The organism is Plantactinospora soyae (assembly GCF_014874095.1).
In the GTDB taxonomy this organism is placed as follows: domain Bacteria; phylum Actinomycetota; class Actinomycetes; order Mycobacteriales; family Micromonosporaceae; genus Plantactinospora; species Plantactinospora soyae.
Map to the genome: position 1 here is coordinate 8,320,289 of NZ_JADBEB010000001.1, position 57,671 is coordinate 8,377,959.

Sequence of the window (57,671 nt, forward strand, 5' to 3'; positions counted from 1 at the left end):
CGACCTCATGGTCACCGAACTCGACCCGGTCGCCGTGCCGGACGCGTTACGGGACCGGCGGCTGGACGTCGCACTGCTGCACGACTACGACATCGTGCCGATCGCGCCCGACCCGGCCCTGGACTCGACCCCGCTGCTCGACGAGACGGTCTTCCTCGCCGTACCCGACGACGGTGTGCACCTCGACCCGGCCGGTGATCCGATTTCGGCCGCCCGGAACGCCGCCTGGATCGTCGGCACCCCCGGCACGCTGTGCCACACCGTCGCCGAGCGGGTCTGTCACACCGCCGGCTTCCTTCCCAGGGTGCGCCACCACGCCGACGACTTCACCGCCGTACTCGCCCTGGTCGCCGCCGGTCAGGGCGTCGCACTGGTACCGCAGCTCGGCGCGATCCAACCGCCTCCGGGCGTACGGCTCCGGCCGCTGGCCGCCCACCGACGCACCCGGATCGCCTACCGGCGCGGCGCCGCCGACCACCCCGCGATCGCCGCGTGCGTCTCGGCGCTGCGCGCGTCGACCAGCGCCTTCCTACCCTCCTGAACCGGCGACCCGACGCTGCTGGACGTAGCCACCACATGCCTTCGGTATTGCCACCGACCGGAGGTCACCGGTACGCCCGTTCCTGGAGCCGGTACAGCTCGGCGTAGCCGCGCCCCGCCGCCATCAGCTCGGCATGGCTGCCGAACTCGGCTACCCGGCCGTCCTCCAGCACCACGATCAGGTCGGCCATCCGTACGGTCGTGAAGCGGTGCGAGACCAGGACGGTGACGGCGCCCTGCCGGGTCGCCGCGCGTACCTGCTGCACGAAGTGCTGGAACAGGTCGTGCTCGGCGAGCGGGTCGAGCGCCGCGGTGGGCTCGTCGAGCACCACGCAGAGCGGCGGGCGGTCGCCGGCCACCTCACGCATCAGGGACCGGGCCAGTGCCAGCCGCTGCCACTGGCCGAGCGACGGCTCGACCCCGCCGAAGGCGGCACCGAGCTGGGTGTCCAGACGCTGCGGCAGCCGGGCGAGGACGTCAGCGGCGCCGGCCCGATCCACCGCGGCCTCGACCGTCGGCCGGTCGCGGATGTGCCGGACGTCGCCGACGCCGACCGTCTCCCGGGCCAGCAGCCGGATCCGGGCGAAGTCCTGGAAGACACCGGAGAGGCTGGCCTGCCACCGGTCGCGGGCGATGTCGGCGAGCGGCTCGTCGTCCACGGTGATGTACCCGGCCGTCGGCTCGTAGACGCCGGTGAGGAGCTTGATCAGCGTGGACTTGCCGGCACCGTTGACGCCGACGACCGCGACGGTGCTGCCGGCGGGCAGGTGCAGGTTGACGCCGTGCAACACGTCATGCTCGGCCGTCGGGTAGCGGAACCGGACGTCGTGCAGCGTGATGCCCCGGGTCAGGACCGCCGGTGCCGGGGTACCCGGACGGGCCGCCTCGGCCGCGTAGCGCCGCAGCCACGAGTAGTGCTCCACCGCCTGACCCGCCTCGGCCACGGTGTTGAGGCTGGTCAGCACCGTACGCAGTTGACTCTGTAGCTGGGTCGCCAGCGACACGACCATGACGGCGGCGCCCACGGTCGTCCGGCCGGAGCGGATCAGGTCCGCGACGACGACCAGGGCGGCCGCCACCCCGGCCGCGTAGAGGAGCCAGGCGCCGCTGGAGTAGGCGGCGGCCCGGAGCCGGGCACCCGTCTCCAGCGCCACGGCCTCGTCCCACAGCCCGGACGCGTGCCGGCTCAGCGTCGCCCCACTGCCGGCCAGCATCACCTCCTTTGCCGGCTCCGGCTCGACGCAGAGCTCGTGCAGCCGCCGCTCCCGCCGGAGGATCTCCATGCCCGCGTCGCGCGCGTCGCGCAACAGCCGGTCGGCACGCCGGCTGGCCAGGAAGACCGGCACCGCCAGCAGGGCCAGCAGGCACAGCGCCGGACTGACCCAGCCGAGCAGGCCGATGGTGACCGCCAGGCTTCCCACGGCGGCCGTCGCGTCAAGGGTGGACCAGGGCATCCCGGCGATCGACTGCGAGTTCTTGAAGATCCGGTCCCACCGGTTGATGTACGGCCCGTACTCGACGTGGGTGATCGTCGGAATCGACGAGACGGCCTGCTGGATCTCCTCGTTGAACGCCATCCGCACCCGGCCGACCAGATAGATGATCAGATTCGACTGGACCCGGCCGGCCCCGCTGGAGAGCCCGTACGCGGCGGCGCCCAGCGCGATCGCTCCGACCACGGCGGCGACCTGGTGGGCCGCGCTGCTGTCGACGAGCCACCGCTGGCTCAGCCCCACCGCCGCGATGACCCCGGCCTGCCCGATCATCAGAGTGCACAGCACCGTCGCGGCGCGCCGGTCGGCCCGGACGGTCAGCCGGGTGACGTGCCGCAGCAGTCGCAGCCAGTCGATCATCGGGCCTCCACGGTGAACGCCTCGGCCTGCACCGTGAAGAACCGCGCGTAGTCGCCACCGAGCGCCATCAGCTCGTCGTGCGAACCGTCCTCGGCGACCCGCCCGGCGCGGAGCAGGATGATCCGGTCGGCGGGCCGTACGGTCGACAGCCGGTGCGAGATGAGCACTGTCGTCGTGTTGTGGACCCGGGACACCACCCGCTGGTGGAACTCGGCCTCGGCCCGGACGTCGAGGTGGGCCGTCGGCTCGTCGAGGACGAGGACCCGCCCGCCGGCCGCGACGGCGAACAGCACCCGGGCCAGGGCGACCCGCTGCCACTGGCCGCCGGACAGGCCCGTACCGTCCGTTCCCTCGCTCCACAGCGACGTGTCGAGCCCGTCGGCAAGTTCGGCCAGCAACCGCGTACCGCCGGCCCGGTCGAGGGCGTCCCGTACCGCGTCGTCGCCGGCCAGGTGGGGTGCCGCGAAGGTGACGTTCTCCCGCAGGCTGGCCGGGTACCGCACGAAGTCGCCGAAGAGCACCGCCAGGCGCCGCCGCCAGGCCGGCAGGTCGAGGGCCGCGAGGTCGACACCGTCCACGGTGATCCGGCCCGAGTCCGGACGGTAGAGACCGCCGAGCAGCTTGACGAAGGTGGTCTTGCCGACGCCGTTCTCGCCGACGACGGCGACGGTCTCGCCGGGCCGCAGGGTCACCGTCAGGCCGTCGAGGACGGGAGCGGAGGTACCTGGGTAGGTGAAGACGACATCCTCGAACCGGACCGTCGGCGGTGTCGGTGTCGGGGACGGGGCCTCCCGGCCCGCTGCGCCGGCTGCCCCGGTTCCGTACTCGGCCGTGAGTTCGTCGGCGGCCTCGACGCCGCGCAGGCCGTACTCGATGTCGTACGCCTCCATGCCCACGCTGCTGATCGACATGACGCCCCAGGCCGCGAGGACGAAGGTGATCAGCTGGGCCGGATCGAGCGAGCCGGACAGCACGGCCACGGCCGGTACGGTCAGCGCCGCCGTGGCCGAGCCGACCGCGAGCAGCGCCGTCCACCACTGTCGACGCAGCACCGCCAGCATCTCCCGGTAGACCGGTGCGTAGGTCCGGGTGGCCGTGGCCCGGACCCGCCCACCGAACCAGCCGCTGAGCCCGAACAGCCGTACGTCCTTCGCGGCCCCGATGACGGCCTGCTCGGACAGGTAGTACTCCTTGCGCTGGCCGGCGGTGTCGGCGTCCAGCAGGTCGATGATGCGCATCCACTGCCGGCGCAGCATCGCCCGGATCAGCAGTGACACCAGGAGCAGCCCGAAGGCCAGCGTCGGGAGGAACGTCGCCAGCAACGCCGCTGCCGCGAACGCGCTCAGCATCCGGAACACGAGTTCGAGCTGGCCCGCGGCGGCGCTGCCGGCCGAACGGTCCCGACCGAGGCCCATTCCGCCGTCCACCACCCGGGACGCGCGATCCTGGAAGCTCCGGCCCTCCAGATGGTCGAGGCCCGGCAGGTTGACCGCGATGGCGCGCACCTCGGCCCGTAGGCGGCCGTCGACGCGCTTGACCACCAGCGTCCGCACGGCGGTCAGGACCAGCCAGACGGCGTGGTCGATCAGGAACAGCCCGGCGACCAGGGCCGCGGCCACGAGCACCCGCCGATCGGAGTGTCCGGCCCCGAACACGGCGACCAGATGGCCCACCGACAGCGCCTGTGCCGTCGGGACCACCGCACGGACGAGTTGCAGGGTCACCAGCGTCCCGGTCGCCGCGAGGCCGGCCCGGGACAGCAGACGCAGCAGCCGGATCCGTGCCGCCGTCGTCCGCCCGGCATCCGTCAGACGTCGTCGCATCAACCGCGCCCCCCGTCGATCGACCGTTGTTGATGGTCGCGACGTCGGCGCCGGACGGCAACCGAATTACCGACAGGACGGCGGCGGTTCCGGATCCGCGATGCGGGCCCCGGATCACCTCACCCTGCGGCTGTCAGGCCTCGATCCAGCCGTGCGACCGCGCGAGATCGACGATCCGCTGGCGTACCTGCACGATCTGGGCACCGGTCAGCGACGGCACGTACTGGAGAAGGGTCTCCGTCACCTCGGCGGTGAACTCCCGGGGCGCGAGCACGTCGCACATCCCGTCGTCGTCACCCGTGGCCGCCGTCCTGAGCCGCTCCTGCGCAGCGGGGACCGAGGTCTCCGGCCCTGCCGCCGCCGCGTCCTCCACGATCCGGACCGTGGACACCTTCAGGCCGCGGTCGCCCGCCTCCACCTCGTACTCGACGCGCATTCCGGGATGCACCAGGTGCCGCTTCTCACCGAAGTCGTTCGCGTGTACGAAGACGTCCTCCCCGCCACCGAACGGCGCGATGAAGCCGTACCCCCGGACCTCGTCGAACCGCAGAACCTTACCGTCCGCCACCACAACCACCACCTACCACCAGACGCGCCGACTACGACACGCCGGGACCGCCACCGGTCCGGACACCGTCCCCAGACGGCGACCAGCGGCCCGGTCCCAGCGTGGTCACGATACCGCCACCCGGACCCGTGGGCGGCCCCACCGGCACCTCCACCGACCGCACCGATGGGCCACCCGGGCGGCCCGAGCCCGGGTCGGTGCAGGGTGAGCTGGGGCAGGGACGTTTCGGCTGGTTACCCGGGGGGCAACAACGATGCCGTCACACCCCCTCAAGGCTTGGAGGCATCAGATGGCCGTCGCTGGCATTATCTCCGCGATCGTCGTGGGTCTGATCATCGGCGCGCTCGGGCGTCTGGTCGTACCCGGCAAGCAGAACATTCCGATCTGGCTGACACTGGTCATCGGCATCGTGGCCGCCCTGGTGGGCACCGCCATCGCCCGCGGCGCGAACCTGGCCGAGACCGACGGCATCGACTGGGTGGAGATCCTCATCCAGGTCGTGCTCGCCGCGCTCGCCGTGGCCGCGGTCGCCGGCTTCTACGGGCGGCGGCATATCAACCGCTGACCGGGTCATCTCCCACGACGGCGGCGCGCTCCGGCCCGGAGCGCGCCGCCGTCGTGGTCGGAGCGCCCGCGCCCGACGAGCGGCACTCCCGGGGCAACCTCGAAGCGGCCGCCCGGCGCCACGGGGTGGGCGTACCGTCGAGGGGTCGGCCTGCGGCGGGGTTGACCGGGCAGACTCAGCTGCGGGGGCGGCAGCCGCGAGTCCGACCGGATCGCTCACCGACCGGAGCCGCTGGCGTACCCGGTGACAGGGAGCAGGGACGAGAGAGCGGTCATGACAGGCAGGCGGATCGGCTTGGTGGTGCACGAGGGACGGGCGGCGGCGGTCGAGGCCGCCGGCGCCGTCCGTCGGTGGGGGGCAGCCAACTCCGTCGACGTCAGCGACATCGACGTGTGGGGCCAGGACCTGGAGCGGTGCCACCGCCGCAACGCGGGCGACGAGGCCGAGGCGGCCGGCCATCCGGCGCTGGTGGTGACCGTCGGCGGGGACGGGACGTTCCTGCGGGGCGCCCGGATCGCGGCCACGGACGGCGTACCCGTGCTCGGCATCAACGTCGGCCGGGTGGGGTTCCTGACCGAGGTCGAGCCCGCCGACATCGACACCGCGCTGGCGGCGTTTTTCTCCGGCCGCGTCCAGCTCGACGAGCGGATGATGCTCACGCTCTGTGCCTCCCGGCCGCTGGAGATCCCCGACGAGATGCAGGCGCTGCTGCGCTACGGGCGCGGCCCGCTGCTACCGCCGCCAACGCCGCTGCCCCGGACCCCCGCCCCCGACCACCAGCCGGGCGTCGCCCTGGACGTCACCGCCCTGAACGACATCGTCTTCGAGAAGCTCGCCCGCGACCGGCAGGCCAGCCTCGGCGTGTACCTGGACCAGACGCTCTTCGCGTCCTACTCCGCGGACGCTCTCGTGGTCGCCACCCCGACCGGCTCCACCGCCTACAACTTCGCCGCCGGCGGGCCCATCCTCTCCCCCCGGCTGAGCGCGCTCGTGTTCACCCCGGTCGCCGCGCACATGGTCTTCAACCGCAGCCTCGTGCTGGCCGCCGACGAGGCGGTCACGGTACGGGTACTCGACCAGTCGGGCCAGGTCGCGGTCAGCGTGGACGGCCAACTGCGCGGCGTACTCGATCCCGGAGACTGGGTGACGGTCCAGCCGGCGTCCCAGCCGGCCCACCTGGTACGCCTCCGCACCTCGCAGTTCTACTCGCGGTTGCGCGAGAGGTTCTCGCTCGCGGACGCCCCGGCGGCGGTGGCCGACAGCCGGATGCCCGACGCGGCGGACGGCTGAGCGGTCCGGCGCCCGCGCCGACGCCCGGTGCCGAGCCCGGCGGAGGGCCGACGGCCCGTTACGGCTTCCGTCCGACAGCGCCCAGCGCGTCGACCTCGGCGGGCGGGCCGTCCGGACCGGGGGCCGGTCGCCACCGGGTCACGGAGACGATGCCAGGTTCCAGGAGGTGTAGCCCCTCGAAGAACCGGGCGGCCTCCTCCGGGCTGCGCAGCCGGTACGGGTCACCGGCCTCGGCCCGCAGTCGGGCAGCCCTGTCGGCGGCCTCGGGATGCACCATCCGGGTGCCGTCCTCGAATACCAGATAGCTGCCGGAGGGTACGGCGGCCAGCAGCAGGCGCACGATCGCGTCCGCCTCGGTGTCGTCGAGGACCTGACCCAGGATGCCGAGCATCATGATCGCCACGGGCTGGTCGAAGTCCAGCGTCTCGGCGGCGATGGCGAGGATCTTGTCCGGGTTCCGCACGTCGGCGTCGATGTACGCGGTGGCCCCCTCCGCTGCGCCGACGAGCAACGCCCGGGCGTGCACCAGGACGAGCGGATCGTTGTCGACGTACACGATGCGGCAGCTCGGGTCGAGACGCTGGGCGACCTCGTGGGTGTTGTCCGCCGTCGGCAGCCCCGTGCCGATGTCGAGGAACTGCCGTACGCCCGCCTCCCCGACGAGATGACGGACGGCGCGACCGAGGAAGGCCCGCGAGTTCCGGGCGATGTCGACGATGTCCGGGTAGATCTCCCGGATCTGGTCACCGACCTGCCGGTCGATGGCGAAGTTGTCCTTGCCGCCGAGCCAGTAGTTCCAGGTCCGGGCCGAGTGTGGGATGGTCGTGTCGATCCTGGACGCCTGACCCGGTGCCGGCACGCTGCCCTCCATGTGGATCCCGTCTCTCCCGCCGTTGTCGGTGTCGCTCCTGGTGTCTCCGCCCAAAATAGAGCACCGGAGGCGCCCGGGCCACTGCCGGACCCACCGTCGCCGGACGGCTCCGGAGAGCCCTTTCCACCAGCTGAACGCGGCGCACCGGAACGCCCCCGGTGGCCGGCACGCGGACGGTCGCGCGCCGGCCCGGCCGGTCAGCAGCCGATCAGCAACCGATCACCCAGTGTCCGGGGCCGGTCTGCCGCAACGACGTGCTGGCAAAGACGTTGTACAGGCCCATCCGCGCTCCGGAGCCGACCGCGTAGGCGTAGCCGCCGGACTGGTAGGCCCGACCCGCCTGGACGTGCGCGTAGTTGTTCGCCGTGACGCAGACCGGGTCCTCGCCCGGGTCGCCCGGCTCCTCCCCCGGATCACCCGGGTCACCCGGGTTACCCGGATCGCCGCCGGTGCCGAGGCCGAAGTAGACCGCGTCCCGGTACGCCGAGCAGATGGTGTCCAGGAAGTACGCCGCCGCGGTCCCGCACTGCTCCGCCCCGGAGCCCGGGTCGACCGGCGTACCGTGCCCCATCCCGGCGACCCGGTACAGGCGTACCTGGTCGGCGCCGTACGTTTCCAGGGTGGTACCGCCCGGCAGCGTCGAGGTGCCGGACGGGGTCTGGGACACGCCGAGCACATTGGTCCACTGGTCGCGGGACTCCGTCGCGTTCGTCACCCCGACGGTGTAGTCGCCGGTGCCGTGCCAGATCGCGACCCTGGGCCGCTGGCCGGTGTAGCCGGGGTACGCGTTGCGGACCAGGTCGCCCCACTGGGCCGGGCTCCGGTCGACGCCCGGGTTCATGCAACTGAACGCGTTGACCATGCTGGTGGCACACCGGTACGGGATACCGGCGACGATCGACCCGGCCGCGAAGGTGTCCGGATAGCTGGCCAGCATCGCCGACGCCATGGCGCCACCAGCGGAGAGGCCGCTGACGTACACCCGGTTGGCGGCGGTGCCGAAGGTGGTCCGGGCGTGGTCGACCATCTGCCGGATCGACAGTGCCTCGCCCTGGCCGCGTGCGGTGTCCCCCGGTTCGAACCAGTTGAAGCAGGAGGTGGAGTTGTTCGCCGACTTCTGCTCCGGCACGATCAGCGCGAATCCCCACTGGTCGGCGTACTTGCGCCAGCCGGAGTTGCCGAAGTAGCCGTTGGCGTTCTGGGCACAGCCGTGCAGCAGCACCACGGCGGGGGCTCCGCTGGGCAGGTTGTCCGGCCGGTAGGCGTACATGGTGAGGTTGCCGGGGTTGGAACCGAAGCCGGTCACCTGGGTGAGGGTGGCGGCCTGGGCGGGGGCGGCGACGGCCAGTACGGCCACAGTGGCCAGTACGGGCACGAGGGCGGCCCGCACGAGGCGGGCCAGGACGGGTCTGGGGCGCATGGTTGGCCTCCGGCGACGGTGTGGGATGGGCCACTCTCAGGTTGCCGCGACGTTACGGCCGGAAGACGAACCGACGACATGGGGCGCAGTCACACATTCCCCCGTATCGAAGTGATGGCCTCCCCCATGGGCACGCCGCCGGATCGGCACCCGCCGGACCGGGCCCGGCGGCGCTGCTGGCCGGGCCGGGATCTCCACCGGCCAGGGAATGGCTGACCAGGGAAGACCTTCGCCCGCACGTCGCTTTCTACTGATTCATGCGAATGTGTTGACGCCTTCGTAGCACGTCGGTAATACTTGCCCCCAACGCGTTGCAAGATTGCGACAAAGTCATGCTCGTTTTGCTACTTGCTCGTGCAACTTCCGGGAGATCCCGTTCCGGGGCGTCCGCGCCGACCCCGCGGGCCCCGCGTACCGCCCGTCGCCACCGCGCCTGCCCCGACCCCCGACGACCGGATCCGCTCGCCGCCCGCAGCGCAACCGGCGCCGTACCGACGTACGCCCCGCCACGGTGGACCAGACCACCCGCGGATACCCCCGCACAGGAAGGACAGTGATGAGACGAACGAACCTGATCAGGGTGGCGGCGACGACAGTCGCGGCCACCCTGATCGCCGCCGTGGGGTGGCCAACCGTCGCGAACGCGGCCGCCGGACCGGACCTCCCGGTCGGAAAGGCGGCCTCGGCGAGGCCGGACGGCGCCCAGATCGCGGCCACCAACCTCGCCCTGGGCCGTCCCACCCAGGAAAGCGGCCACGCCGAGGTCTACGACTCCGCCCGGGTCGTCGACGGCAACCAGGGCACCTACTGGGAGAGCGTCAACAACGCCTTCCCCGAGTGGGTACAGGTCGACCTCGGCTCGTCGATGACCGTCAACAGCGTCGTACTGAAGCTGCCGACCTCCGGCTGGGCCACCCGCACCCAGACTCTGAGCGTGCAGGGCAGCACCAACGGATCGTCCTTCGCCGACCTGGCTCCGGCCCAGACCCACACCTTCAACCCGGCGACCAACGGCAACTCGGTCACGGTCAACTTCGGCCAGGCCGCCGCCCGCTACGTCCGGATCAACATCACCGCGAACAGCGGATGGCCGGCGGGGCAACTGTCGGAACTCGAGGTCTACGGAGCGGGAACCCCGACCGACACCACCGCGCCGAGCACCCCGGGTGCGCTGTCGCACAGCACCTCGGGCAACACCATCACGTTGAACTGGGGCGCCGCCACCGACTCCGGCGGCAGCGGCCTGGCCGGATACAACGTCTACCGCGCCGGCAACCTGGTCGCGACCCTGGGCACCGTGCTCACGTACCAGGACAGCCAGCCGCCGACGGCGACCGTGTCGTACCACGTCCGGGCCCGGGACGGTGCCGGCAACCTCTCCGGCAACAGCAACACCACCACCCGGACCGGCACACAGCAGCCGGGCTGCACGAACGTGGCACAGGGCAAGACCATGACGGCGAGCGGCTCCACCTTCACCTTCACCCCGGAGAAGGCGAACGACGGGCAGCTCGGCACCTACTGGGAGGGCGCAGCGGGCTACCCGCAGACCCTGACCGTCGCGCTGGGGGCGAACCACGCCATCACCGCGGTGAACGTCAAGCTGAACCCGGACCCCGCCTGGGGCACCCGTACCCAGAACTTCCAGGTGCTCGGCCGCGACCAGGCTTCGACCAGCTACACCAACCTGGTGTCGGCGGCGAGCTACCAGTTCGTCCAGGGCAACAACGTGGTGACCGTCCCGGTCGGCGCGTCCACGGCGGACGTGCAGCTCCGGTTCAACTCCAACACCGGTGCCCCGTCCGGCCAGGTCGCCGAGCTGGAGGTCTGCGGCACCCCGGCACCCAACCCCGACCTGGTCGTCAACGCGACGAGTTGGACGCCGGCATCGCCGAACGAGGCCACCCCGGTGACCCTCTCGGCCACGGTGCAGAACGTCGGATCGGCTGCGGCCGGCGCTACCACGGTCAACTTCAGCCTGGCCGGCACGGTCGTCGGCAGCGCCGCGGTCGGCGCGCTGGCCGCCGGCGGCTCGACCACGGTCTCGTTCAATGCCGGACCACGGCCGATGGGCAGCTACAGCGTCTCGTCGGTGGTCGACCCGACCAACACGATCGTCGAGCAGAACAACGCCAACAACAGCTTCACCGCCGCCGCGCCCCTGGTGGTCACCCAGGCGCCCGGGCCTGATTTGCAGGTCCTGAGCATCAGCTCCAACCCGCCGAACCCGGCCGTCGGGTCGGCGGTCACCTTCACCGTGGCGGTGAACAACCGTGGGACCGCCGCGACCGGCGCCACCACGGTCACCCGGCTGGTCGCGGGCAGCACCACGCTGAACACCAACACCCCGTCCATCGCCGCGGGCGCGACGGCCAACGTGGCGATCAGCGGCAGCTGGACCGCCACCAGCGGCGGTGCCACCATCACCGCGACCGCCGACGCGACCGGAGTCGTCGCCGAGACCAACGAGACCAACAACGTACGCTCGCAGTCGATCGTGGTCGGGCGCGGCGCGGCCGTGCCGTACACCGAGTACGAGGCCGAGGCCGCCAGCTACCAGGGCACCCTGCTGGAGGCCGATCCGAAGCGCACCTTCGGGCACACCAACTTCGCCTCCGAGTCCTCGGGTCGCAGGTCGGTACGCCTGAACAGCCAGGGCCAGTACGTCGAGTTCACCTCGACCAACCAGGCCAACTCGATCGTGGTCCGCAACTCCATCCCCGACTCGGCGGGCGGCGGCGGCACCGAGGCCACGATCAGCCTGTACGTCAACGGCAGCTTCAACCGAAAGCTGACCCTCTCCTCGCGCAACAGCTGGCTCTACGGGCTGACCGACGACACCGAGAGCCTGTCGAACACCCCGCAGGCGAACGCGCGCCGGCTCTTCGACGAGTCGCACGCGCTGCTGTCGCAGTCGTACCCGCCCGGCACCAGGTTCCGGTTGCAACGCGACACCGGTGACAACGCGTCGTTCTACGTCATCGACCTCGTCGACCTAGAGCAGGTCGCGGCGCCGCTGAGCCAACCCGCCGGGTGCACCTCGATCACGACGTACGGGGCCGTCCCGAACGACGGGCTCGACGACACGGCCGCCATCCAGCGTGCGGTTACCGACGACGAGAACGGCGTGATCAGCTGCGTCTGGATCCCGGCCGGCCAGTGGCGGCAGGAGCAGAAGATCCTCTCACCGGACCCCACCCGGGGCCAGTACAACCAGAAGGGCATCCGCAACGTGGTGGTGCGCGGTGCCGGGATGTGGCACTCGCAGCTCTACACGAACACCGAGCCGCAGAACGTGGTCGGCAACATCAACCACCCGCACGAGGGCAACGTCGGCTTCGACATCGACGACAACACCCAGATCTCCGACATCGCGATCTTCGGGATGACGACGAACCGGGCCAACCGGGGCCACGGCATCAACGGCCGGCTCGGCAAGAACACGAAGATCAGCAACGTCTGGATCGAGCACGTCAACGTCGGTGCCTGGGTCGGCCGCGACTACAGCGACACGCCGGCGTACTGGAACCCGGGTGACGGGATCGAGTTCACCGGGATGCGGATCCGGGACACGTACGCCGACGGCATCAACTTCGCCAACAGCACCCGCAACTCCCGGGTGTTCAACTCGTCGTTCCGGACCAACGGCGACGACGCCCTGGCGGTCTGGTCCAGCCGGTACGTCCGGGACACCTCGGTGGACATCGGACACGACAACCACTTCGTCAACAACACGATCCAGCTGCCCTGGCGGGCCAACGGCATCGCGATCTACGGCGGCTACGGCAACACGATCGAGAACAACCTGATCTACGACACCGCGAACTACCCGGGCATCATGCTGGCGACCGACCACGACCCGCTGCCCTTCTCGGGGCAGACGCTGATCGCCAACAACGGGCTCTACCGTACCGGTGGTGCCTTCTGGAACGAGGCACAGGAGTTCGGTGCCATCACGCTCTTCGCCGCCAGTCGGGACATCCCCGGTGTCACCATCCGGGACACCGAGATCCACGACTCGACGTACGACGGCATCCAGTTCAAGACCGGCGGCGGCAGTATCCCTGGCGTCGTGATCAGCAATGTCCGGATCGACAAGTCCAACAACGGAGCCGGCATCCTGGCCATGAGCGGTGCCCGGGGCAGCGCGACGCTGACCAACGTCACCATCACCAACTCGGCCACCGGCAACATCGTGGTCCAACCGGGATCGAGCTTCGTGATCAACGGAGGTTGACGGGGATCCGCCGGCCCGAGCCCCGACCGGGCCGGGCCGGTGGACTACCCCGGACCCTCGTGGCCCGGGCCGGTCTCGGGGGTCGACGCCAGCTCGGTGGCCGGGATCCAGGTGCTGTGTGCGCCGACCGGAACCCGGACCGGCAGCCGTACGGTGGCGAGCGGAGGGCTGGTGAAGTCCTGCGCGTCGAACACCACGAGCTCGCTGACGTCCCGGTCGCCGTCGTAGCGGAAGTGGAGGATCCAGCCGGCGTCCTCGCCGGCCGAGTCTGGCCGGGGCACGAACACGGCCTCGGTGGTGGCGTCGCCCGGTCGCAGCCGCCGGACCTCGCCCGAGCGCCGTCGCAGGTCGTACTTGACCAGGCCGTCCGGCGCGTGGGTCCGTACCGCCCGGCTCGTCGTCGCCGTCACCGCGTAGTAGAACCGATGTGCCCGACCCTGCCGGCGCGGATCGATCCGGGGCATCTCGCTGGGCCGCTCGTCGAGCTGTCGGGCCGGCGCGGAGTCGGCCGCGAGGTCGAGATCCCACTCCCACAAAGTTCCCGGCCGGCCGAAGGGATCCTCGGTACGCCCGTCGAAGAGCCGCGCGTACCGGATCGCGCGAACGACGATCCGATCCGACGAGACCTCCTCGGCACCGACGACGTGGTACACGAAACACGGCGGGATGGCGATCCAGCGCAGTGCACCGCCGCCACGGGGCAGCACGCCGACCCGGGACTGGTGCTCGTCGCGCCACCGGTACGGAAACCCGCCGCGTAACCCCTTCACCGCGTCGAATCGGACCGGCAGGTCGAAGAAGAGCACGTAGTTCGGGGTCAGCGCGATGTCGTGCAGCATCGGGCGGCCGTGCAGCGGGATCCGGCGTACCGTTCGCACCCGTCCGGACGGGGCGAGCACGAGATACTCGGCCCAGGTGCGCAGCGGCGAGTACGCCAGCACGTGCAGGTCACCGGTCGCCGGATCGACCTTCGGATGCGCCGAGAAGCCCCGCGGCAACTGCCCGCCGAGATCCGTGTAGCCGACGCTGTCCAGGGTGCTGCTGAGCTGCACCGGCAGGCAGCCCGACTCCACCAGGGCCAGGACCAGGCCGCCGTGGGAGACGATGTTGGTGTTGACGGTGTCCACGGGGAAGTGCCGGGGTCCCGGGGCGGGCCGCGTACCCAGTGCGCGGGCGACCCGTCGGGATCGGATCCACCGGTTCCGGAACCACAGTGCCCGGCCACCCCGCACCCGTACGCCACAGACGAGTCCGTCCGCCAGGAGCCACGGGTACCGCTCCGCCGAGCGGTGCTGCGGCGGCCGTACCGGCGAGGGGCCTATCTGGGTGAAGAGACCGTCCAACTCCTCCGGCACCCGCCCGGTCACCGCGAGCCGGTGGTGGGTCGCCTCCTCCCGCAGCGGCGCGAAGGCGCCCAGCAGGTAGGGGCTGGTACCGGGCGCGGAACTCATCCCCGGGCACCGATCGGGGTCACGGGGCGACCGCCACGTCGTGTCCGGTCCTGCGCCGCAGCAGCACCGGCAGGCCGTCCCGTGGATGCAGCGTGAGCGACGCCTCCGGGCGGATCGGCGTACGGCCCAGCAGCACCGACTGGTACTCCTGGGCCAGGGTGGCAACGGCCAGACACGCCTCCGCCGTCGCGAAGTCCGCGCCGACACACGCCCGGGGCCCCAGTCCGAACGGGATGACCGAGTGCCGCGAGTACCCGGCCTCCCGGCCGTTCCCGTCCGGGTCGAAGCGTTCGGGGCGGAACTCGTCCGGCTCGGACCACACCCGGGGGTCGCGGTTGCCGACGTAGGGACTCCAGGCCAGAACGGCGCCAGCGGGAATCCGGTGCCCGGCGATGACGTCGGGACCGAGAGCGCGACGCATCATGATCCACACCACCGGGTAGAGCCGCATCGCCTCGTCCACGACCATCCGGGTGTATCGAAGCGCGCCGAGGTCGGCGAGGGTGGCGGGCCGGCCGCCGAGCACGGACGTCAGCTCCGTCCGCAGTCGGGCATCGGCGGCCGGGTTCCGAGCCAGCAGGTACCAGCACCAGGTCAGGGTGTGTGCGAGCGTCTCGTGTCCCGCGAAGAACAGGCCGATCAGCTCGTCGCGGACCTGACCGGGCGTCGAGCCGCCGGCCTCGGTATCGGTGAGCAGCGGCGACAGCAGGCCGGTGGCCCCGGCCGGCTCCGCCGCACCCGTCCGGCTCCGGACGATCGCCGCGGTGAGGTCCCGGACCTGGCGCATCGCCCGGCGGAACTCGCGGTTGCGGCGGGTCGGCACGAAGAGCGGCGGAAACGGTCGGGCCAGGAACTCGGCCACGAAACCGGCGGCGAAGTCGAGGTTGCGGGCGATCTGCGCCACGTCGCCGACCACGTCGACGCCGAAGAGACTGCGGCAGGCGATGCGCATGGTCAGCCGCGTCATCTCCAGCGAGAAATCGACCTCGGCGCCGGAATCCGGGTACGTCCGCCAGTCGGCGAGGGTGTCGGCGAGACAGTTCTCGGTGACGTCCGCCGCCATCGGAAGGTGCTGCCGATGGAACGCGGGTTGCACGAGTCTGCGTCGGCGCAACCAGTCCTCGCCACCGTGCGACACCGTCAGGCCCTCGCCCAGGAACGGTCGGGCCGCGTTGTAGATGGGAGCGTTCTTGTCGTAGTTGCGGTGGTTGTCCTTGAGGACGTACCGCACATGGTCCGGATCGGTGATGAACACCATGCTCCGCCCGAGCAGGTCGACCCGGGCCACGCCGTCCGGCCCGCTGGCGACCTCGGCGAAGAGGCCGAGTGGATCACGACGGAAGAGCCGGAACGCGGCCACCGTGGGCAGTCTGGCGGTCTGTCCGATCGGGGTTCTCGGGCGCACCATCGGTCCATTGTGTCGGGAGCCGGCGTTCGGAACCGGGGCTCGGATCCGGCAAGCATAGAACGGCAACGATTTTCCGCACCGCCCCGACGGGATGGACCCAGGTCAGTCGAGCGGTGTGCTCAGCGGGCCAGGCCGTTGAGGTAGCGCTCGACGTTGCTGTACCCGTCGGCCCCGATGTCGTCGCCGTCGGCGGCGTTCGCCGGGTTCAGCCCGTTGGACCGCTCCCAGGTGTCCGGCATACCGTCCCGGTCGCCGTCGGCCGGGGCCGTACCTCCGGCGAGGGTGCCGAAGCCGCCCACCGTGGCGGGATCGGTGATGATCGCGCCGGTCTGGCCGGTCAGTTCGGTGATCAGTCGACGGTCGATCCGGTCCCGCCGCAGCGAGGCCCCGGCCTGGTCGACGACTGTCGCGTGAGCGGCAGCCGCCGACGATTCGGGAACCGCCGGGAAGGCGAACGGCGCCGGCTCCACCACGACGTTGCCCAGGTCGGCGGTTGTCGTGGCCCGGCCGTCCAGGACACCGTTCTTGTCCGAGTCGTAGTAGTTGCCGGCCGCGTAGATGTGGAAGTTGAGGTTGCCCCGGGTGAACGGGCCGCTGGAGCCGGTCGAGGGCCCCTTGACGAAGTAGTTGCCGATGACGTTGGCGTCGCTGCGCCCGGCGGAGTCGCCCTCGATGTACGCGTCGGAGCCCCAGTTGTAGACGACGTTGTTGACGAACTGGTTGCGGCCCTTGACCTTCGGGTTGCGGGTCTTGTTGTGCGCGTACAGGTTGCGGTAGAGGGTCACGCCGTCGCTCTGGATCAGGCCACCGCAGGAGTGCGGGTCGAGACCCTCGGAGATGATCGAGTTCTGCACCGTGATGTTGGTGCTGCTGTTGATGGAGAAGTTCTCGTCCCGTCCCCAGGAGACCGAGACGTGGTCGAAGATCTGGTTGCTGCCCTCGTTGATGGTGATGCCGTCGCGGTTCTGGTTCGGCGTCAACCCGTGCCGGAACCGCAGGTACCGGACGATCACGTTGTCGGCGTTGGAGAGCGACACCTGGTACCCCCGGGTCGCGATCCCGTCACCCGGCGCGGTCTGACCGGCGACGGTGATGTTGCTCTTGATGCTCAGCGGCGAGGCCAGCTCGATGTAACCGCCGACGTCGAAGACCACGATCCGGGGGCCCTGGCTCACCGCGTCGCGCAGCGACCCCGCTCCGGAGTCGTTGAGGTTCGTCACGTGGTAGACGGTGCCGCCCCGCCCGCCGGTCACGTTGGCACCGAAGCCGACCGCGCCCGGGAACGCGGGTACCGCGGCCGCCGGCCGGACCGGCGCGAGCGCCCCGCCCGCGGCCGGGAGAACGGTCGGTGGCGCGGCGGCCAGTGGCGCCACGGTGGCGGTCAGGGCGACCACCGCCCCGTAGGAGACGACGGCCACGCGGGTGCAGGCTGCTCGCAACACGATGTTCTCCTCGCCGGGCGAAGACCTCAACATATTGAAAGGTATCAACATAGTTGAAAGGTATCAATGCCTGATCTGGCCGGTCCACGCGCCGGACCCCGCCGACGAATCTCGGTAGTGGGGCCGGCAGAACCCGTCCCGGGCGCAACTGCGGGGCACCCCGGGTCAGGTGGCGGCCAGCCCCAGGCCCAGTGAGCCCGCCGCCAGCAGAAGGAACGGCAGCGGATAGCCGAGGTGCGCGTAGGCGTGTCCGCGTACGACCGTCGCGATCGCGCCGACGAAGTACAGGACCAGGCCGAGCGAGGCCGCGACCCCGATCGCGGGTACGACGATGCCCACCAGCAGCCCGACCGCGCCCACCGCCTTGAGGACGCCGAGCGGGAACAGCCAGGAGTGCGGCACGCCGTACCGGGTCATGTTCGCCAGGATCCAGTCGGCCCGGCGGAGGTCGACGACGGCGGCGTAGACGTTGGCGGCGGCGGCCAGCACGGTGACGATGACATACGCGGTGAACATCTGGATGCTCGCCTTCGGGTACGGGTTCTCGCGGAACGGGGCGACGATGCGGCGGTGGCGTAAGCGGTGCTGTTCGGTCCACCGGTATGACGGAACACGGTGGGCAAATGTGATCCGCACGAAAGGCGCCCCTGCCGGCAACGGCCGTCACCCAATGTAAGGACTCTTTACAGTACGTCCACGGGTACCTATCATTCGGCCAACGTCATTCACGTTGGTAACTCGAATCCGCGCCGGTCGACCCCACCGTTCCGCCGCACCCCCAGCCCCGCTCGGCGGACCGGCACCGGTGACGCCGCGCGACCCGGAGCAGGAGGGCGTGACATGCAGACGCCGGACCGGTCCACATCGTCCCGAAGCGGCCGCCCCGCCCGACCCCGCCCGGTACGGCTCGGCGCGGCGGCACTCGGGCTCACCCTCGTCGTCCAGACCGTCGTGCCGACCGGTCCGGTGGTGGCGACACCGGTGGCCCAGGCCGCAGCCGCACCCGCCGGGGCACCGCAGATCGTTCCGGTCCCGGTCTCCACGGTCGCCGTACCGGACGAGACCTTCACGGCCGGACCGGAGACCCGGATCGTCCTGGCCCCCGGCAGCGGGGACACCTCGACGCCGGCGCAGGCGCTGGCGGCGGTGCTGCGGCCGTCCACCGGCTACCCACTGCCGGTCGTGCACGACACCCCCCGAACCGGCGACATCACGCTCCGGCTGACCGACGCCACGGACCTCGGCGACGAGGGCTACCGGCTCGACGCGACCAGCGACGGCGTACGCATCGAAGCGGCCCGGCCGGCCGGACTCTTCTACGGCGTACAGACCCTGCGCCAGTTGCTTCCGCCGTGGGTCGAGAGCCGGACCGTCCAACCCGGACCGTGGACCGTCGCCGGAGTACGGATCAACGACGTCCCCCGGTACGGCTACCGGGGCGTGATGCTCGACATCGCCCGGCACTTCCACCCGCCGGCCGTGGTCAAGCGGCTGATCGACCAGGCGGCGGCGTACAAGGTCAACACGCTGCACCTGCACGTCGGGGACGACCAGGGGTTCCGGATCGCCATCGACGGCCGGCCCGAACTCACCGAGATCGGCGCCCAGTTCTCGATCAACAACGATCCGGGCGGCTTCTGGACCCAGGCCGAGTACGTCGACGTCGTCAACTACGCCGCGACGCGCTTCATGACCGTCATCCCCGAGGTCGACACGCCGGGCCACACGAACGCGATCATCATGTCGTACGCGGGTGACGAGGCGGATCCGGTGCTGCCCGACGTCAACTGCAGCAACCGTACGCCGCCGGTGTGGAACCTCACCGGTGCCGTCGGCTACAGCGCGCTCTGTCCGGAGAGCCCGAACACCTGGGCGATCCTGACCGACATCGTCACGCAGCTCAGCGCGCTGACCCCGGGCCCGTACTACCACTTCGGCGGTGACGAGGTGCCGGCCTCCGTACTGTCGCACGACCGGTTCGTCGACTTCGTCGACCGCAAGGCGGACCTCGTCGCGACACAGGACAAGATCGCGATGGGTTGGGCGGAGATCTCGCAGGGGAACTTCGACCGGCCCGGTGCGGCGCCCTCGGTCGCCCAGTTCTGGAACAACGGCAACCCGACCGGTGCCGGCGGCGACTCGGCGCGACGGGCCGTACAGAAGGGCATGAAGGTCGTCATGTCACCGGCCAACCACACCTATCTGGACATGAAGCAGTTCCCCGGCAGCCCGCTCGGGCTCACCTGGGCCGGCACGTTGGACGTGTCGCACTTCTACCACTGGTCCGGCACCAGCAGCGACCCGGGCAGCTACATCCCGGCCCGGACCGCGAACGGGGTCACCCTGCCGGCGGTGACCGACGCCGACATCCTGGGCGTCGAGTCGCCGATCTGGTCGGAGACGCTGCTCACCGGCGCCGACATCGAGTTCCAGGCCTTCCCCCGGCTGCCGGCGACGGCGGAGATCGGCTGGTCGCCGAAGACCCACCCCGACCGCACCCTCGACTCCTTCGTGAACCGGCTGGCCGGACACGGCCTGCGCTGGCAACTCCAGGGCACGAACTTCCACCCGTCGCCGCAGGTTCCCTGGCGGGTCGACGTGACGGCGCCGGACATCAGCGCCGCCACGCGTACCGTCGACGGCGTGATCGCCTCGGTCTCCGCGCCCGGCGCGACCCCGGAGCAGGTCACGGCGACGGTCGACTGGGGCGACGGCACCAGCTCGGCGGCGACCGTCAGCGGTACCCCCGGGACCGTCACCAGGGTCAACGGCCTCTACACCGCGACGGCGAGCCACCGATACGCCCGGGACGGCGTCTACCGGGCCACGGTGACCGCGACCCGGCCGGGCGGCGGAAGCAGCACCAGCGAGTTCACCGTGGTGGTGGAGACCTGCACCACGACCGTCTCCGGCACCCACCGGGGCCCGCTGATCGTCGGGGCCGGGGTCACCTGCCTGGCCGGCGCCACCGTCACCGGCCCGGTGACGGTCCGGCCGGGCGCGTCGCTGATCGCCTCGGCGGCGTCGGTCCGGGGACCGGTGAGCGCCACCGGCGCGGTCACGGTGGAACTGCTCGGCGGCTCCGTCGACGGCCCGGTGACCGTCGCCGGCACCCGGGGACAACTCGTCGTCGAGAAGGTACGGATCGGCGGGCCACTCGTCCTGACCGGCTCCGCCACCGACCCGGCACCGCTGGTCGCCGGCAATTCGGTACACGGCCCACTCGTCTGTAGCGGCAACACGCCCGCACCCGTCAACGGCGGCCTGGCCAACACCGTCCGGGGGCCGGTCACCGGGCAGTGCCGGGGCCTGTGACGCCACGTTCGGGACCGACCTAGTCGTCGATCTGGATGGTGGTGATCCACGAGGGGGGCTGCGGCGCGTTGCCCCCGATCAGTCCGGCGATCACCCGGGTCGACTCCAACGGTGCGTCCGGCCACGGCGTGTACCCGTCGGTCAGCACGAGAACGAAGTGCGGCCGTACCTTCAGCGCGTGGGACACCCCGACCCGCATGTCGGTACCGCCGCCGCCGGCGAGCTGCACCTCACCGACGGTGTGCACCCGGCGTACGACGTGCACGTCCGCGTCGCAGGACAACACGGTCACCCGGTTGCCGCCGATGCCGACCGCCCGGAGTACGCCCGAGACCTCGGCGAGCGCGGCAGCCAACTGCGCGTCCCCCATCGACCCGGAGGTGTCCACCACGATCGCCACCCGGGGCACCGGCTGACGCAGGCTCGGCAGCACCACTGTCCGCATCGCGGAGGACCGCCGGGACGGCCGGTGGTACGTGTAGTCCACCGCGCCGCTCGCCCAGGCCGCCGCCTCGCGTACCGCGCCGGTCAGGGCCCGACGCCAGTCGACCCTCGGCTCGAGGATGTCGGCGGCCCACCGCGCCCAGCCGGCCGGCACCGTCCCCCGGCTCCGGGTGTGCGCCCGTACCGCCTGGGCGGTGTCCCGGCGGATCGCACCGGCCTCGACCTCGCTGACGCCACCCGACGAGCCGGTCTCCCACGGCCGGCCGAGGCCGTGGGCGCCGGACCCGCAGTCGATGCCCTCGTGGCCCACGACGCTGGGCGGCAGCAACGGCAGGTACTGCTCGAACAGCAGTCCGTCGGGCAGCCCGAAGGTCTTCGGCTCGACCCGGTCGACCGGCAGCGGAAGCTGGTCCGCGAGGAGGTCGTCGTTGATCTCGCAGTCCTGTGCGACGTTGACCCGGAAGTGGTCGTGCCGCCCGGCGTCGGAAAGCTGGTCGGCCCGGCCGTGGTGGTCCCGCAGCAGGTGGGCGACCTCGTGGATCCAGACCGCGGCGAGCTGCGGGACCGGCAGCCGGTCGACGAAGTCCGGCGACACGTAGCAGCGCCAGCGTCGGTCCACGCCCATCGTCGGCACCTGCCGGGACTCGACGACAGTGAGGCTGAACAGCGCGGTCGCCAGGTACGGCCGGTCCTGCGCGGCCCGGAACCGGGCCGCGAGCAGCTTCGTCCGGTCGAGCCCGCCGGTCATCCCGGCAGGCGCCCGGACAGTTGCAGCACCTCGACGAACGCGTCGATGGCGGCGGGCACGGGCCAGGAGGTGTCGCGCAGCGCGGCGAGGTCCATCGCGGCCCGGGCGGCGACGTCCGGCACGCCGGCCTTGACCGCCTTCTCCAGCACAGCCCAGCCGGCCTCCCAGCGCTGCCGGTCGACGTCGGTCTGCACGGCGGAGATCACCGCGGTGAGGAACGCGAGCTGCCGGTCGCCGCGCTTGGGCAGCGCGAACGCCTCCGGGTTGGCGAGCACCCGCTCCGGATCGGGTAGGTCGAGGTTCTCCAGGTAGGTGACGAATTCGAGGCCGGCACCGTCGCCGACCGCGCCGATCACCGCGAGCGAGAGCGCCTCCGCGCCGGTACCGGCGCTGTAGTGGAACGCGAGCAGCCGCAGCACCATCTCCCAGGTACGCGGGGACGGCCAGGCTCCGCCGCGCGCCTCGGCATCGCCCGGCAGATGGTGGACGAGACCGGGCCGCGCGGTGAGGAAGCCGGCGATCGCACCACGCGCCTTCGCCAGCGCGGTCGAGGTGCGGGCCGGCTCGACGACCGGGACCGTCACCGCCGGCCAGGTGCCGGCGAGGCCGCGCACGACGGTCCGCGCGTCGTGGGTCCAGTGCAGGTGGACGAACCGGTTCGCGAGCGGCGGGCTTAGGTGCCAACCGTCGGCGGCGCTGGTCGGCGGGTTCGCCGCCGCCACGATCCGCACCGCGGGCGGCAACTGGAGGCTGCCGACCCGACGTTCCAGCACCACCCGGAGCAGCGCCGCCTGCACGGCCGGCGGCGCGGAGGAGAGCTCGTCGAAGAAGACCAACCCCGAGCCGGTACGGGCCAGCCGCACCGCCCAGTCCGGTGGAGCCATCGGTACGCCGTCGGTGGCCGGCGAGTCCCCGACGATCGGCAGCCCGGCGAAGTCGGACGGCTCGTGCACGCTCGCGATGACGGTTTCCATCGGCGTACCAAGACCGTCGGCGAGCTGCTGGAGGGTCGCCGACTTGCCGATGCCCGGCTCTCCCCACAGCAGCACCGGCAGGTTCGCCGAGACGGCGAGCGCCAGCGCCTCCACCTTCGGGTCGCGGGCCGGCTCCGTCCGCCACGCCCGGGTGGCGGCGACGAGCGCGTCGGCGGCGCGGAACGCCTGGTCAGTTGCCGTCACTGTCGGTCCAATCGTTGACGACGTCGCGGACGAGGATCGGCGGACGGTACTCCTCGGGAAGGTCCTCGTCGTCGCCGTACATCTCCGCCTTGTAGTCGGCCAGTCCGACGGCGGTCAGGCCGTCGCCGTCCGCCACCTGCGGGTCGGCACCCGCCTCCAGCAGCGCCCGGACCATCTGCGGAGTGCCGCCGTCGCCGATAGTGACGTGCAGCGCCGTCCGGCCCCGGCGGTTGGTCGCGTCTAGCGGCACCCCGGCCTCGATCAGGCGCCGGACCAGACCGCCGTCCCGGATCGCACGCATGTGGTGCAGCAGCGTTCCGCCCCGGCCGTCGGCCAGTCGTGGATCGAGACCCGCGTCCAACAGCGCGGCGAGCGCCGCCGAGCCCCCGTGCTGGACGCGTTGCAGCACCTCGCGACGCAGCTCCCGCAGTGGCCGAGGAAGCCGACCACCGGAGCCGCGCCACGCGTCCGCCACCGCGAAACACCCGGACACCGGGCCGCCGAGGGTACGGAGCACCTGCTCGCGGGCGATCTCGTCCGGGGTGTGCGACGTCAGGTCCAGCCGACCGTCCGCGTGCACCACCGTGTGCCACTCGCCTCGGCAGCGCACCGGCACGTCCCGGCGCAGGTCGAGGCGCTCGTCTCGGACCGGGAAGCCGCCGGGGGCATGTGGGAACAGCGCCTGCCGGACGAGCGGGTGCAGTTCGGTCGGGTCGAGCAGGCCGTGCCGGAGGAGTTCGAGGTCGACCGGACGGCTGTATACGACGCTCGCGAGCCGGCGGCAGCGGGAGAAGCGTTCCCGGTCGTAGCCGAGGAACGACGCCGCCGGTGTGGAGTCGGTGCGGCGGCCGAACCCCAGGGCGAACTGCCAGCCGTCGCCGACCAGGACTTCCGAGACCCCGTAACGGATGTGGAGGCGGGTCGACTCGGCGTCGAGCCCGACCGGAACCAGGGTGCCGGTCCAGGCGGAGTCGACCAACCCCCGCCGCCGCCGCTCGTCAGGGTCGGGCGGATCGAGGTCGACACCGGCGGCGGCCCAGGCGGAGACGAGGTCACCGGCGGCGATCCGCCGGTCGAACACCTCCGTCCGGCTCGCCGGATCGGCCAGGTCGACCCGGGTCGGGTACGCGTCGAACGGCCGGACCCGCCCGTCCGACTCGAAGCCGGGCATCCGGTGGGCGGAGCCACCGTAGGCCGCGGCGAGGCCGCCACGCAGGTGGGCGGGACTCCAGAACGTCGGCGGCAGGTCACGCCGGTGGCTGTCCCTCTCGACGGCCGGCCCGACGGTGAGGCGCAGCCACTGCGAGCCGTCGACCGTCCTCGGCACGTGCAGCACGAGGGCCGCATCGCTGTCCTGGATCCGGTCCTCGCGCACCGACAGCAGCCACTGCTGGTGGGTGGCGAGGCTGGTACGGCCGCCGAGCGTACGCGGCAGGTGCCAGCGCAGCAGGTCCGGCGCGAGCGCGGCGAGATCCGCCTCGACCAGCTCGGCCTGCCGGCGGCCGTGTTCGCGGGCCACCTCGGCGAGATCGAACCCGACGTCGACCCGACCCGCAGCCAGTCCCGCCCGCCAGTCGCCGGCCTCGCGTGCCGCCGTACACGCCTCGATCATCGGAGTCGGCACGGCGTACCGCCGGACTCGTTGCCAGACACGGATCTCGGGAAGGACGGGCTGGGTCATCGGGTCACCGGTAGACGCTGGCGATCGCCCGGATGTCCGGGTGCGGTTCGGTGACCGGTCGACCCGCGAGCAGGGTCGCCGCCTGGCGGCGCATCCGACGCGGAACGCCACCGTTGATGCCGAGGTATTCGAGCGTGGGGTGTCCGTCGAGGGCCGCGACGAGCAGCCGCGCCCCCCGCCCGCCGATCTCGGTACGACGTACGTCCAACCGGCGCAGCCGCGCCGTCGGCAGCGCCCCGGCGAGCGCCGCCGCACCCGCGTCGCCCAGCACGTTGCCGTACGCGCCGAGAGCCCGCTCCGACGGCGGCCTCGCGAGGTCCAGCGACTGCCACGCCGCCAGGTGCTCGGCCAGCGCCGCCACCCCGACCGGGGTCACCCCGTTGCCGCCCAGCCCGAACGTCATCTCCACCCCGTCCGCGAGTACGGCCAGCGCGGCGACACCGGCATCGCCCAGGTGGTTCGCGGACAGGTACAGCTCGCGGATCCCTGCCTCGTGGACGAGCACGCCGAGCGTCGGTACGGCATCCGGACCGAAGCCGTTGCCACCGAGGAACAGTCGTTGCAGCTTCTGCTTCCGCGCGGCGAGCACCTCGGCGAGTACGCCCAGCCCGCGCCCGCTCATACCGACGTTCACCAGGTCGAGGGTCCGGATCGTGGAGTTCGCCGCGAGCGCTGTCGCCAGCCGGGCGACGCCGTCGTCGCCGATCGGGTTGCGCTTGAGCCAGAGCGCCCGGACCGTCTCGTCGTGCGCGATCCGGGTGGCGAGCGCGTCGACCCCGGTCGGGTCGATCCGGTTGCAGCCCAGGTAGAGCGTCTCCACCCGGTGCCCGGGACGCAGCGCGTCGGCGACCGCCCGGGCACCGTCCGCGCCGAGCCCGTTGGTGCCGAGCAGCAGGTGCCGGACCAGCGGCGAGCCGACCGCGGCGGAGACGATCCGGGCGGTCTGCACCGGCCCGATGCCCTGCTTGCAGAGGTCGAGCCGGCCGTCTGCCTGTACGGTCCCGCGCGGGAACACCTCGGGGTCGCCGACCGCGTCCGGCACGCCGAGGCGTACCAGCAGGGGGTCGAAGTCGGCCGGATCGGCGAGCCCGGCGCCCGGGTCGGCGATGACCGGGCAGCGCACCGGCGTCGGTTCGGTCACCAGGGCACACTCCGATAGTCCTTGAGGAACTGGCCGCTCACCGGCTCACCACGCATCCCGCGCACAATCGGGTCGTAGACCCGGGCGGCGCCGTCGATGACGTCGAGCGGTGGCCGGAAGCCGTTGTCGCGCTGCGCGGTTTTGCTCTGATGTGGACGCTCGTCGGTGACCCAGCCGGTGTCCACACTGTTCATCTGGACGCCGCTGCTCGCGTAGTCCGCCGCGACCGTCCGGACCAGCATGTTGAGCGACGCCTTCGCCATGTTGGTGTGCGGATGGCGGGGGGTCTTGCCGGACCGGGAGTAGCTGCCCTCCATCGCCGAGACCTGCACGACGTGCCGCTGCGGATGGGCGCTCGCCTCCATCAGCGGCCGCAACCGGGAGGTGAGCAGGAACGGTGCGAACGCGTTCACGACGTGCGCCTGCAACCACTCGTGCGGGCTCACCTCCGCGTCCCGCAACACCCATGAGTTGACCTCGCGCAGGTCGAGCTGCTGGCCCGTCTCGTCGACCCGGCCGGCCGGGAAGAACGCGTCCAGCACGGACGGCAGCCCCGCCGGGGTCGCGGAGGCCGGCGCGACGCCGATCGCGATCCGCGCCGCCGGCCCGTCGAGGGCCGCCGACTCGCCGGCCCGGACCTCGCGGTGGTACGCCTCCGGCCGGTACAGCGTCTGCGCGGCGTTGTTCACCAGGATGTCGAGCCCGGCGAAGCGCCGCCCGACCAACCCGACGAAGTCGAGCGTGCCCGGCAGGTCGAGCAGGTCCACCCCGTGCAGGTAGAGCCGGTCGGCCCAGTCGTCGAAGTCCGGCACGGCGGCGTAGCGGCGGGCCGCGTCGCGCGGAAACCGGGTCGTCACGATCACGTCGGCGCCGTCCCGCAGCAGCTTCAACGCGGTGTGGAAGCCGATCTTCACCCGACCTCCGGTGACCACCGCGGTACGGCCCGACAGGTCGCAGCGGGCGTGCCGACGGAGCCGGTTCTCGTCGGCGCACGGTTGGCACATCAGGTGGTAGTCGACGTCGACCTCCCGGTACGCCGACTTGCAGACGTAGCAGAGCCGGGACCGGACGAGCGAGCCGACGGCGGTCCCCGGAGTACCCGCCGGCCGTCCGACGGTCACGGCCGCCGGGGCGGTGTCCGGGATCTCCGAGTGGAAGCGGGTCGCCTCCGCGAGCAGCGCCCGGTCCGCCGCGCGGGTCCGCTCGTCCCGGCGGGACTTCGCGCGCCGCTTCACGCCCCGGTACGCCGTCGCCACCGCCCGCTCGAGCTCCTGCCGGGTGGCGTCGTCGAGGTCGGTGTCGTCGAGGCGGGCGAGCACGGCGACGCAGGCCTGCACCGTGGCCCGGTCGACTGTGCCCGTGGCCCGGTTGACCGGGGCGTCGCCGCCCTCGACGGCGACACCGCCCGCCGCGGCGGCAACGGTGCCCTCCTCGACGGACACGACGCCTCCCTCATCGGATGTGGGCGAGACCGGCCGGATTCGAACCGGCGTCCTCCAGCTTGCTGTCAAGGCGCGTCGACCTCTGCGCTACGGCCTCGCCGCGCGGCAGCATATCCAGAACCACCGACAGACTTCCCAGCCGGTGGCCCTACCTGCCGGCCGGCCTACCTCCCGCTCGGCAGCCCTACCTCCCGCTCGGCAGCCCTACCTCCCGCTCGGCAGCCCTACCTCCCGCTCGGCCGCCCTACCGGTTGACCGCCACCCGGCCGGTTGCCTTCCGGAACTGGGCGAGCAGATCGTCGGGGGTCCGGCCCAGCGCGTCCACGGCGTCCGGGTCGGCACCCTCGGCGACGAGCGCCGCCATCACCTCCGTGGCCCCGTCTGCGGCGGCGCGGTGCGACGGGGTGCCGCCGCTGCGGTCGCGCTCGTCGACCGACAGCCCGGCGGCGACGAGGAAGGGCAGCACCCGGGTGTGGTCGAGATGGTGCAGCCAGTGCAGGAGCGTGCCGCCCTCACCGTCACGGAGACCGGGATCGAGGCCATCGGCGAGAATCCCGAGCAACGTGTCGGTGTCGCCGTGGAACGCGAGCGCGAAGAAATCCCGCCGGATCAGTCGGATCTGCTTGGGCACCGGCGTCACCCCGGTACGCCAGGCCCGTACCGCCGCCGCGCATCCGCTGAGCGGGCCACCGAGGCTGGCGAGCACGAACTCACGGCGGATCTCCTCCTCAGTGTGCCGCAGGGTGCCGATCCGACCGCCGACCAGGTCCACCACGTGCCAGTCAGACCCGCACCGGACCCGGATCACCGGACGTGCCGACTGGGTCGGGGCGGACCAGGTCTGGGACCGGTCGGGGAACAACGCCTCGTGTACCAGTGGATGCAGTTCGTCCGCGCGCAGCGATCCCCACCGCAGCAGGGCGGCGTCGACCGGCGCCCGCACCCCGAATGCGTACGGCCCGCCGCCCTGGTCGTCCCGGGTGATTCGCCGTACGGTCAGCCCGCCGTCCCGGGGCGACTCGATCCGGCTGAGATTGCTGGCGGAGTGCAGCGAACGGCGCCGGTAGCGGTGGAACAGTCGCCGGGCTTCGGCCACCAGCACCGGCAGCTCCACCGCCAGGCGCGCAAGCTCCCGTTCGCGCCACGGATAGCCGCCGTACCAGGACTTCGGCTCGGTCGTGTCGACGGTGAGCCCGGCCGCCCCGTACGCCTCGATCCAGCGCTTCGCCCCGAGCAGTCCGCTGATCGTCTCCACCTCGGCGGCACGGTCGGCGGGCTGCTCCGCCGGGATCGGGGCACCCGGCGGGTACGGGCTGCCGTCGGCGGTGTGCCAGGCGAGTCGGGTGGCCGACGCCCCGTACGCCCAGCGCCGGGCGGCGACCGCGTCCGCGTGCCAGCACCAGTCCGGCAGGTCGTACCAGCTTCGCCGCAGTTCGCCGACGCCGGTGACCCGCAACACGATGCGCTGGCGGCCCCTTGGCCGGTCGGGCAGCGCCGCGACCAGGACCGGGGTGGCCGGCCTGAGCCAACCCGACGACATCCGGAACGGCGTCGCCAGCCGGGAGAGCACGATCTGGGCGCGCGGGACCAGGGCCAGCCGGTCGGTACGCGGGGCGAACAGCCGCAGCAGATCCGGGGCGAAACCGAGCAGGTCGGCCTCGATCCTGGCTGCCTCGTCGGCGCCGTACCGGGACGCCACGTCGCGCAGGTCCACGTGCAGGTCCACGTGCCCGGCCGCGCAGGCGCCCCGCCAGTCACCGCTGGAACGTCGCGCGGTGCAGGCCGCCACCATCGCCGGTGGTGCCAGGTACGCCGACTCCCGTACGTGCTTTTCGCGCTCGCGCCGACGTTCCACGTCCACCTTCTCGCCGTACCGGGAGCGGACCGGCCGGATTCGAACCGGCGTCCCCCTTTACCAACTGTCACCCTCTCAGACTTGTCATCGTTGGTCGAATTCTGGTGTTGAGCTGCACAGACGCTGTAATGCATTGATCGCGGCTTGTCACTGGTAGTCAACTTGGGCAGGGGTTTCCGGGGGGGGGTAAGCGGGGGGCCTTGCCCGGTGCCGTCAGCGAGCGGATCCTGGCGCAGGTTGACGCCCGGGGAGGTGCGGAAGCGGTCGACGGCAGGGGGCTCGGTCACGTCCGCGCAGGTGGTGTAGGAGACGACCTTCGCGGGATCCGGTTTCCGGCGGCGCTGGTTGCGACGGCGTTTGGTGCGGAACTGAGCTGAAAACGAAAATGGTGTGGGGTTGCCTGATGCATATTCCGACACGGAGGTCGCCAGCGGTGGCGATGTGCCGGTGCGGGTACGGTGAGGTCCCCGCGAAACTCCAGGTGGCTAACGACGCGACTAGTGACGAGGTCGTGAACGACCTCTGCTGGCCCACGTCGCTCCACCGGCAGGTCAGTCCCCGTCCACGTTACCCGCGTCGGCGGGTTCGGTGCCCGGCCGTCGCCAGGTGAGGTAGACCTTCAGGTTGCCCTCAGCGGCGGTTTTGGCGATCACCGCCCCGGCCTCGGTGGTCAGTTTGACCCCGAACTCCAGTTGGATCTCGTCGGGTTGCGTGTCCATCTCGCGGAACCGGGTCAGCGCCACCGAGGCCGCAGCGCGCACATGACTGAGGGCGGTACCGAAGGACGTGGTGGCAGCCTCGACCACGTCTGCGGTCCGGGACACGGGTGAGATGTCGGGGCCGTCCGCGTCCACCTCAACCAGCACGAAATCTACTCCGTCCAGGTCGAACCGCTTCAGCTCGGACACAGATCCTCCTGATAGGCGTCTCGCGGCACGAGTGGTCGCACTGCGTCGTCGGTATTCGGGTCTGCGAGCACGACACAGAGGCGGTCCATCACGTCGGATGCCGAATCGCGGCGTGAGGTCCGGGAATCCTCGCCCAGCCGTTGCAGCGGCGGCGGCTTCCCGGATGCCGGTAGCACCACCCCGATCGTGCTGGTATGCATCAGCACGATCGGCCCGTCGACGCCCCTACCCAGTGACACGACCGCTCGCCATCCGCTGCCATATCGATAAGAGTCGGTGCGGATGCCCGTGGGCAGCGACCAGATGGTCACCTGTGGCTGCAGCTCGGCCATCCTTTTGATATCGGTATCGGTGACATCGCGCACGCCGGTCCGCCAGGAGAGTGTCAGCACAGATCCGATGGCGTCCAGCGCGATGGACCCGTTGCGTTCCTCCGAGTGCAGGGTGAGCAACGGCGCGACAGGGCGCAGCGATGCGGTGTCAAGGACCCTCACCCGCGCCCGCTCGCCCCCACGGTCGCGGATCGTGACGGCAACCGTGCTCCAGTCCGCGCTCATCGCCACGTCGCTGATTCCGTCGGCCACCACCTGTCGGGTGGTCGCGCCGGTGAGCCTGACGGAGGTGAGCGCGATCTGCTGTCTAACAACGCCGGACTCGTCCGCGGGGGCCTCGACGAGCAGGGCGCTGTGACCACCAGGGCCGAGCCAGAAAGACCCGATCAGGCTGCGCCAGGGCAGGGTGAACCGACCGCGTTCGGCACCGGTACGCAGGTCTCGCAGAACGATCGTGTTCAGCGTCGAGTCCGGTGCGCCCGGCGTGGGGCTGCCCGGCACCAGCATGGCCAGCACTTCACCGGTCGGGTCGATGCTCAACGCCCGGACCCGCAGCGCGCTCTCCACGCCGCCCAGCGTCACCGCGCTGTCCACCCGGCGCTGTCGCGCGTCGTAGACGACGAGACAGCCCAGCCACTGGGTCAGGGACGTCGGCCGGCACGTCGGGTAGTCGGCCGGGTCGGGCTTCGGCAGCCCGTCGGAGTCCACCGGCGCATCGGTGCGCAGGGTTGGCACCACCGACTGCAGGAAGGCCACCTGGCTGCCGTCCCGGCTGATGGTTGGGCCCGTGCTGGTGACGTTCCCGATGGACAGTCGGGTGAGGGCGTCGTCGCGCCGGACCTGGTCGGTGAGACTCCACAGCGCGGGTCGGCCGCCGGCGTCGATGGTGACAAGCGCTCGACCGTCGGCACTGACCTGCCGGGAAAGATCAGTGCCGAACCAGTCCCCCCGGGGCGGTTCGGGCGCTGCGGACGTGGCTGACGATTCGCTTCCCTGGGCGGTCCCGCGTCCGTAGCGGGGCAGCAGCGCGTCGATGCCGTCGTGGCGGTCGGGCCGGTTCAGCCCGAAGTCCACGTCCGGGTCGGTGCGCCAGGCCCGCAGGGCCAGTTGGTGGGCGCCGTAGCTGTCGGTGGTTCGTCGGGCGGCGGCCTTGGCGGCCAGGTCCTGGGCTGCGATCTCCGCGCGTTGCTCGGCCGTGGTGCGCCAGGTGACCGTGAGCAGGCTCAGCACCACGGCCAGCGTCACAGCGACCGCTGTCACGCGTCGCAGTCGCCGTCGCCGGCTGTCGGTGATGAAGCCTCGTTCGGCAGCGGTGAGCTGGTCGCCGTGCGTGGCCGCCCAGCGGCCGGCCTCGCGCAGGTCCGCCCCGGTCAGCCACCGCTGTGCCGCCCCCTTGCCGGATGCACTGGCCATGCGTAGCCGCAGCAGATCCTGCCAGATGCGGAACTCACGGTGCTGCTCGACGAGCGTGCGCAGCCGTTCCCAACGGGTCACCAGCGATTCGTGGGCGAGTTCCACCCCGGGCACCGCGCCGGCCGCGCGCAGCACCAGGAGCCGGGTCGTGGCCAGCCGCTGGGCGACGGCCAACAGCGCGTCGTCCAGATCGCCCAGGACGGCGGTACGGCGCACCGACAGGTTCGACTCTGGCAACGGCCGAACAAGCTGCACCAGCAACCGTTGCGCCGCGTCCCGGGCGGACGGGTCGAGGGCGTCCCACACCTGCTCCGCGTAGTCGACCAGCGCACCGCGCACGCCGCCCAACGCGTCGTACGCGTGGTGGGTGAGTGATCCGCTCTGCCGGCGCTGCCACAGCTCGGTCAGGGTGAACTGCACCAGCGGCAGCGGATTCGGCGTGTCGCGGACGTCCTCGATAACCCGGTCGGCGAGACCCGGCTCGGCGCCGACCGTGCCGACACGAGCCAGCGGGCCCTCGATCACCTCTCGGAGCTGGTCGGGGGTGAGTTCGGCGACGGTCGCCGGCAGCCAGCCGGCGGCCAGCTCCGCCATTCCCGGGTCGCGCAGGACGGCGCCGAGGAAGGTGTCCTGCACCGCCAGCACGACCGAGACCCGCGCGGCCGGACGTAGGGCGGTGCGCAGGACCTCGACCAACGCGCGTCGGGCCGCGGAGGGCTGGGTGGACACCTCCTCGAACTGGTCCACGACCAGCACCAGGCGGTCCACGCCAGCGGCGGCCGACACCGCCGCCAGCGCGTCTGCGGGGGCCTGAGCCAACCCGGCGGCCAGACGCCCAGCCCGGTCGAGCCGGGCGGAGGGGGCAGGGTCGGCGTCGGTGAGCCGGTCGAGCGCCAGGGCGAGGGCGTGCAGTGGGGTTTCCGCGTCGCCGGGGCGCAGCACGGCGACACCGAGGCGCGGCTGGTCACGCAGCCGCGGGAGGACCCCGGCGTGCAGCAGAGAGGATTTGCCCACGCCGGACGGCCCGACCAGACAGAGCACCGGTACGGTCGTCGCCTGCTCGGCGAGCTGGCGCGCCTGCTCCGTGCGGCCGAAGAACCGTTCGGCGTCCTCTTCGCCGAAGGCCCGAAGGCCCCGGAACGGATTGTCGCTCTCGGCCGCCCGGGACAGCTCCGGCCACGCCGACAGCAGCCGGTCGGTGGGCACGAGGTAGCCGATCCTCGGCGGGGCTCCCCTGACCCTTTGGACCACCATGCCGACCACGGCGTCGACCTCGGTGTCCCACACCGGCGAGCCGGAAAAGCCCTTGTCCAGGGTCGAGGGACGCCGGTCGTCGCTGAGAATCTCCACCCAGCCGGTGGCGACGCTGCCTCCGGTACGGCCGTACGCCCAGCTGCCCAACTCCAGCCTGCGCGGAAACCCAACCATGACGAGCCGCGCGTCGGACAGTGCCCGGTGCCGCGCGAATGACAACGGTCGAGCCTGCTCCGGCGCGGGGTCGATCAGACGGAGACCGGCGACGTCGCCACTGTTATCGGCCCCAGCGGGCTGCCAGGCAACCACCTCGGCGCGGTGACGGCGGCCCGGTGCGAGCAGCGGAAAGTCCACCTCGACGCGGCCGGTGAGCGACGGGGTGTCGGACGGATGGCCCAGCACGTCGGCCACCACGTGGGCCGCCGTGAGCAGGTAGGTCGGCCCGGCGAGGAAGCCCGCGCCGAATGGGGTGTCACCACGCCAGAGACGAACCAGGGCTGCCTCGATCGGCATCTGGTGCGCCTCGCGCACAGTCACTGCGCCCCCAGCGGGTCGTCGGTGGCCCGCGTCGCCTTCGGACCTGGGTCCATCATGCCTGTCCAAGGCAATCAATGTGATGCCGCAGTGACGGCATGCTCCCGAACCTGTTGGCCGACTGGTGCTCGGATGCCGCAGTCCGGTGGGTTGGGGTCAGCCGAGCGCCGTAGCCCGCCCGGCGCCGCTGGCCGAATCGAATGTGGTGCACGTCGGCCATGGTGGAACCTCGGACTTCCCGCTCCAGGTCAGATGAACCAGTGCCCATCGGTCGCCGAACCTGAGCAGCACATCATCGCGGTCGTCGGACCGCCCGACGACGCTGAATGCCATGCCGTACAGCGCATGGCCAGGCGAGACTTCGCGGAGCAGTTCCTGGGTGACCGCCTGGACCTGAAGTCGCTCGGCGTCGCCCGGGCCGCGCAGATCCCGCCAGGGATGGGCAACGACCACATCGTCAGGCACGGCGGCATCCTGCCATGCCCCCGCCTGGGCGGCGTCATCCCGTGACGTTAGGAAGGCGCGGCCTCCGCGGATGACGCCCCGCCCGCCTTAGCAGGTCTTGCCGGCCTGCTCCCGGACCGTGCGGTTGACCCGGTTGAAGAAGTTGGTCATCGCGATCTCCAGGATGATCGCGCCCAGCTGCTCCTCGCTGAAGTGGTCGGCGGCAGCGTCCCAGATCTCGTCGGTCACGCCCGGTGCGCCGTCCTGAAGCCGGGTAGCGGCCTCGGTCAGGGCGAGGGCCGCCCGCTCCTCCTCGGTGTAGAAGGGCGTCTCGCGCCACGCGACCACGTTGTGCAGCCGCTCGTCTGTCTCACCGGCCTTTTGCGCCGACTCGATCGAGGCGAAAATGCACGGGCTGCAGCCGTTGATCTGGCTGGTACGCAGATGAACCAGCGACAGCAGGCGCTTGTCTACGCCCCCGGTGTGAATCGCCTTGTAGAGGTGCTGGATCGCGGTGATCACGTCGGGGTTCGCCGGGCCGTTCATGCGTGCTTCCATTGGTGTTGCTCCTTCATCGGTTACCTGAGCCCCTTCGGGCCCGTCATCACCCATGACGGAGCAGAGCCGAGGAAGGTAACAACATGTCCGACACCAGCCCGGCGGAGCCGATGGCCGAGGCGTTCGAAGCCCAGCGTGACCGGCTGCGCGCAGTCGCCTACCGCATGCTCGGATCGCACGCCGACGCCGAGGACGTGGTCCAGGAGGCCTGGCTGCGCCTCTCCCGCCAGGACGGGGCGACCATTCACAACCTCGCCGGCTGGCTGACCACGGTGGTCGGCCGGATCAGCCTCGACGTCCTGCGATCGCGCCAAGCCCGCCCGGAGGCGTCCTACGACGACCGCCTGTCCGAGCTCGTGGTGACGCTCGACGACAGTCCTGTTCCCGAGGACGACGCAGTGCTCGCCGACTCGGTCGGGCTCGCGCTGCTCGTCGTCCTGGAGTCGCTCGGGCCGAGCGAGCGGTTGGCGTTCGTGCTGCACGACCTGTTCGCGGTGCCGTTCGACGAGATCGGCCAGATCCTCGGCAAGTCCACCGCCGCCACCAAGATGCTCGCCAGCCGTGCCCGCAGGAAGGTACAGACGACCGATCGGCCGACCGGCGTCGGACGGGAGCAGCGAGAGGTGGTCCAGGCCTTCCTGGCGGCGGCTCGCCGCGGCGACTTCGAGGAGTTGCTGCGGGTACTCGACCCCGAGGTGAAACTGACCGTCGACATCCCCTCCGGCGTAGTCGTCACCCTCGGCGCCACCAAGGTCGCAGCCGGCGCGCAACTGTCCGCCAGCACAGCCGCACAGGGACGGGCGGTGCTCGTCGACGGCCTCCCGGGGATCATCTCCTGGCGCGAGGACGGCACCCCGCTCTCGGTCCTCGCGTTCACCGTCGTCGACGGCCGCATCACCAACATCGCGGTCGTGATCGACCCGGCCAAGCTCGCGCTGATGGACCTGCCGGATCCGGCGTAAGTCCTGCCGGGGCAGGACCGCGCACTGCTGGGCACGGTTCGTCCGCGCAACGTGGTCGGCAAAACCCGCCGCCGGCTGGCCTCCGAACTGATCGGCGAACTCATCGTCATCGACAAGAAGATCAAGACCACGAAACAGGAACTCACCGACCTGGTCAACAGCACCGGAAGCCAGCTGATGGATTTGACTGGAATCGGACCGTCCGGCGCCGGCCGCCTGCTCGGCGACATCGGCGATATCGCCCGATTCGCCAGTCGCGCCCACTTCGTCTCGTGAACGGCACCGCACCGATCGACGCATCGTCCGGCGACCAGAGCCGGGAACCGGCGCATCAACCGGGCGCTGCACATCATGGCCATCGTCCAGCTGCGCCGTGACACCGAAGGCCGCCGCTACTACCGGCGCAGACTGGCCGCGGGCAAGACCCCGATGGAGGCCCTACGGCACTCAAGCGGCGGCTGTCCGACATCGTCTACCGGCAGATGGCGGCCGACGCGAAGCTAGTTGGGACGGGTCTCGGAGGAAACGTGGGGCGACTCTGCATTCCAGCGCGGCCGACCTGAACCCCGGGATCGACACTTCGGAAAAGTCACTTTCCGGACCCGCCGAACCCCAGCCTAGAACATCCCTCTTGATCATCACTTGACACAAAGGGGTGCCAGAAGCGCACGCTGATCTTGGCGCCGTGGCACGCATGCTCTCGTTTGGCTGGCGCTCTCGGATGTCGCGGTGGATGATGCCGAACTGGTTGAGCTGTGTTCTTCGTTACGTCGCTCCCTGATCTGCTTCGTCGCTGGCCGGCCGCCGGCCGGGTGTCATGGCATGGGCGGTGGCCATCGGGCAGACTCGGCGTCGTGTCGGCAAGGCGAGCATCCCCGGGGGGTACAGGAAAACGACATCCTGTGACCTCGGATCGACGGTGGGTACGGGTGCGGCGTGGCGGGGTCTACCTGCTGGGCGCATTGGTCTCCGGGGTCGCCACGGTGCTCGCGCTGCCGCTGCTGTGCATCCCGCGGTTCGCCCGGCTCTGGGCGAACTGGCACCGTGGCCGCGCTGGCCGGTTGCTCGGCGCGCCGTTTGCATCGCGTCCTGCTCTGCACGCGACGGGACGCCGAGCATGGGCCGATCCGGTCACTGGCCGCACCTCCCGCGCGCTGCTCTGGCTGCCGGTGAACGCAATAACAGGGGTGGCGTTCGGCCTGCCCGCGCTGTTGTGCGTGGGCAACATCGTCGTTGCCGTGATCGCCACACCGCTGTGGTGGGCGTTCGGGCTGGAGGACCGGCCGCGGCTTTTCATCGACGTTGCGGTGACCGGCTGGGCGACTGCCGTCACCCTCGGTCCGCTGCAGATCCTCTTGCTCACTGCACTGGCGTACGTGGGCTTCCCGCCGATCGCTCGCGCGCACGCGCGGATCTGCCTGGTGGTGCTGTCGGACTCGACGGACGAACAGCTCGCCGAACGGGTCGCCGTGTTGACTCGCACCCGCGCGGACGTGCTCGACGCGCACGGCGCGGAGCTGCGCCGGATCGAACGCGATCTGCACGACGGCACCCAGGCCCGACTGGTGGCCATCGCGATGCGGCTGGCCGTGGCCCGGCAGGCGTTCTCCGACAATCCGCAGGACGAGCAGTTCGTGGAAGAACTTCTTCGGGACGCACACGAAGGAACCGAAGAGGCGATGACCGAACTGCGCGAGGTGATCCGATCCGTCTATCCGCCGATTCTCGCCGACCGGGGCCTGGACGGTGCCCTGACGGCCGTGACCACCGGCTGCGGGGTGCCGACTCGGCTGGACATCGACGACCTCGAACGGGTATCGCCCGCCGTGGAGGCCGTCGTCTACTTCGCCGTCGCCGAGGCACTCACCAACGTCACCAAACACAGCCAGGCGACCGCGGCCGGCGTACGGGTCAGCCGCACGGCGGACCGGTTGTCGGTGCTGATCACTGACAACGGTACCGGCGGCGCCGACGATCGGCAGGGCACCGGCATAGCCGGCATCCGTCGCCGAGTACTCGCGCTCGACGGCACCGTCGAGGTCGACAGCCCGGCCGGCGGGCCGACAGCCATCACCGTGGAGCTGCCATGCGGGTGGTGATCGCCGAAGACAACGTGCTGCTGTCCACCGGACTGGAACTGCTGCTGGGGCGCGCGGGTTTCCAGATCGTCGCCATCGCCGACGACGCGGCGGGCTTCCTCGCCGCCGTGCGAAAGCACCGGCCCGACGTCACGATCGTCGATGTCCGGCTGCCGCCGTCGTTTCGCGACGAAGGAATCCGAGCCGCCCTGCAGGCCCGCCGAGAGCACCCCGGCCTGCCGGTCTTGGTGCTGTCGCAATACGTCGAGCAGCAGTACGCCGCCGAACTGCTCTCCACCACCGGCGGCGGCGTCGGCTATCTCCTGAAGGACCGGGTCAGCCGGGTGGACGGGTTCGTCGACGCGCTGCGCCGCGTCGCCGCCGGTGGTACCGCAATGGACCCCGAGGTCATCGCGCAGCTCGTCCAACGCGCCGGCGACCCGATCGCCGCCCTCACTCCCCGCGAACGCGAGGTGCTCGCATTGATGGCACAGGGTCACGACAACAACGCGATCGCTGCGCAGCTGGTCATCACCGACAACGCTGTCCACAAGCACATCGGCAACATCTTCGCCAAGCTCGGCCTCACCGTGACCGACAGTGGCCATCGCCGCGTCCTCGCCGTCCTTGCCTACCTCAACGCCGCGGGCCAGATGAGCGGTCGCTGATCTGGCCCCGTCTCCATCGTTGACCACTCGCGAACGCCGATCGCATCGACGGGGCTGCGACCGCATGACAATCCGCGTCGAGGTCATGATGACGGCTCGGCGGCCTCGCGTTACGCGGCGACGAACGACTCGCGGTTGTTGACCTGGACTGTCGGCAGGTGTTGGACGGCGGTTCGTAGCGCATCCCGGAGTGCCTCGGCGCCGGGGAATAGGCAGAGGGCGCTGGACCGCGAGTGCAGTCCGCAAAGGTCAATGGCGCCGTCGGGATTCCGACGGCCGTTACCGCGTGCTCCGTGTGGCCTCAGCCGCCGCCAAGCGGCTCACTCGCGCCCGCCGATCGCGTCGACCGGCGCGGGTCGCAACGCGTACCGGGTGGCCATCCTGATCGCACCCCAGGAGAGTGCGATGGTGAGCGTCGCGATCGCGATGAGCCCGGTGAGGGAGATGCTGGGAACGGGCGACTTCGTCAGTCCGAGGCTGATGCCGATCAGCGGCGGGATCGTTGCCAGCAAACCGAACAGCAGCGCCGAAAAGACCACGATTCTGGCCTCGCCGTTCATCATCGCGCGGAGCTGGTCTCGGCTAGCGCCGATGAGTTGCAGCATCGCGAACTCGCGAACCCGCGCCGTCGTGGCCATCACGAGGGTGTTCACCACGGCGATGGCGATGTAGCCCAGCAGTACCGTCTGGAACAGCAGGTTCAGCGCCCAGTCACCCGAGCCGCCGGGCCCAGGAGCGGCCAGGAACGTCTGCCGGTCGCCGACCTGGACCGTCGGGTAGCGTTCGACGGCGCCACGCAGCGCGCCGGTGAGCGCCTCTGGGTCGGTCCCGTCCACCGATCTGATCAGCACCGCGGTGTCCACCCGCGCGGTGGTGTGGGCGACGACGAGGTCGTTGGGCAGGGTGACATCCCCGAAGCCCAGGCCGTTCTCGTAGATCGCCACCACCCGTGGCTTGACCAGCGTGCCGTCGCCGAGCCGGAGCTCGATCGTCCCGCCGACTTTCGCTCGGACGGTCTGCGCGACGACCCGGCTCAGCGCCACCGCCTCGCCCCGCAGTTCCGCGATGTCGCCCTGGTCCACCGCGAGATCCATGGTTTCGGAGAGCCGTTCGGGCGCCACGCCCTGGGCGGCGAAGACCTTGGTCGCGGTGCTGTCCTCGGACGGGAAGGTCAACAGCACCTGCATCCGTGCCACCGGCGTCGCCACGGTGACGCCGGGCACGCCGCGCACGGCCTCCATGACCTCCGGGGACACCCCGGCACCGGACGACGCGGTCAGCACGTGGTCGGCCCGCAGGCCGTCCTCGAGTTGGTGCTGCGCCCCCGCGATCGTCGTGGAGGCGCCGAACACCTGCACGGCGGCCAGGGTCACGCCCATGGCCAGCGGTATGGTGGCCGCACTGAGCCGCTGCGAGTTGGCCCACGCGTTGGCCTGGGCGAGGAAGCCGCTGGCCGTGGACTGCCGGTTCAGGCGCGAGCCGAACAGCACGATGGCGCCTCGAAGCAGCAGGGGTCCAAGACACCCGAGCGCCACGACGAACAACAGGACCGCGCTCCCCGCGGTGTCGGCGGCCGAGTCGCCCGGTGACGCGACGTTGCCTAAGGTCAGCAGCAGACCGAGCGGGATGAGTAGGACGCCGACGGTCAACCGGACCCAGCCGAGTTTCTTGGGCTCGACCGTGGCATCTCCGAGCGCCTCGACCGGGCTGACCTTGGCCACCCGGCGCGCGACCAGCCAGCCGGCAAGCCGGGCGCTGGTCATGCACAGCACCAGCGAGGCCAGGACGGGCAACAACCCCACCCGCATCTGGAAGTCCGGGGGCATCGCGTCCGCGAGGACGAACACGCCGCGCATCACGAACGCGAGCGCCACGCCGGGCATTGCGCCGACCACGGCGCCCACCGACGACACGAGGGTCATCTCGGCGCCGATCATCCAGTGGATCTGCTTAGGTGTCGCGCCGATGGCGCGCAGCAGGGCCAGTTCTCGTCTGCGCTGCCGCACCGACAGGGCGAGGGTGCTCGCCACCACGAACACCACGATCAGCACCATGGTGCCGCCGAACGACGCCGCCGTCTCGACTACCAGGCTGCGGGCGTCGCCGACGTCCAGGAACTCCACGTCGCCGCGTCCCGTGCCGATGTGGGCCACCACGCCCGGCACGGCGGCCGTGATGCGCTCGGCCAACTGCTCTGGTGTGACACCGGGCGCGGCGAGCACGCCGATGGCGTCCACCCGGTCCGGACGCCCGGACAGCTTGGTCGCCTCGTCGTCGGTGACGAACACGGCGGACTGCCGGTCCAACCCGTCCCCCGGTGCGGTGGCGATGCCCACCACGCGGTAGGACGACGGGATCGAGCCGACCACCAGGCGCACCGTCGCGTCGAGCGACACGTCGCCGCGCGCGGCGAGGTCGGCGTCGAGCACGACTTCGTCGGGCGCGGCGGGCGCGCGGCCCTCGCGCACTCGGAACGGCGCGAGCGCCGCAGCGGACCAGCCGCGCCCAAACACCGGGAAGCCGTCCGGACCGGCCACCGCGTCGCCGTCCGAGGTCAGCACGCTGACCTCGACGTTGACGTCTCCGATGGCCGACTGGACACCGGGCACCGCGGCGACGTCGGCGACCTTGTCGGCGGGCAGCGTGACGCGCTCGCTGTAGCGGACCTCGGAGGTCTCGTCCAGCCAGAACGACTGCTGAGCGCCAAGGACCACCGCCGCCCCCGAGTAGCGCTCGGGGGTCACGCCGGTGCCTAGCCCGGACACCAGCAGCGTCCCGCAGGCTGTGATCACCGCCGAGCCTGCGGCGATCGCGATGAAGGAGCCGACGAAACCGCCCTTGCGCCCCTTAATCGTGCTCCAGGCGAGCGACAAATCTTTCCGGTACGGCACCACGAGGCGGACCAACCGCCGGATGCGCCGGATCACCACTCGCCCAGGTGCGTCATGCGCGACGCAACCTGCTCCGGAGTGGGTCGGGTCAGCTCACCCGCGATCCTGCCGTCGGTAAGGAACACGACCGAGTCGGCGTAGGAGGCGGCGACCGGGTCGTGGGTGACCATCAGCACCGTCTGCCCCATGTCGTCCACGACGTGTCGCAGCAGTTCCAGAACCTGCTTACTGGACCGGGTATCCAGCGCACCGGTCGGCTCGTCCGCGACCACCATGTCCGGGTGAGTGATTAGCGCGCGGGCGACCGCGACTCGCTGCTGCTGACCCCCGGAAAGTTCGCCCGGCCGCCGCTTGACGTGCTCGCCGAGGCCGACCGCGGTGAGCACTGCTCGCAGGAATGCCTGGTCGGTCTTCCGGTCCGCCAGCCGCAGCGGCAGCGTGACGTTCTCCTCGACGGTCAGCGCCCCCAGCAGGTTGTACGCCTGGAAGACGAACCCGATCCGGTCTCGCCGCAGCTCGGTCAACTCGCTCTCCGACCGGCTGGACAGCTCCGTGTCACCCAGCATGACCCGGCCCGACGTCGGCCGGTCGAGACCGGCCGCGCAGTTCAGAAGTGTGCTCTTGCCGCACCCGGACGGGCCCATGACGGCGGTGAACGTACCGCGTGGGAATCCGGCTGTCACCGCGTCGAGAGCCCGTACCGCTTTCTTCCCCGACCCGTACTCCTTCGACACCGACTCCAAGCGCACCGCGTACGACAATGTCCCGAATGTCGGTGTTGCATGACTGTGTAGCGAGTCGGTCGCGGCGGTCTCGGCGTGCGGGACGCGCCGTCTCGACGGGTCCCTCTTTGATCTCATGCCGTCCGATGCTAGGAACGGCGGCAGCCTGGGCCGATACCCCATACCACCGAAAATGAGGTACAGCTAGCTGTAGTGCCGGTGAAGCAGTACGACGCTCGCTGTGGGGCTCGTAAATCAGAGTCGGCTACGCTGCCTGCGAGTATTCGTTGATCAGTCCGCCCAGGATCGGCGTCGTTCGACGTGGGCGGCGTTGAGGTCAACGACCTGCGGTGGTGGGTTCGGTGGTCGCTGTCCAAGTGATCGGTGTGGCCGGTGGCCGTTGTAATGCTCCGGGTACTCGGTCAGGACGCCCGCCAGGTGCCGCTCGCCGGCGATGAGCATCCGATCGGTGCACTCGCGCCTGTGCCGTTCGCAAACACGGTTCTGCCTACACTGCCTGCGAGTATTCGCTGATCATGCTCTGAAGGATCTTCCGCCGGTGTACCCGGATCGTGGCCAGGTCGACCACCGGCTTGCCGTGCGCGGCCTGTGACGCCGGGCCTTCCGGCCACACCTGCGCCAGATCCCGAGTGCCGCGGATCAGATCCTCCGCGGCGTTGTCGATGTCCTCGGCCAGATCACGCCACCGACCGGCCGCCGCCGAGTACACGGCCAGATCCCTCTCCAGCACCTGCTGCAACGTCAGAGAACCACCGCCGTCACACCTGTCTACTCGACGCCGGGATGCAGACGCCGGTTCCTCCCGGCGGCGGCCTCATCAGAAGCCGCGTACGAGTCCGCGGCCGTCGTCAGGTCGCTCGCGAGTCCCGTCACCGAAGCGCTGAGACTGAACACATGCGCCCCGTCACTCTCCGTACGCCATCGTCCAGCTGTCGCACGCACGCTCGTGCCGGAAGTAGTGTGATGTCTGGCTCGGATGTGTGCTCTGACGGGGCGGTCAGTCGCGCCGTAGCTGGCGGGCACCGGCCGCGGCGATGGTTGTCACCAGCAACACTCCGGCTGCGATCAGGGCGTATGCGAGCCAGACCGACGCTCCGCGTGGGTGGTACGCCGACTGCTGCCCGAAGTCGATAACCGGCAGTATCAGGTCCAGCGTGTAGATGGACGCGACGAACTCTGGTCCCCGCCCGGGCTCGGCGGCCCGGGGCGGATACAGCCCGAACATCACGGTGCCGACGGCGAGCAGCGCGGCGAGCCATCCCGCCGCCCGGACCGGTCGGTAGCCGTATCCGACGGTCAGGTCCTGTAGTCGCCCCCACAATCGTCCCGGCAGGGCGAGGACGTCACGCCGGTGTCGCTCACCGGCGAGCAGCGCAGTACGCGCGTCATCGTCGCGGCCCACGCTGCGATACACCTGCGCCAACTGCGTGTACGCCTGGGGCCGGAATCCGCCTGGGTCCAGCCGCAGCCATCGCAGCCGGTCAGCCCTGTTATCGTGCTCGGACATCGTCTCGTACGTCAGCCCGTCCAGGCGCAGGGCTGACGGCCAGGTCGCTGCGGTGTCACGCAGCAGCCCGATCCGCGCATGGCTCAGGTCTACGATGCCGGCAGGCGGCCCGGCGGGCAGCAACACCAGCTCTCGCGCGACGACGTGGCGGCAGTCCAAAGCGGTCTTCCCGACAGGGACGCTCAACGTGGCCCGCTCGAAGCACAGCCGGCTGGTGACCTCGGCATAGCGCAAGCGGACCGCGCCGTTGGCGCTGAACCCGTCACACAGGTCGACGTTCGCGCCGACCCGCAGGTCCTGACCGGACAACGCGGCGCCATCGGGATTGTCGAGGACGGCGCCTTCCCACCGCAGGGAGCCCCCGATCTCGGCGTTGTCGAGCAGCAGTGCTCCCCGGCCAGTGAAGCCGTCCCTGGCCAGCACGTCGGTGCCAACACGGAGCCAGGTGCCGTCCAGCGCCGTCACCGGGCCGGTCAGTTCCGCCCCGTTGAGGAACATGGCACCGCCGATCCGCGCGCCCACCAGACTGATCTCGCCGACGCTTCGGCAGCCGGTCAATTCGAGGCTCGCATCGAAGGTGGCCATGGAGGCCATCAGGCCAGGCATGACCGACCTGTCGAGACTCAACCGTCGCAGGTGGGAACCGAAGACACTCATCCGCTCGTCAAACCGGCACTCATGCAGGCTGATCGGCGCCATGATGTCGGCATGCTCCAACTCCAGCGCACCAGTGATGTGCGCACCGGTCAGTCGCAACGCCGGCAGGTCGCCGGTCTCAACCGCAATTCCACCCAACAGCAGGAACCGAATCACCTCACCACGGACCATCCGGTCCTGCCGACCCCGCACGTCCACCGGGGCCCCGGCGCCGAACGCGTCGACCACCGCCCGCTCCGTATCGCTGACATCTGCTATCCGCATCAATGGATTGTCGAGCACAGGCCACCCAAACGGTGGGGGTAGGACCGGGCAGTTGACCCGGACGCGACGCTCTCTCATGCCGCCGAGCACGGGGGTGTGCTGCAAATTCCCACCTGCGCCGTCCTTGGCTACCCCTCGACCCAGAGTAGGCGTGCCCGGCTGTGCCGCTGACGAGGCGGTGCGCGACGATCACCAGCCACGAACGTTGGGGGGCATGGCCGAGGTCCTCGGACATGAAACGGTGGGCGCGTCGGTGGACGCCGGCGTCATCGACAGCCCGTCGGGCTCGCCCTGGGCACTGCCTGCGAAGTACCCGCCGAGATCACCGGCCCTGCCCTGGCCTACGGGCCACGACTGGCGGCGGTAGCCCGCGACCTCGACATCGACGTCAGCATCGACGCCGTCTTCGGACAACCGTCCTCGGAAGCGATCCTAAGGTGGGAGAAGCAGGGCCTGCTCGGTCCCGGCCTGTCGCTGATCCACGCCACCGGGCTCACCCCGGACGCCTGGCGGGCGATCGGGGCCACCGGCACGACAATCTCACTGGCTCCGACATCCGATCCACAGATCGGGCTCGACACCGCGATCCCCGCCATCGACGAAGCCCTCGCCGCAGGTGTACGCCCCGGCCTCAGCATCGACGTCGAAGTAGCCCTGGCCAGCGACATGTTCACCCATATGCGGGTACTGCTGGCGGTCCAGCGGATGCGGGCGGTCGAACCCCAGTACGTCGCGGATCACGACCCGCGACGTACTGGGGTTCGCCACCATCGACGGCGCCCAATCGATCCGGCTCGGATCGGTGACCGGATCCCTGACCCCCGGCAAGCAAGCCGACCTGCTGGTAGTCGAGGCCGACGCAATCAACAACATGCCGCTCAACGATCCGGTGGGAACCCTCGTCCTCGGTGCCGACCCCCGCAACATCTCGACCGTCATGGTCGCTGGCCGGACTCTCAAATCGGACGGGCACCTGCTGGGAGTGGACCTCGACGAACTCCGCCGACAGGTGACCGCCTCTCGCGACGCGATCCTCAAGACCGTCGGCTCCTGACCAGCACGGCCTTGACCGGATCGTCGGAGTTCAGGTGCGCGCGGAGCAGTTCCACGTCGACTGGCTGTGGTGCAGTGGGCTCGGGCTGGTTGACCTTGAGTCTCGCGGTCGGGTTGACGAAGACCAGCCTGCGGCTCTTAAGCACAGTGAAGATAGACCGTAGGCCCTGCAGCATCGTTGCCCTGGACATGCCGGGCGCATCGGGGATGGCGGCCAAGACATCGTCGCGGCCGACCTCGCGCAGTGACTGGTAGCGGCGGGCCCAGCGCTGGAGCGCTGGCACGGCCCAGCGCAGCTTCGTGCTGATCGTCTGCTCCTTGCGTGGCTGCATCCGGGGCGCGGTGGTCGACCCGTCATACCCCGGCCCCGAGCGCGGACCGGGGGTGGTTCGCTCAGCTGACCGATTGGGCGGCCTTCTTGATCAGATCGGCGACGGCGGTCGGCTGCGAGACGTACACAGCGTGGCTGCCGGGGGACTCGACCGTGGTCGCGGCGGCCCGTTCGGCCATTGCCCGCTGGGCGGGCGGGGGGATCATGTGATCGTCGGCAGCGACCAGGTACCAGCTCGGCTTGGTCCGCCACGCGGGCGCGGAGACGGTGCCGGCGAGCGCGTCGACACCCCACGGGAGCTGGGAGTCTGCCATGAACGCCGCCTGGCTTGCGGGCAGGTCGCCGGCGAACGACGTGGCGAAGCGCTCACGGTCCAACAGCAGGAAGCCGTCGACGGGCGGCAGGATCGGCGGCACCGGCGCGCCGGGCGGTGGGTCGGCGATCAGCGTGCTCACCGACTCGCCCTCGTCCGGGGCGAACGCGGCGATGTACACCACCGCCGCCACGGAGTCGTGGGTACCGGCCTCGGTGACGACGACTCCGCCGTAGGAGTGCCCGACAAGCACGGAGGGACCGTTCTGGGCGTCGAGGACCCGGCGGGTGGCCTCGACGTCGCTGGCGAGCGAGAACGTGGCGTGCTGCACGATGCTGACCCGGAAGCCGTCGGCGGTCAGCAGGTCGTAGACGCCCTGCCAGCCGGATCCGTCGACAAACCCGCCGTGCACGAGTACGACGTTGGTCACGGGCTGACTCATAGGAAACCTCCTGGAGTTCGGAGTTCGGATGTTGTTCCGGACAGAGGGGTGAGGTGGGAGCTCCACCGCCAGCGCTGATCCGAGCGTCCCGTTGGCTGGGACCGCCGGAGAGAAGGCTGGTCGGTGGCAGCACGGCTCACACGTGAGCCGCGCCACCTGGGACCTTCCCAGCGGTGGATGGCCTTGACCTGGATCGAGGCCGAGGTTGAGAGTTCGAGTGCGTGCTACACGACCTTGGGCTTGTCGATCATGCTGCCGACGTTGTGGTAGAACACTCGATTCTCGACGATCTTTCCGTCCTGCAGGGTGAATTGTTCGATGAAGTGGGTCAGCTCTCCGGTCGCGACGTCCGTAATGCCGACGCACGCCGCGACGCGATCGCCGTCGGCGATGGTGTAGTGCACCGTGATCGAGGAGACGTCGAGGTAGTTCGGCAAGACCTGGGCGAGGCCGAGGAATTCGTCCTTACCGTGGTAGGCCTTCCCGAAGGGCAGGAACACTGGCTCGATGACCGCGACGTCCTCGGACAGGTAGGAGAAGACTCCCTCGACGTCGCCGTTGTTCGCCGCCGCGAACATGGCTTCGACGATCGCGCGGTTCTGCTCGGTCAGTGATGTGGCTGCGGACATGGCGTTTCTCCTCCGAGGCGAGGACTCTCGTGCGTCGAGAATCCCGTTGGGGTCCGGTGTTCGGGCTGGTTGCGGCACACGCGCTGATGCTGGGTTCAGCGGTCGATCGTGGACTCGTTGAAGTCGTCGTGTCGGGCCCCGGTGGCCGGCGTGAGGGTGTCGAGCCGCTGCAACTGGTCGGCGGTCAGGACGACGCCGTCGGCGGCGGTGTTCTCCTCGACGCGAGCGACTCGCCGGCTGCCGGGGATCGGGGCGATGTCCCCACCCTGGGCCACCAGCCAGGCCAGCGCGATCTGTGCCGAGGTGGCACTGACCTCGGCCGCGATGTTCCGTACTTCCTGCACGAGCTGCAGGTTCTGGTAGAAGGCCTCACCGATGAAGCGCGGATTGGTCTTGCGCCAGTCGCCGTCGGGGATCTCCTCCGGCGTGCGGATCTGGCCGGTCAGGAACCCGTGCCCGAGTGGCGCGTAGGGGACGAGGCCGATGCCCAGCTCACGCAGCAGGGGCAGCAGCTCGGTCTCGACGTCGCGGGTCCACAGGGAGTATTCGGTCTGCAACGCGGCGATCGGGTGCACGGCGTGGGCGCGGCGAATCGTGTCCGGCGAGGCCTCGGACAGGCCGATGCTCAGGACCTTGCCTTCGGCGACCAGCTCGGCCACGGTGCCGATGGTCTCCTCGATGGGGGTGTTCTGGTCGACCCGGTGCTGGTAGTAGAGGTCGATCCGGTCGGTGCGAAGGCGCTTCAGGGAGCCCTCAACGGCGGTGCGGATGTTGGCCGGACTGCTGTCGAACAGGCCGCTTCCATCCCCGGCATGGGACAGGATGCCGAACTTCGTGGCGACGACGACCTGGTCGCGCCGACCCTCCAGCGCCTGACCAACGATCTCCTCGCTGTGGTACGGGCCATAGCTTTCAGCGGTGTCGATGTGGGTGACGCCGAGGTCGAGCGCGCGATGGATGGCGCGGATGGATTCGGCGTCGTCCAGGCCGCCGCCGGAGAGGAGGGTGCCGGCCATGGACATGGCACCCAGGCCGATCCGGGAAACCCGCAGGCTCCCCAGCATGGCGTGCTGCATCAGAGAACTCGTTTCTCGTCGAGAGTGTCGAAGTAAGGGGGCATCAGAGGGAAGTGGCGAGGGACGGCGTGCACGGCATCCGGACGCCGATCTCGCTCTCGCCGACACCCAGCCAACATCGGTTCACCACATCCCGACAGGCACCGCGAAGAGGGGTACTCGCAGGGACCCCTTCCGGGACGCGGGCCGGGCCTACCCTTGATCTCATGGACGAGAAGGAGGCCGCGCGGGCCGCGGTCCGCGAGTTCCTCACCACCCGCCGCGCCCGGGTCACCCCAGCCGACACCGGCCTTCCTCCGCAGGGCACCCGCCGTCGGGTAAAAGGCCTGCGCAGGGAGGAGGTCGCGTTGCTTGCCGGGGTCAGCCCGGAGTACTACGTGCGGCTCGAACGCGGCCAGGCAACCGGGCCCTCCGCCGGAGTCGTCGACGCCGTCGCCGGCGTCCTGCGTCTAGACGATGACGAACGCGCTCACCTCGACCGGCTGCTCGCCGCCCTGACCCCCGCAGCCCGCAAGCGAAGCCGCGGCGCAGCGAAAAACTCGGTCACTCCCGGAATCCGGGTGCTGCTGGACTCGATGGACCACCTACCCGCAGTGGTCTTCAACGGCCGGTTCGACATCCTCGCGGTCAACACACTGGGGCGCGCACTCCTCGCACCCGTGTACGACCTGCCCGGACGGACGAACAGCGCCCGCTTCCTGTTCCTCGATGAGCCCGGAGCCCGGGACCTGTTCCCCGAGTGGGACCGGATCACCGCCGACACCGTGGCGATGCTGCGGATCGAGGCCGGCCGCCACCCCGACGACCCCGACCTGACCGAACTGATCGGAGAACTCGCGACCCGCAGCACAGAATTCCGGACGCGCTGGGCGACCAATGACGTACGAACTCCGCGAGCCGGCGCGAAGACCTTCAGGCACCCACTCATCGGCGAGATCACACTGCCCTACGAGACCCTCCGCATCGACGCCGTCTCCAGCCAGATCCTCAGTGTCTACACCCCCCAACCCGGCACCCCCGAAGCCGACGCGATCCGCCTCCTGGCCAGCTGGAACGCCGACAACCAACGCACCAACAACCCGACAGCAGGAAACGCGGCCGAAACCCCGAGGACTACGATCTCGGGCGGAAAAGTGTAGGCCTGTGAGCCGCGGTGACGGACGGCGTGTACGGCCACCAGGGTGATCATCCGGTCGGAGACGAGGCTCGCGACGGCGTTGATGGTCTCGGGCAGGAGTTCTCGACGGCCGGTGAACCGCTGCCGTTGGCGCCACCACCTAAGCCCGGCGGTGGCACGTTCGACCGGAATGCCTAGTTGACGACTTGTGTTTCGCTATGCCTCTCGTTGAACCTATCGGACGGTTGGCGCCACGGGATGCCGTTTCAGGGGCGGTGCGGTGACCTCACGAGGGTGGGTTTGTCAGCCCTTGGCAGCGGGCACCGTCGATCATGATCCGTGCCCGTGGGTGGGGTCTGCCGGGACCTCATCGGGCCATTCCCAATCGGTACACGAGGTTCGACGTGTCCACCGACTCGAAAACGCAACAGCGCCAGAACTCCTAACTCTTTGGGTGTTGGAGTCGGCGCCAGCAGATGATGGCGCAGCCGAGGTGAGGAAGGCTTCGTGGATGTCGTCGCGGTTTTCCGGCGGGTAGCCGCGGTCGGCATACAGCCTCTCGGGTCGTTGCCGAGGACGCCCCCGGATGCCCTTGACCGATGGGATCGCCTCGACCAGGGGGATCAGTTGGGTGACGTCGTGGCGGTTGCCGCCGGTCAGGCTCGCGGTGAGGGAGATACCGCCCGCGTCGGTGATGACGTGGTGTTTCGAGCCTGGCTTGCGGCGGTCGACCGGGCTCGGTCCGGTTTTGGGCCGCCTTTGAGCGCCCGTACGTGGGAGCCGTCGATCACCGCCCGGGACATGTCCAGTTGGCCGGCGGCTCTCAGTTTGGCCAGCAGGACCTCGTGCAACTGTTGCCACACGCCCGCGTCGTTCCAGTCCCGCAACCTGAGGGCTTTCGTTATCCGATGATTCCGTTTGCCGGCCCAGCGGAACATGGCGGCTTCGTGGTGCTTGCGGTAAGTCGTTCGTCACCGCGGATGCCGCAGCGGTGTCGGGTGACCCATGCCTGCACCGGCAGCGGTGCCGGATCGCTTCACGATCTGCACCATGAGCCGCGGCCGAGCGCGGACCCAGTCCAGCTGGGCGGGGGCGGGATCAGCCGCTCGACCGTCGCCCGAACGGCGTCTACGACCTCTGGGTCCAGAGGATGGGTCCGCCTCCGGGAGTGGTCCCGCCCCTCAGGACGTCACACGACGGCGACGGCGTCGATCTCGACTAGGAACCCGGGGCCCAAGCCGGCCACGACGTGGACCGTGATGGCCGGCGGCGGGTCGGCCCGGTTCCACACCTGCTGGAAGGCGGCCACACCCTCGTCGAATGAGTGCCCATCCGCCACCGCGATGCGCCAATGCACGATGTTCGCCAGGCTCGCCCCCTCGCTCTCCAGGATGGTCGCGAGGTTGCGGAACGCCTGCCCGGCCTGCTCCCCGACCGTAGGACCCACGACCTTACCGTCAGCATCGACGCCGTTCTGCCCGCCAACGTAGATCGTCTTCGCCGGCTGCTCGACCACGACGGCCTGGCTGAAGGCCGGGCTGCGGTGAAGTCCCTCGGGGTTGATGTGCCTCACACCCATGTGTTGCCTCCCTGATGATGAAACCAGTTATAGCGGTTTCGTTCGCGACACCAGTTATAGTGGTTCATGCGAACGAACGCAACCGGACGACTGCTGAACGACACCCGGGGAGGATCGTTCCGGTTCGACGCCGGCGCCATCTGCCTGGACTTCGCCCACACAGGCGGCGAGGGCCAGTACGCAGTCTTCGAGACCCTCCACGAGCCTGCCGACCTAGCCGAATGGCTGGCCCAGCCGCCGCTGACCGCGGTCATGACGGCCCCTGTCACAGCCCGTGAGCTGACCACGGCCAAGGCCCTCCGGCAGGCAATCTGGGATACGGCCCACGCCCAGGCAGCGCGTCGCCCCCTTCCCACCAGGGCGGTCTCGACCATCAATCAGGCTGCGGCCGTGGCGCCGCTGATCCCCGAACTCACCGCCGACGCCACGACCGTCGGATGGGCGCCACCAGTGCGGGCAACGCAAGTGCTGTCGACGCTGGCGCGGGAGATGATCGAGCTGTTGTCCGGACCGCTCTCCGGGCGCATCCGCGAGTGCGCAAGCGACAACTGCCCGATGGTGTTCGTCGACTCGTCCCGCCCCGGCGCCCGACGCTGGTGCGCGATGGAGCGCTGCGGCAACCGCCACAAACTCCGGGCACTCCGCACCCGGCGGGCCACGGACCCGTGACACACCCTCAAGCACGGCGAACCCTGAATTATCCCAGATCTGGGGGTTGGCTGCGGGCGTAGACGGCCTCCGAGTACATGATGAGTACCAACATCTCCCGGCGCGGATTCGTCGCCGGACTCGGCGCGGCGGCGGTCGCCACCACCTCGACCGTCACCCTCTCCCGACCCGCCGAAGCCGGCCACGCGCCCGCGCCCAAACCGACCGTCGTGCTCGTCCACGGCGGGTTCGCCCATGCCTCCGCCAGCTGGAACGACGTCGTCCAGCAGTTGCAGAAGCGCGGCTACCCGGTGATGGCGCCGGCCAACCCGCTGCCGGGCGTGGCGCCGGTGCTGTGCGTCACCCTGGTCTTCGTGCTGGCTCACACCATCCTCTACACCTCCATCGCAGCCTTCCTCGACCGGTTCGGCATGAGTGACTCCACCGACCTCGTTCTCCTGGCCTTCGGGGCTACCTGCCTGCTGAGCATCTGGCTCATGGGTGCCCGAATCCACCGTCGGCTGCGCACCCTCACCATCGGCAGCATCCTCCTGGTCGCCGCAGCGGCTGCTGTCCTGGCCCTGATGGCTGACAGCGCCGCTCTGGTCTACGTCGCGGTGATGCTGTGGGGGCTCGGGCGGGGAGGTGCTCCAACTCTGCTACAGACGGCCGTCGGCGACGCGGGAGGTGATTCGGGGGACGCCGCGCAAGCCATGCTCGTCACGCTCTGGAACGTGGCCATCCGGTAGTTGTTGGCGGCGCGCCCGGCGGGTGGCAGGAGTCCCGCGTCCAGGTAGTTGCGCACCTGTTGCTCGGTGATCCCGGCCAGCCGTGCCAGCTCGACCAGTCGCCACCGCCGCTCGCTCACGTTGGCAGTGTGAGGGCTGCGACGGCGCCGGTGCGGGCGGGCCAGTCGATCGCCGGGCTGGACGAGGAGGGGTCGATCGCCCCGCCCGCACGAGCTTGACGGTGGACAGCAGCGCGGCGAGGTTCCTCCGCGGTATGAGGGTTGCCCGCCCACGGGCACTGCGCCGCCGCCCCGAACGGACGAAAAGTCTCCGGCACCGATTCAACGGAATGCTGGAAAGCATGACTGCCGGCGACAACAAGCGGCCCGGGGCGCATGAGCCTCCGAGCCTGGACATGCGATACGGCTCAACCGGGGCCGGACGGAGCGAAGGCGCGTCCGCCGGACGAGGCCCCGGCCCTGTCCGGCGAGATCGGGTTCCTCGGCACCGAGTCCGCCCATGGCATGGCGGCCGAGGCCAGGGGGGGCATCGCTCCCTGCTCCCTGAACGGGCCGCCGCCGCGCCGCCGCCAACGCCGGCCGGACGGCCATGAGTTTGTCCGCGGCGACCGGGGTCAACTGGCAACAGGCCGGCCTGGCCAGCGGACTGATCAACACCAGCCAACAGATCGGCGGCGCCCTCGGCCTCGCCGTCCTGTCCAGCGTTGCCTTCGCCCAACTCGATCAGGGCAGCACCGCGACCGTGGAGGCGCTCACCGACGGCTACACCTCCGCCTTCATCGGCGCCGCCGTGATCGCAGCCCTCGGCCTCCTCGTGACCGTCACCGTGATCCGGACCAGCGACAGCCGAGCCCACGTGGAGCTGACCCGCCGATCGAAAGCCGCCACCACGTCGAGCCCTGCCACGCAGCCCGCGGTAGCGACCCGGGAATCCGTCGGCTGACCGGTCGCCCGCAATGCTGAGCTGGTCCGGCGGCCGGGCTCGTCACCACCTGGCCGCCGGACCAGAGCCCCCAAACCAGGACCGGTGCTCTGGCACCCGTTCCCTCAACGCCCGCAACCACCTGAAGCCAATCGATCCGGCGCGGCGCCTGGCTGTCCCCGCAGAACGTCCGCCGCCAGTGGCGCCAAGCCCGCGCCGACAGCGGCCTCGAATGGGTCACCCCACATCCCTTCCGCAAGACGGTCGCCACTCTCATCGACAAGGAGGCCGACGCCAAGAGCGCCTCCGCCCAGCTCGGGCACGCCAGCGAGGACGTCACCAACACGTACTACATCGTCAAAACCGCCCTCGCCCCGGACAGCTCCCACATCCTCGAACAGCTCGGCGCCAGCCCGATGACAACCGGCCCCGAACGCCGCGATCATGGGCCGTCCCGGGCAACGTAGCCCCCCACAAACGACTGACACCCCACAGTACGGACAGGCCCACTCGGCCCGACGAACGTGGTCGCCGGCAGGCGTTTGTGGGGGTTTTCGGGGGATGATTCAAAATCGCATAGACAAGCATCAGGCCCCGGCCAGCGTTATCCCTGGTCAGGGCCTGATGCTTGCAGACCGACTGGATTCGAACCAGCGTCCCCCCTTCTGAGAAAAGGGTGCGACGACCTCTGCGCTACGGCCCGCTCGGAGCGCAGTCTAGGCGAGGAGGCAGGTGGTGAACCGACCGGAATCGAACCGGCGTCCTTCCGATCCTCTGGAGCCGGACGCGACGACCTCTGCGCTACGGTCCACCGCGCTACATCCTGGCCGACCGAACCTCGAACAGGAAGCGCTCCACGCCGGCCCGCCCGCGAGGTGCCGCCGGTTAGGAAGGGCCCCTTTATCTACAGAAAACGATAAGCGGGGGCCCTTCCTTACATGTCTGCGTCAGGCGCGGCAGGAGGCGAGTGCGGCGACGACACCGACGCCGGGCTTGCGTAGCGGCAGCCGGGTCGACGCCCAGGGGCACCGGGGCACCGTCACGTCGTAGACGCCCCGGCCGAACGTGGCGGCGGTCAGCTGGCGGGTCGGTTCGTGGTACCGCAGGTACATCACGGCCGCGTTCGGCAGGTTCGCACCCAGCGCAGCCCATTCGCCGCCGTTCCAGGCCGAGATGTAGACGCCGACGTCCGTGCCGACCACGAGCAGGCCGTCGGAGGTCGGGATCACCGAGTTCACCGGTGCGTCCGGCAACCCACGGCCGATGTCCGTCCAGTTCCGGCCGCCGTCCTGGGTCACCATGACGTGTGGGCGGTCGCTGCCGGACCGGAAGGCGGAGAAGGTGGCGTACGCGATGTCCTTGTTCGTCGGATGCACCGCCACCCGGGTCACCCAGGTACCGGGCAACTCCGCCGGAGCGACCTGGTTCCAGTTCACCCCGAGGTCGTCGGTCCACCACAGCCGGCCGTCGTCGGTGCCGACGTAGAGCTTGTTGCCGTCGGCCGGCGCCGCCGCGATCGTGGTGATCGTGCCCCAGGGGTAGCCGGACGGATCGTTGGGTCCACCGCCGGTCAGGTCCGGGCTGATCGCCGTCCAGGTACGGCCGTTGTCGGTCGACCGGTTGACGATGTTGCCGGCGTAGTACATGACGTTGGGGTCGGACGGGTCGAACTGGAGCGGCGTCAGCCAGTTGCGCCGCTGCGAGGTGGTCTGGCCCGTGCCGATGGTCTGCCTCGGGGTGCCGCCGCTGTTCTCCGAGCGGTAGCAGGAGCCGTACTGGCTGCATCCGAAGACGATGTTCGACTGCTCGGGATGGATGATCACCTGGAGTCCGTCACCGCAGCCGATGGACTCCCACGGGCCGCCCGGACCGTTGTAGCCCCGGTTGCAGCCGTTGTCCTGGGCACCGGCGACCTTCAGTGACGGATCGGTCTGTGCGACGTCCACCGTGTAGAACTGGGTGTACGGCTCGTACGTGGCCTTGGCCCAGCCGCCCGCGACCCCGTTGACGTCCGAGCGGTACATGCCACCGTCGTTGCCGAGGTAGGCCCGGTCGGGGACCTTGGGGTCCCAGCGCATCACGTGCTGGTCGGCATGCACGCCGCCGACCGAGGAGAAACTCTGCGCGCCGTCGGTCGAGCGCCCCAGGTTCACCCCGGCGAGGAAGACGTGGTCGGCGTCCTTCGGGTCCACCCAGAGCTTGCCGAACCACCAACTGAAGGTGGACTGCGAGGCCTGGTTCGCGGTGACCGGAGTCTGGGTCCAGTTGTCGCCCCCGTCGTCGGAGCGGTAGAAGCCCCGGAACGGGCCGATGGCGGTGCCGACGTAGGCGTACAGCCGCTTCGGGTCTCCCGGGGCGAGCGCCAGTCCCCAGCGGCCCTGGTCGGCGTCGGTCGGCAGCCCGTTCGTCATCCGCTGCCAGGTCCGGCCGCCGTCGTCGGAGCGCCAGAGGCTGGAGCCGGGCCCGCCGTACGTCCGCTGGTGCGGCTCGCGCAGGTGGTCCCACAACGCCGCGTACATCCGCTTGGGATTGGTCGGGTCGATGATGACCTCGGTCGCCCCCGTCGTACTGTTCGGCGGGGTGAGGACCCGGCGCCAGCTGCTGCCGCCGTTCTCGGAGAGGTAGACGCCGCGCTCGCCGCCGGGCTTGAACAGGTTGCCGGCGGCGGCGGCGAAGATCCGCCGCTCGTTGCTCGGATCGATGGCGAACCGGGCGATGGCATGGCTGTCCTTGAGCCCGACCCGCTGCCAGGTTCTGCCCCGGTTGACGGAACGGTAGACCCCGTCGCCCCCGAAGGTGATCGATCCGCCGCCCGGCTGCGCCTCTCCGGTGCCGGCGAAGAGCACGCCAGCACTGGTCATCGCGACCGCGCCCATGCTCTGCACCCAGTCCTGCGGCCACACCGACTCGTACGTCATGCCGGCGTCGCGGGACTTCCAGACCCCGCCCGAGGCGGCGGCGATGAAGAGCTGGTCGTCGACCTTCGGATCGATCGCGATGTCGACGACCCGGCCGCCGATGTCGACGGGGCCGAAGAAGTTCCACTTGCGATTCGCCAGGTCCCGATACGCGCCACGGGTACGTCCGAAGATCCCGTTCGCCTCGCCGCGTGCCTTGACGTACTTGGCGGCGGAGAGTTCCCGGCTGCCATCGCTGAGCCGCTGGGAGGTCATCCACTCGGCGGGCAGTTCCATCGGACCGGTCGGTGTGGTCGTGGTCAGGGATTCCTTGGCGTTGGCCTGCTGGCCACGGTTCGGCGAGTTCGAGGCCGCCAGAGCGCCTACGGCAAGCAGTGCCAGGGTCGCTGTCACTGCGGTGCCGGGGCGATGTCGGAAGAGTCGTACCTTCATGCGGTGTCTCCCCTGTCCACATTGGAGCGCGAGCGAAGAACCGGTCGGTGTGTGGCCAGGCTAAACAGATCACAGATCAAGGTCAATGAGAGGTCCGCCGGGGAGCGCTTCCACGGGGCGGAACATCGGTCGGAATCTAACCGGCGCCGCTGCGGAACCCCGGCAGGCCCGCGTCCTCCGAGTCCGGTCCGACCACGGCGGTCAACGCCGTCCCGTCCGCACACAGCGCGGTCGCCCGTAGGTACATCCGCCGCTCCTGCGCCCTCAGGAGTATCTCGGACTCGAAGATCTCGTCCTCGACGCTCAGCAGCTCGACGTCGGTGCGGCCCTCGTAGTGGGCACGCACGTCCAGCGGTGTCAGCCGGATCGTCGCCTCCACCGTCGTCAGAGCCCCCTGCGCGACCGTCGACGTCACCCGCGCCCCGTCCGGCAGCACCAGACCGGGGACGTCGGCTGCGACCTCGGCACCCTCGTCGAGCGGCACCCGGTCACAGCTCGGCAGGTTCGCCAGCATCCCCTGAGCACGGTCCGGGGCCGCCTGGGTGTCGCCCCCGCCCCCGCCGCATCCGGCGAGCCCGAGTCCGAGGGCCACGACGCCGACGGCGGCGACCACGAGCACCCGCACTCTCATCCGTGCAGGATGTCACGGTCAGCGCAGCACCCGCCAGCGTCGCACCGTGAGCAACTGCGCGGTGATGATGACCGCGCTGATCGCCATCAGCACGATCGTGATCAGGGCGCCGTAGGCGAACCCGGAGAACTCGAAGGCGTGGTCGAAGATGTAGACCGGCAGGTACTGGGTGGCGTTGGCGGGACGGCCATCGGTGAGGACGTACGCCGGAACGAAGTTGACCTGAAGGGTGAGGATCGTGTCCCGGACCACGAGCAGCACCAGCACCGGGGCCAGCAGCGGCAGGGTGAGCCGGCGCAGTTGACCGAACGGGCCGCAGCCCTCCAGCGCGGCAGCCTCGTACAGCC

47 protein-coding genes, 2 tRNA genes and 4 pseudogenes (2 of these 53 running past the window's edge) are annotated in these 57,671 nt (G+C 70.5%); 15 read left to right on the top strand and 38 right to left on the bottom strand.

All coding sequences use genetic code 11. The annotated features are described in order from the left end of the window. Positions 1–541 carry the 3' portion of a LysR family transcriptional regulator gene (locus H4W31_RS36425; RefSeq protein WP_192770747.1) on the top strand. It extends 362 nt beyond the left edge of the window, so 541 of the gene's 903 nt are visible here — the last part of the coding sequence; its start codon lies beyond the left edge, outside the window; the stop codon is at positions 539–541. 64 nt (positions 542–605) lie between these two features. Here the strand turns inward: H4W31_RS36425 and H4W31_RS36430 are convergent, their stop codons facing one another. The 3 genes from H4W31_RS36430 to H4W31_RS36440 form a co-directional block, all read right to left on the bottom strand. Next, positions 606–2,393 carry an ATP-binding cassette domain-containing protein gene (locus H4W31_RS36430; RefSeq protein ID WP_192770748.1) on the bottom strand — a complete coding sequence of 596 codons (1,788 nt, stop codon included), beginning with the start codon at positions 2,391–2,393 and terminating at the stop codon, positions 606–608. Beyond that, entirely contained in the window at positions 2,390–4,216 is a 1,827-nt protein-coding gene (locus tag H4W31_RS36435) for an ABC transporter ATP-binding protein (RefSeq protein WP_192770749.1), read from the bottom strand. Before H4W31_RS36435 ends, H4W31_RS36430 begins: the two co-directional genes overlap by 4 nt. 133 nt (positions 4,217–4,349) lie before the next feature. Beyond that, positions 4,350–4,784 (bottom strand): cold-shock protein, encoded by a 435-nt coding sequence (locus tag H4W31_RS36440; RefSeq protein WP_192770750.1) that lies wholly within the window; start codon positions 4,782–4,784, stop codon positions 4,350–4,352. 289 nt (positions 4,785–5,073) lie between these two features. On the opposite strand from H4W31_RS36440, the gene H4W31_RS36445 reads away from it, so the two are divergent. Together H4W31_RS36445 and H4W31_RS36450 are read left to right on the top strand one after the other, a co-directional pair. After that, positions 5,074–5,349, top strand: coding sequence for a GlsB/YeaQ/YmgE family stress response membrane protein (locus H4W31_RS36445; RefSeq protein ID WP_192770751.1), 276 nt, complete (start codon positions 5,074–5,076; stop codon positions 5,347–5,349). A gap of 273 nt (positions 5,350–5,622) precedes the next feature. Beyond that, positions 5,623–6,639, top strand: coding sequence for an NAD(+)/NADH kinase (locus H4W31_RS36450; protein WP_192770752.1), 1,017 nt, complete (start codon positions 5,623–5,625; stop codon positions 6,637–6,639). Positions 6,640–6,697: 58 nt separating this feature from the next. On the opposite strand, the gene H4W31_RS36455 is transcribed toward H4W31_RS36450, so the two are convergent. Continuing rightward, positions 6,698–7,510 (bottom strand): SAM-dependent methyltransferase, encoded by an 813-nt coding sequence (locus H4W31_RS36455; protein ID WP_192770753.1) that lies wholly within the window; start codon positions 7,508–7,510, stop codon positions 6,698–6,700. Positions 7,511–7,718: 208 nt separating this feature from the next. Then, on the bottom strand, positions 7,719–8,930 hold the full coding sequence (locus H4W31_RS36460) for an extracellular catalytic domain type 1 short-chain-length polyhydroxyalkanoate depolymerase (protein ID WP_192770754.1): 1,212 nt from the start codon (positions 8,928–8,930) through the stop codon (positions 7,719–7,721). Between the two features lie 556 nt (positions 8,931–9,486). Between H4W31_RS36460 and H4W31_RS36465 the strand changes: the two genes are divergently transcribed. After that, positions 9,487–13,167, top strand: a complete 3,681-nt coding sequence (locus tag H4W31_RS36465) for a CARDB domain-containing protein (protein WP_192770755.1) — start codon at positions 9,487–9,489, stop codon at positions 13,165–13,167. 44 nt (positions 13,168–13,211) lie between these two features. On the opposite strand, the gene H4W31_RS36470 is transcribed toward H4W31_RS36465, so the two are convergent. The 4 genes from H4W31_RS36470 to H4W31_RS36485 form a co-directional block, all read right to left on the bottom strand. Beyond that, positions 13,212–14,618: a carotenoid oxygenase family protein gene (locus H4W31_RS36470; RefSeq protein ID WP_192770756.1), complete on the bottom strand. Its 1,407-nt coding sequence runs from the start codon at positions 14,616–14,618 to the stop codon at positions 13,212–13,214. Between the two features lie 19 nt (positions 14,619–14,637). Beyond that, complete coding sequence (locus H4W31_RS36475; RefSeq protein WP_192770757.1) at positions 14,638–16,026, bottom strand: cytochrome P450; 1,389 nt, start codon at positions 16,024–16,026, stop codon at positions 14,638–14,640. A gap of 119 nt (positions 16,027–16,145) precedes the next feature. Then, positions 16,146–17,468: a pectate lyase family protein gene (locus H4W31_RS36480; RefSeq protein WP_192770758.1), complete on the bottom strand. Its 1,323-nt coding sequence runs from the start codon at positions 17,466–17,468 to the stop codon at positions 16,146–16,148. A gap of 165 nt (positions 17,469–17,633) precedes the next feature. Further along, positions 17,634–17,984, bottom strand: coding sequence for a DoxX family protein (locus H4W31_RS36485; protein ID WP_192770759.1), 351 nt, complete (start codon positions 17,982–17,984; stop codon positions 17,634–17,636). Between the two features lie 324 nt (positions 17,985–18,308). Here H4W31_RS36485 and H4W31_RS36490 point away from each other — a divergent pair, with 324 nt between their 5' ends. Beyond that, positions 18,309–20,783 carry a beta-N-acetylhexosaminidase gene (locus tag H4W31_RS36490; protein WP_192770760.1) on the top strand — a complete coding sequence of 825 codons (2,475 nt, stop codon included), beginning with the start codon at positions 18,309–18,311 and terminating at the stop codon, positions 20,781–20,783. 19 nt (positions 20,784–20,802) lie between these two features. Here the strand turns inward: H4W31_RS36490 and H4W31_RS36495 are convergent, their stop codons facing one another. The 11 genes from H4W31_RS36495 to H4W31_RS36545 all read right to left on the bottom strand — a co-directional run bounded on the left by H4W31_RS36495 (position 20,803) and on the right by H4W31_RS36545 (position 34,715). Beyond that, positions 20,803–21,975, bottom strand: coding sequence for a vWA domain-containing protein (locus H4W31_RS36495; protein WP_192770761.1), 1,173 nt, complete (start codon positions 21,973–21,975; stop codon positions 20,803–20,805). Then, positions 21,972–23,153 (bottom strand): AAA family ATPase, encoded by a 1,182-nt coding sequence (locus H4W31_RS36500; RefSeq protein WP_318783622.1) that lies wholly within the window; start codon positions 23,151–23,153, stop codon positions 21,972–21,974. Before H4W31_RS36500 ends, H4W31_RS36495 begins: the two co-directional genes overlap by 4 nt. Then, positions 23,140–24,834, bottom strand: coding sequence for an ankyrin repeat domain-containing protein (locus tag H4W31_RS36505; protein ID WP_192770762.1), 1,695 nt, complete (start codon positions 24,832–24,834; stop codon positions 23,140–23,142). The genes H4W31_RS36500 and H4W31_RS36505 overlap by 14 nt, the downstream gene beginning before the upstream one ends. A gap of 4 nt (positions 24,835–24,838) precedes the next feature. After that, positions 24,839–25,975 carry a leucine-rich repeat domain-containing protein gene (locus H4W31_RS36510; protein WP_192770763.1) on the bottom strand — a complete coding sequence of 379 codons (1,137 nt, stop codon included), beginning with the start codon at positions 25,973–25,975 and terminating at the stop codon, positions 24,839–24,841. Continuing rightward, a complete protein-coding gene (locus H4W31_RS36515) occupies positions 25,972–27,417 on the bottom strand; it encodes an SDR family NAD(P)-dependent oxidoreductase (protein WP_318783623.1) in 1,446 nt (481 codons plus the stop codon). The genes H4W31_RS36510 and H4W31_RS36515 overlap by 4 nt, the downstream gene beginning before the upstream one ends. 24 nt (positions 27,418–27,441) lie before the next feature. Then, a tRNA-OTHER gene (locus tag H4W31_RS36520) sits at positions 27,442–27,514 on the bottom strand. Positions 27,515–27,661: 147 nt separating this feature from the next. Beyond that, the gene (locus tag H4W31_RS36525) at positions 27,662–29,278 is read right to left on the bottom strand and encodes an ankyrin repeat domain-containing protein (RefSeq protein ID WP_192770764.1); all 1,617 of its coding nucleotides are present in this window, start codon (positions 29,276–29,278) and stop codon (positions 27,662–27,664) included. 545 nt (positions 29,279–29,823) lie between these two features. Then, the gene (locus tag H4W31_RS36530) at positions 29,824–30,180 is read right to left on the bottom strand and encodes a CU044_2847 family protein (protein WP_192770765.1); all 357 of its coding nucleotides are present in this window, start codon (positions 30,178–30,180) and stop codon (positions 29,824–29,826) included. Beyond that, complete coding sequence (locus tag H4W31_RS36535) at positions 30,168–33,692, bottom strand: serine protease (RefSeq protein ID WP_192770766.1); 3,525 nt, start codon at positions 33,690–33,692, stop codon at positions 30,168–30,170. The genes H4W31_RS36530 and H4W31_RS36535 overlap by 13 nt, the downstream gene beginning before the upstream one ends. Positions 33,693–33,869: 177 nt before the next feature. After that, the gene (locus H4W31_RS36540; RefSeq protein WP_192770767.1) at positions 33,870–34,178 is read right to left on the bottom strand and encodes a hypothetical protein; all 309 of its coding nucleotides are present in this window, start codon (positions 34,176–34,178) and stop codon (positions 33,870–33,872) included. Between the two features lie 87 nt (positions 34,179–34,265). Then, positions 34,266–34,715, bottom strand: a complete 450-nt coding sequence (locus tag H4W31_RS36545; protein ID WP_192770768.1) for a carboxymuconolactone decarboxylase family protein — start codon at positions 34,713–34,715, stop codon at positions 34,266–34,268. 83 nt (positions 34,716–34,798) lie between these two features. Between H4W31_RS36545 and H4W31_RS36550 the strand changes: the two genes are divergently transcribed. The 4 genes from H4W31_RS36550 to H4W31_RS36565 all read left to right on the top strand — a co-directional run bounded on the left by H4W31_RS36550 (position 34,799) and on the right by H4W31_RS36565 (position 38,423). Further along, positions 34,799–35,677, top strand: coding sequence for a sigma-70 family RNA polymerase sigma factor (locus tag H4W31_RS36550; RefSeq protein WP_192770769.1), 879 nt, complete (start codon positions 34,799–34,801; stop codon positions 35,675–35,677). A gap of 51 nt (positions 35,678–35,728) precedes the next feature. After that, a complete protein-coding gene (locus H4W31_RS36555) occupies positions 35,729–35,953 on the top strand; it encodes a transposase (RefSeq protein WP_192770770.1) in 225 nt (74 codons plus the stop codon). A gap of 626 nt (positions 35,954–36,579) precedes the next feature. Continuing rightward, positions 36,580–37,776, top strand: a complete 1,197-nt coding sequence (locus tag H4W31_RS36560) for a sensor histidine kinase (RefSeq protein ID WP_192770771.1) — start codon at positions 36,580–36,582, stop codon at positions 37,774–37,776. Then, a complete protein-coding gene (locus H4W31_RS36565; RefSeq protein ID WP_192770772.1) occupies positions 37,764–38,423 on the top strand; it encodes a response regulator in 660 nt (219 codons plus the stop codon). Before H4W31_RS36560 ends, H4W31_RS36565 begins: the two co-directional genes overlap by 13 nt. Positions 38,424–38,743: 320 nt before the next feature. On the opposite strand, the gene H4W31_RS36570 is transcribed toward H4W31_RS36565, so the two are convergent. The 6 genes from H4W31_RS36570 to H4W31_RS43445 all read right to left on the bottom strand — a co-directional run bounded on the left by H4W31_RS36570 (position 38,744) and on the right by H4W31_RS43445 (position 45,226). After that, entirely contained in the window at positions 38,744–41,353 is a 2,610-nt protein-coding gene (locus H4W31_RS36570) for an ABC transporter permease (protein ID WP_192770773.1), read from the bottom strand. Then, a complete protein-coding gene (locus H4W31_RS36575) occupies positions 41,347–42,063 on the bottom strand; it encodes an ABC transporter ATP-binding protein (protein WP_318783624.1) in 717 nt (238 codons plus the stop codon). Before H4W31_RS36575 ends, H4W31_RS36570 begins: the two co-directional genes overlap by 7 nt. 264 nt (positions 42,064–42,327) lie before the next feature. Then, positions 42,328–42,498, bottom strand: coding sequence for a transposase (locus H4W31_RS36580; RefSeq protein WP_225945872.1), 171 nt, complete (start codon positions 42,496–42,498; stop codon positions 42,328–42,330). 46 nt (positions 42,499–42,544) lie between these two features. Then, positions 42,545–42,787, bottom strand: a complete 243-nt coding sequence (locus H4W31_RS36585) for a hypothetical protein (RefSeq protein ID WP_192770775.1) — start codon at positions 42,785–42,787, stop codon at positions 42,545–42,547. Positions 42,788–43,054: 267 nt separating this feature from the next. Beyond that, positions 43,055–44,485, bottom strand: a complete 1,431-nt coding sequence (locus H4W31_RS36590) for an oxidoreductase (RefSeq protein WP_192770776.1) — start codon at positions 44,483–44,485, stop codon at positions 43,055–43,057. 540 nt (positions 44,486–45,025) lie between these two features. Continuing rightward, the gene (locus H4W31_RS43445; RefSeq protein WP_225945873.1) at positions 45,026–45,226 is read right to left on the bottom strand and encodes a hypothetical protein; all 201 of its coding nucleotides are present in this window, start codon (positions 45,224–45,226) and stop codon (positions 45,026–45,028) included. A gap of 46 nt (positions 45,227–45,272) precedes the next feature. Between H4W31_RS43445 and H4W31_RS43450 the strand changes: the two genes are divergently transcribed. Further along, positions 45,273–45,539 carry an amidohydrolase family protein gene (locus H4W31_RS43450; RefSeq protein ID WP_318783766.1) on the top strand — a complete coding sequence of 89 codons (267 nt, stop codon included), beginning with the start codon at positions 45,273–45,275 and terminating at the stop codon, positions 45,537–45,539. Here H4W31_RS43450 and H4W31_RS36600 read toward each other — a convergent pair. The 4 genes from H4W31_RS36600 to H4W31_RS36615 all read right to left on the bottom strand — a co-directional run bounded on the left by H4W31_RS36600 (position 45,520) and on the right by H4W31_RS36615 (position 48,329). After that, positions 45,520–45,870 (bottom strand): hypothetical protein, encoded by a 351-nt coding sequence (locus tag H4W31_RS36600; protein WP_192770777.1) that lies wholly within the window; start codon positions 45,868–45,870, stop codon positions 45,520–45,522. The two genes, H4W31_RS43450 and H4W31_RS36600, sit on opposite strands and share 20 nt — an antisense overlap. A 61-nt stretch (positions 45,871–45,931) precedes the next feature. After that, on the bottom strand, positions 45,932–46,624 hold the full coding sequence (locus H4W31_RS36605; RefSeq protein WP_192770778.1) for an alpha/beta fold hydrolase: 693 nt from the start codon (positions 46,622–46,624) through the stop codon (positions 45,932–45,934). Between the two features lie 224 nt (positions 46,625–46,848). Next, on the bottom strand, positions 46,849–47,253 hold the full coding sequence (locus H4W31_RS36610; RefSeq protein ID WP_192770779.1) for a nuclear transport factor 2 family protein: 405 nt from the start codon (positions 47,251–47,253) through the stop codon (positions 46,849–46,851). 95 nt (positions 47,254–47,348) lie between these two features. After that, the gene (locus H4W31_RS36615) at positions 47,349–48,329 is read right to left on the bottom strand and encodes an aldo/keto reductase (protein ID WP_192770780.1); all 981 of its coding nucleotides are present in this window, start codon (positions 48,327–48,329) and stop codon (positions 47,349–47,351) included. Between the two features lie 206 nt (positions 48,330–48,535). Here H4W31_RS36615 and H4W31_RS36620 point away from each other — a divergent pair, with 206 nt between their 5' ends. Then, positions 48,536–49,468, top strand: coding sequence for a helix-turn-helix domain-containing protein (locus H4W31_RS36620; RefSeq protein WP_192770781.1), 933 nt, complete (start codon positions 48,536–48,538; stop codon positions 49,466–49,468). Positions 49,469–49,888: 420 nt separating this feature from the next. On the opposite strand, the pseudogene H4W31_RS43455 reads toward H4W31_RS36620, so the two are convergent. Both H4W31_RS43455 and H4W31_RS36630 read right to left on the bottom strand, forming a co-directional pair. Then, a pseudogene (locus H4W31_RS43455) lies at positions 49,889–50,336 on the bottom strand (transposase); the annotation flags it as partial. A 299-nt stretch (positions 50,337–50,635) separates the two neighbouring features. After that, on the bottom strand, positions 50,636–51,025 hold the full coding sequence (locus H4W31_RS36630; RefSeq protein WP_192770783.1) for a RidA family protein: 390 nt from the start codon (positions 51,023–51,025) through the stop codon (positions 50,636–50,638). Between the two features lie 66 nt (positions 51,026–51,091). Between H4W31_RS36630 and H4W31_RS36635 the strand changes: the two genes are divergently transcribed. Next, positions 51,092–51,694 carry a CGNR zinc finger domain-containing protein gene (locus H4W31_RS36635; protein ID WP_225945874.1) on the top strand — a complete coding sequence of 201 codons (603 nt, stop codon included), beginning with the start codon at positions 51,092–51,094 and terminating at the stop codon, positions 51,692–51,694. Between the two features lie 77 nt (positions 51,695–51,771). Then, complete coding sequence (locus tag H4W31_RS43460) at positions 51,772–52,422, top strand: MFS transporter (protein ID WP_318783625.1); 651 nt, start codon at positions 51,772–51,774, stop codon at positions 52,420–52,422. Between the two features lie 38 nt (positions 52,423–52,460). Here H4W31_RS43460 and H4W31_RS44955 read toward each other — a convergent pair. Next, positions 52,461–52,700, bottom strand: a pseudogene (locus H4W31_RS44955) (hypothetical protein); the annotation flags it as partial. 310 nt (positions 52,701–53,010) lie between these two features. Between H4W31_RS44955 and H4W31_RS36645 the strand changes: the two are divergent. Beyond that, a complete protein-coding gene (locus H4W31_RS36645) occupies positions 53,011–53,364 on the top strand; it encodes a hypothetical protein (protein WP_192770785.1) in 354 nt (117 codons plus the stop codon). A 137-nt stretch (positions 53,365–53,501) separates the two neighbouring features. After that, positions 53,502–53,810, top strand: a pseudogene (locus tag H4W31_RS36650) (tyrosine-type recombinase/integrase); the annotation flags it as partial. A gap of 162 nt (positions 53,811–53,972) precedes the next feature. On the opposite strand, the gene H4W31_RS36655 reads toward H4W31_RS36650, so the two are convergent. The 5 genes and pseudogenes from H4W31_RS36655 to H4W31_RS36675 form a co-directional block, all read right to left on the bottom strand. Next, positions 53,973–54,047, bottom strand: a tRNA-Glu gene (locus H4W31_RS36655). Positions 54,048–54,076: 29 nt separating this feature from the next. After that, positions 54,077–54,153 (bottom strand): annotated as a pseudogene (locus tag H4W31_RS36660). 137 nt (positions 54,154–54,290) lie between these two features. After that, positions 54,291–56,693, bottom strand: coding sequence for a WD40/YVTN/BNR-like repeat-containing protein (locus tag H4W31_RS36665; RefSeq protein WP_192770786.1), 2,403 nt, complete (start codon positions 56,691–56,693; stop codon positions 54,291–54,293). Between the two features lie 136 nt (positions 56,694–56,829). After that, a complete protein-coding gene (locus H4W31_RS36670; RefSeq protein WP_192770787.1) occupies positions 56,830–57,324 on the bottom strand; it encodes a hypothetical protein in 495 nt (164 codons plus the stop codon). A gap of 18 nt (positions 57,325–57,342) precedes the next feature. Next, positions 57,343–57,671, bottom strand: partial view of a carbohydrate ABC transporter permease gene (locus H4W31_RS36675; protein WP_192770788.1) — the 3' portion only. The gene runs 514 nt beyond the window's last position; the window shows 329 of its 843 coding nt (coding positions 515–843); its start codon lies off the right edge, out of view; its stop codon occupies positions 57,343–57,345.

Bases quoted from the DNA above. Each gene is read 5' to 3' on its own strand.
- H4W31_RS36600 (WP_192770777.1), bottom strand. From the start codon at position 45,870: ATGCAGCCACGCAAGGAGCAGACGATCAGCACGAAGCTGCGCTGGGCC.
- H4W31_RS36635 (WP_225945874.1), top strand. From the start codon at position 51,092: ATGCGAACGAACGCAACCGGACGACTGCTGAACGACACCCGGGGAGGA.
- H4W31_RS36445 (WP_192770751.1), top strand. From the start codon at position 5,074: ATGGCCGTCGCTGGCATTATCTCCGCGATCGTCGTGGGTCTGATCATC.
- H4W31_RS36550 (WP_192770769.1), top strand. From the start codon at position 34,799: ATGTCCGACACCAGCCCGGCGGAGCCGATGGCCGAGGCGTTCGAAGCC.
- H4W31_RS36535 (WP_192770766.1), bottom strand. From the start codon at position 33,692: ATGCCGATCGAGGCAGCCCTGGTTCGTCTCTGGCGTGGTGACACCCCA.
- H4W31_RS36460 (WP_192770754.1), bottom strand. From the start codon at position 8,930: ATGCGCCCCAGACCCGTCCTGGCCCGCCTCGTGCGGGCCGCCCTCGTG.
- H4W31_RS36620 (WP_192770781.1), top strand. From the start codon at position 48,536: ATGGACGAGAAGGAGGCCGCGCGGGCCGCGGTCCGCGAGTTCCTCACC.
- H4W31_RS36490 (WP_192770760.1), top strand. From the start codon at position 18,309: ATGCAGACGCCGGACCGGTCCACATCGTCCCGAAGCGGCCGCCCCGCC.
- H4W31_RS36610 (WP_192770779.1), bottom strand. From the start codon at position 47,253: ATGTCCGCAGCCACATCACTGACCGAGCAGAACCGCGCGATCGTCGAA.
- H4W31_RS36605 (WP_192770778.1), bottom strand. From the start codon at position 46,624: ATGAGTCAGCCCGTGACCAACGTCGTACTCGTGCACGGCGGGTTTGTC.
- H4W31_RS36470 (WP_192770756.1), bottom strand. From the start codon at position 14,618: ATGAGTTCCGCGCCCGGTACCAGCCCCTACCTGCTGGGCGCCTTCGCG.
- H4W31_RS36450 (WP_192770752.1), top strand. From the start codon at position 5,623: ATGACAGGCAGGCGGATCGGCTTGGTGGTGCACGAGGGACGGGCGGCG.
- H4W31_RS36505 (WP_192770762.1), bottom strand. From the start codon at position 24,834: ATGACCCAGCCCGTCCTTCCCGAGATCCGTGTCTGGCAACGAGTCCGG.
- H4W31_RS43460 (WP_318783625.1), top strand. From the start codon at position 51,772: ATGATGAGTACCAACATCTCCCGGCGCGGATTCGTCGCCGGACTCGGC.
- H4W31_RS36430 (WP_192770748.1), bottom strand. From the start codon at position 2,393: ATGATCGACTGGCTGCGACTGCTGCGGCACGTCACCCGGCTGACCGTC.
- H4W31_RS36580 (WP_225945872.1), bottom strand. From the start codon at position 42,498: ATGCTCATCGCCGGCGAGCGGCACCTGGCGGGCGTCCTGACCGAGTAC.
- H4W31_RS36565 (WP_192770772.1), top strand. From the start codon at position 37,764: ATGCGGGTGGTGATCGCCGAAGACAACGTGCTGCTGTCCACCGGACTG.
- H4W31_RS36665 (WP_192770786.1), bottom strand. From the start codon at position 56,693: ATGAAGGTACGACTCTTCCGACATCGCCCCGGCACCGCAGTGACAGCG.
- H4W31_RS36645 (WP_192770785.1), top strand. From the start codon at position 53,011: ATGAGTTTGTCCGCGGCGACCGGGGTCAACTGGCAACAGGCCGGCCTG.
- H4W31_RS36545 (WP_192770768.1), bottom strand. From the start codon at position 34,715: ATGGAAGCACGCATGAACGGCCCGGCGAACCCCGACGTGATCACCGCG.
- H4W31_RS36590 (WP_192770776.1), bottom strand. From the start codon at position 44,485: ATGCGGATAGCAGATGTCAGCGATACGGAGCGGGCGGTGGTCGACGCG.
- H4W31_RS36475 (WP_192770757.1), bottom strand. From the start codon at position 16,026: ATGGTGCGCCCGAGAACCCCGATCGGACAGACCGCCAGACTGCCCACG.
- H4W31_RS36455 (WP_192770753.1), bottom strand. From the start codon at position 7,510: ATGGAGGGCAGCGTGCCGGCACCGGGTCAGGCGTCCAGGATCGACACG.
- H4W31_RS36435 (WP_192770749.1), bottom strand. From the start codon at position 4,216: ATGCGACGACGTCTGACGGATGCCGGGCGGACGACGGCGGCACGGATC.
- H4W31_RS36670 (WP_192770787.1), bottom strand. From the start codon at position 57,324: ATGAGAGTGCGGGTGCTCGTGGTCGCCGCCGTCGGCGTCGTGGCCCTC.
- H4W31_RS36485 (WP_192770759.1), bottom strand. From the start codon at position 17,984: ATGTTCACCGCGTATGTCATCGTCACCGTGCTGGCCGCCGCCGCCAAC.
- H4W31_RS36630 (WP_192770783.1), bottom strand. From the start codon at position 51,025: ATGGGTGTGAGGCACATCAACCCCGAGGGACTTCACCGCAGCCCGGCC.
- H4W31_RS36465 (WP_192770755.1), top strand. From the start codon at position 9,487: ATGAGACGAACGAACCTGATCAGGGTGGCGGCGACGACAGTCGCGGCC.
- H4W31_RS36495 (WP_192770761.1), bottom strand. From the start codon at position 21,975: ATGACCGGCGGGCTCGACCGGACGAAGCTGCTCGCGGCCCGGTTCCGG.
- H4W31_RS36615 (WP_192770780.1), bottom strand. From the start codon at position 48,329: ATGCAGCACGCCATGCTGGGGAGCCTGCGGGTTTCCCGGATCGGCCTG.